Raw genomic sequence first — 56,207 nt, 5'->3', positions numbered from 1 at the left:
CTGGGGCAGGTTGCGGGCGGACAGCCACGCGGCCTCGTCGGCGCGGTCGACGACCAGGAGCAGGTTCTTGCGCTCCGAGATCTTACCGAACAGCGTCCGAGCGGCCTTGGTGGAGGCGGTCGCACCCTCGACCACGCCGGAGACGACGTGGATGCGGTTGTGGCGGGCCCGGTCGGTGAGGGCGTGGCGCAGGGCCGCGGCCTTCATCTTCTTCGGGGTCCGCTGCGAGTAGTCGCGCGGCACGGGACCGTGCACGACGCCACCACCGGCGAACTGCGGCGCGCGGGTCGAACCCTGACGGGCGCGACCGGTGCCCTTCTGGCGGTACGGCTTCTTGCCACCGCCGCGGACCTCGCCACGGGTCTTGACCTTGTGCGTGCCCTGGCGGGCAGCGGCCAGCTGCGCGACGACGACCTGGTGGATCAGCGGGACGCTGACCTTCTCAACGCCGAAGATCTCCGCGGGGAGCTCGACGGTACCGGCCTTCTCGCCCGCCGGCGAAAGGATGTCAACAGTGCTCATCGGTTACCTCAGGCCCCCTTGGCCGCGGTGCGGACCAGGACGAGGCCGCCGTTCGGACCGGGAACCGCGCCCTTGATGAGCAGCAGACCCTTCTCCGCGTCAACGGCGTGGACGGTCAGGTTCTGGGTGGTGACCCGCTCGTTGCCCATGCGACCCGCCATGCGGAGGCCCTTGAACACGCGGCCCGGGGTGGCGCAGCCACCGATGGAACCGGGCGAGCGGTGCTTGCGCTGGGTGCCGTGTCCGGCGCCGAGGCCCTTGAAGTTGTGACGCTTCATGACACCGGCGAAGCCCTTGCCCTTGCTCTTGCCGGTCACGTCGACCTTGACACCGGACTCGAACACCTCAGCGGTGATCTCCTGGCCCAGGGTGTACTCGGCGGCGTCCGCGGTGCGGATCTCGACAAGGTGGCGGCGGGGGGTGACGTCGGCCTTGGCGAAGTGGCCCTTGAGGGGCTTGTTCACCTTGCGCGGGTCGATCTCGCCGAAGGCGATCTGGACCGACTCGTAGCCGTCGACATCGTTCGTACGGACCTGGGTGACGACGTTGGGGCCGGCCTTGACGACGGTGACCGGAACAACACGGTTGTTCTCGTCCCACACCTGCGTCATGCCGAGCTTCTCGCCCAGGATGCCCTTGATCTGCTTAGCCATCTCTCAGATCACCGGGCCTCAGAGCTTGATCTCGATGTCGACACCGGCCGGGAGGTCGAGTCGCATCAGAGAGTCAACGGTCTTGGGAGTCGGGTCGAGGATGTCGATCAGGCGCTTGTGCGTGCGCATCTCGAAGTGCTCGCGCGAGTCCTTGTACTTGTGCGGCGACTTGATGACGCAGTACACGTTCTTCTCAGTGGGCAGCGGCACCGGGCCCGCGACCGACGCACCAGTGCGGGTCACCGTCTCGACGATCTTCTTCGCCGAGGAGTCGATGACCTCGTGGTCGTAGGCCTTGAGCCGGATGCGGATCTTCTGTCCCGCCATGGCTACTTCGTAGTCCTGTCTCTTCTTACGCTCTGGAACCCGGTGGTTCCCTTGGTTTCCCTCGGTCTTCGCCGACCCACGCGGTCGGGCGTGTCGCCCTCCCGCTGACACAGATGTCCCTTGTTCGAACATCCCTGCGGGAATGCGCACGGCCCTGCCGGAACCGCGGACCGGGGATCGAAGACCCACCGGGTGCCTGGCCGGTGCCGCGCTCACGCTTCCCGGAAGATTCCCGTACGTCCGCCCCAGCGCTGCCGTGAGGCAGTTAGGGCGACGAGTACTGTGGGACTCGCTTCCAGTCCTCCCGGCGGGAGGCGCGCAGCATCAACACTCGACCGAGCAACTCGGACAGTCTGCCATACGGAACGGCAGCCTGGCCAATCGAGCCCAAGAGATTACCCCGTGAGTGACGCAGGTCAAACGCTGGGCGGTCCCAGCAGAGCGGATGCCGGGGGCGAGGCGCTCAGAAGTGTTCGACCTCCTGGCCATCCGGGACCTTGTAGCAGCCGGAGACGACATGCAGGCTCAGCTTCGGCGGGTCGTTCTTGGCCATCTGGACGATGTTGACGCCGACCTTCCGCTGATCGTTGTCAGCGGTCAGGTTGATGTTCCTGTTCTTGCTGGTGTCCGGCCCGTACGTGGCGATCTTCCACCCGTGCTTGGGCAGCTCGGCCTTGAGCCGTTCCATCGCCACGTCGAGGTCCTTCGCCGACGCGGGGTAGAAACTCCACCAGTGGAAGATCCGGAAGTAGGCCTTCGTGTCCCGTCCCGAGCATTCCGCGACAAACGGACGACTATCGGACGTCTTCCCCTTGACACCGATCAAGTCGTAAATGCCGCTGGACACCTTTTCCATCGCGTCGGAGGCATCACGCGAGGTGCTCGTGCCGGCGGACGGAGTCGCGTCGGAGTCTTTCTCAGTCATGCCGCATCCAGTGATGGTGGTCATTGCAAGAGGTAGAGCGAGCGCACAGGCGCTCAGTCTGGTCTTCACGTCGGTGAGCCTTACGTCGTCGCAGCTACTTAACGCGCGCCCACGGGTCGGGCGGCGGCTTCAGTGCCACGTCATCGCCCTTCCCGACGACGACCAGGCCCTGGTTCTTCAGGCTCTGTGTGGGCCCGTGGGACGTCTCGTCCCAGTATCCGCTGTGCCCTTCGGTGTCCGTGGTCATCTGGTTGGCGCCGAAGTCCGGGTCGCTGGGGATGATGAAGCCGTCCCCGCCGTGGCCCCATCGGCCGATGTCCGGAACCACGTCCCCATCGGCCTCCTCGTTCCACACGTGCCCCTTGGGCACGTCCAGTTCGTCGGCGTTGGACACCTTGACGCCGGGGCTGCCGGCGAAGACGAGATCATCGGCGCTGACATGCCCCGACTGGGCCGCGGCACCGACGAGCGTCGTTCCGTACGAGTGGGCGATGACTGTGCGGTGCGGGTGCGTATCGCCGGTGTGGGTGGTGTCGAGCCCGTCCAGGAACTTGTTGAACGCCGGCGCCCCGTCATACGCGTAGTGCTCGAACGGCGCATCTTTCCAGACGCTGTCAGGGGCGTCGTAGCCGAGCCAGGTGATCGTGGAAACGGACTTTCCGTCGGCCTCGTCGTGAGCCGCGTGCCAGACCTTGACCATCCGGTCGATGCTTCCACTGATGTTTCCCAGCTCGGACGTCGTGCCCGGCACGTAGACCGCCTGGTGATCCGCGGTGTCCGGGTTGCCGTTGGCGATGATCGCGCGGCCGTCCCCTTCCGTGCTGAATCCCAGCAGGTACGCCTCGGGCAGTCCGTTCGTCCCCGTCGCATCGAAGCGCGTCTGGATCGCGTTCATGCCGTCGAGGGACTTGTGAGCGTTCTTCCGTGCCGCCTCCCAGTCCTTCCACTCCTGCGTCTCGACGTTGAGGCCCTTCGGCATGGCCCCGGTGTACGGGTCGATGTAGGGCCCGAATCGCTCGGGCTCCGGATGCTTCTTCAGCCAGGCGCCGTAGTCCAGTTGGGCCTTTGCCTGGGCCTCGCTGAGCACCACGCGGTTGGCCCCGTCCCGCACGTCGGCGGGAAGGCCGTCCATCGCCCCGATCGAGGCCGGATGGACGGACGCGTAGTCGGCCCGCTGTTCGTCGGTGAGCCCTTTCCACCACGCCGCGTTCTCCTCGGGCGTGCCGTGGGCGGGGGGATGCGGGAGCGACTTCAGGTAGTCGTCAGCGCCGCTGAGGACTCCGCTGGTGTCCTTCTTGACGTCCACCCAGTCGTCGGCGGAGACGGTCAGGTCGTCGTCGGCCTTCAGCGCCCGCACCTTGGGTGCCCACTTCGCGTCGGCGTCGGCGGCATCCCGCAGGGCCGTGGCGATGCGGTCGGCGATCTCCTGGGCGCGGCCGAAATTGGGGTTGGGGTCGAAGTGGGCGGCCTGCCGATTGATGGCAGCCGCCGTCGGGTCCGTCGCCCCGGAGGTGGAACCGCCCTCGGGGAGGTCTCGGCCGCCGGTCCGCGCACCACCCGCCGGATAAGTGACCGAGCCGTCGGAGCCGACCGTGAACTTCTGGGACTCCGCGTCCCCGAGTGCCGCTTCGAGTTTCTTCTTGGCCGCCGCCATCTCGTAGGCGAAGGCGTCCAGGGCCGTGGCGGCGAGGCCGCATTCCACCTGGATGTAGTGGAAGTTCTGGGACAGCGCTTCGAGTTGCTCGACGGCCGCGGTCGCGGCCTCGCCCTTCAGGGACTGCCTCATGCCCCGGATGATCTCGTCGTCCACCTTGCGCTGGGCCGAGGCAGCCCCGTCGCTCGTGCGGCGGTAGCCGTCGGCCGCGTCGGAGAACTCGGCCGGCTCGATCGCCCTGAGTGTTGCCAGATCCATGGCCGAAGGTCACTTCCCCCGGCCGCCGACGGGCGCCGTGTCCGCGTAGGCGACCTTCATGTTGCCGATCTCGGCCTTGATCGCCTCTTCGGTCTTCAGTTCGTTGTCGCCGGCTTTCACCAGTACGTCCGCGAGCTGCTCACAGCGCTTGCTCACCTTCCTGACGTACTTCTCCCAGGAGTCGTACAGGTCCTTCTGAGCCTGTGCGGTGAGGCAGCCGGACTTCCCGTCCAGACCGTCCTGCCCCTCCGCGAGCTGTCCGAGGGACTTGCCGATGCCTTCTCTCAGCGAGCCGACCCCGTGCCCGGCTCGCGCCCATGCGGGCCGGTCCGAAACCAGCGTGCCGGAACCACCTGGGTCACTCGGCACACTGTTCAGTTCCGTCTGGGACGACCGTTGGTGAGCCGCCGAGTCCTTGGCACGCTCCCATTCGCTCCACGCCATGCGTGGCCCCCTCCCCGTTTCCCTGCGGCCACTTCCCGGAGACGGCCGACCATGGCGTTCGCGTGCGCCCCGGCCGCTCCCGGTGATCGGAGTCACGGTAGCGCGACCGGCTGACGGCCGTGCCCGGTACGGCGTGCCCCGGCCGCCGGTCTCCCCGGGGCTCGCTCGATGAGGGGCGAGGCCCGAGGCTGCGGCGTTCTCCGGACGGGCACCCCGTGACGGTACGGCCACGGGGCGGTGTGCTCAGTCGGCGTGCCCCGGGGCGGCGGCGGAACGCTCGCCCGCCCGCTCCCCCGCGTCGCCCACCTGCCCCCCACACGCCAACCGCCCCATGAGGGCCGTCGTGTCCGCGTCCGTCCGGGCCAGGTGCAGGGTGAGCAGGGCCTCGGTCAGGGCCTCGACCGACTGCTCGTCGAGCGGGGCGAGGAAGTCGCGTTCGACGCGTTCGCGGACCTGCTCGGCCGCCTCAAGGGACTTCTGCCCGGCCCGGGTGAGGGTGACGACGTTGCGGCGGCGGTCCTGGTCGCTGCGGCGGCGCTCGACGTAGCCCTTGCCCTCCAGGGCGTCGATGATGCCGACCATCGTCGTGCGGTCGATACCGAGGAGCGCGGCGATCTCCAGCTGGGACGGCTGTTCCCGGGCGGCGGCGATCACTCCCATGACACCCAGCTCCCGCGGGATGAGGCGGAAGGGGGCGAGTGCCTGGCCCAGCTCGGTCGCGAGGGTGGCGTAGGCGTGCTTCAGCAGATATCCGAGCGGCCGGGCCGGGACATCAGGGGGAGGCACGTCGTTCATGCGGGCAGTGTACAGTGGACTGACCATCAGGATCACTGACGATCTTTCAAGGTGACGATGGCGTGGGGGCGTGCAGCCCCGCGGGGGCGTGGAACAGCTCCCCGGGGCGGGGGAAACGGGGCCGGAGGACCGGACCTTCTACGGGTACCGGCGTTCGCGCAGCGCCGCGACGGACGCGGTGCCCGGCACGGCGAGTGCGGCGACCGCGCCGCCGTGCCCTGCCCGGTCACCGGCCTCCACACGACCGCACACCACCACACGCCTGACCAAAGCCAAGGAAGCGACGCCCACGCAATGAGCGACTCCCCTCCGACCGACCTGATACGGACGGCTCCGGCCGCCACCGAGCACACCCCCGCAGACGCCCCGGACCCCCGCCGCTGGTGGGGCCTGGTCATCATCGCCCTGGCCCAGTTGATGGTGGTCCTCGACGCGACCATCGTGAACATCGCGCTGCCGTCCGCGCAGAAGGCCCTCGGCATGTCCGACGGCAACCGGCAGTGGGTCATCACCGCCTACACCCTCGCCTTCGGCGGCCTGCTCCTGCTCGGCGGACGCATCGCCGACCTGGTCGGCCGCAAGCGCACCTTCATCATCGGCCTGGTCGGCTTCGCCGTCGCCTCCGCGATCGGCGGCGCGGCCCAGAGCCCCGGCATGCTCTTCGGCGCCCGCGCCCTCCAGGGCGTCTTCGGCGCCGTACTCGCGCCCTCCGCGCTCTCCCTGATGACGACGACGTTCACCGACCCCAGGGAGCGCGGGAAGGCGTTCGGCATCTACGGCGCCATCGCCGGTGCGGGCGCCGCGATCGGCCTGCTGCTGGGCGGCATCCTCACCTCGTACGCGAACTGGCGCTGGTGCCTGTACGTGAACATCCCGATCGCCGCCGTCGCGGTGATCGGCGCCGTCATCCTGCTGCACGACCGCCCGGGCCACAGCGGGTCCAAGCTGGACATCCCCGGCGTGATCCTCGGCTGCGGCGGCCTGGTCGCCGTCGTCTACGGCTTCTCCGAGGCCGAGCCGCGCGGCTGGGGCGACAGCCTGGTGGTGAGCCTGCTGGTCGGCGGCGTGCTGCTGCTGGTGGCGTTCGTCCTCTGGCAGATGAAGGCCAAGCACCCGCTGCTGCCGCTGCGCATCGTCGCCGACCGCAACCGCGCGGGCAGCTTCCTGACCATGGGCCTCGCCACCATCGGCATGTTCGGCCTGTTCCTGTTCATGACCTACTACTTCCAGGGCATCCTCGGATACACCCCGGTCAGGAGCGGTCTGGCGTTCCTGCCGATGTCCGCGATGATCATCCTCGGCTCCACGCAGATCTCCGCCCGGCTGCTGCCCCGCACGCCTCCGCGCCTGCTGATGGTGCCCGGCATGCTGCTGGCCGCCTCCGGCCTGCTGGTGCTGACCCAGCTCGGCGTCGACTCCGCGTACGCCACCCACGTCCTGCCCGCCGAGCTGCTGCTCGGACTGGGCATGGGCCTGACCTTCATGCCCGTCTTCTCCACCGCGACACAGGGGGTCAGGCCGCAGGACGCCGGTGTGACGTCCGCGATGGTCAACACCTCGCAGCAGGTGGGCGGTTCGCTGGGCACGGCGCTGCTCAACACCATCGCCACCTCGGCGACCACCACGTACATCGGCAGCCACCTCACCGACCCCTCCCGCAAGGCGCAGGTGCTGCGCGAGGGCATCGTCCACGGTTACACGCAGGCCATCTGGTGGGGTGTGGCCGCGATGCTGCTCGCCGCGGTGGTCTCCGGCGTCCTGGTGGTCGCCCGCCCGGCCGGCCACGGGCGGCGCGGCGCCCCGGCGGGGGCGGCCGCGCACTGAGCCCCGGCTTACGCGCACACGCCCGCGCCCCGCTCCGGAAGGCACGTCTTCCGGAGCGGGGCGCGGGCGTACCCGGGGATGGCCCCGTGGCAGGTCGTTCAGATGACGCTCAGGGCGGCTTCCGTCAGATGACGCCCTGGGCGAGCATGGAGTCGGCAACCCGCTCGAACCCGGCGATGTTCGCGCCGGTCACGTAGTCGCCGGGGGCGCCGTAGCGCTCCGCGGTCTCGTGGCAGGTGGTGTGGATGTCGCTCATGATGCGCGCCAGTTCCTCCTCGACCCGGGCCGGCGACCACGCCGTACGGGCGTGGTTCTGCGCCATCTCCAGGGCGCTGACCGCGACCCCGCCCGCGTTGGCGGCCTTGCCGGGCCCGAAGGCGACCCCGGCGCGCTGGAGCAGGTGCACGGCCTCCGGCGTGGTCGGCATGTTGGCGCCCTCGGACACGGCCTTCACCCCGTTGCGGACGAGCGTGGCGGCGTCGTTCTCGTCCAGCTCGTTCTGGGTGGCCGACGGCAGCGCGACATCGGCCGGCACCTCCCACACCCGGCCGCCGGGCACGAACCGCGCGGAGGCCCCCCGGCGCTCGGCGTACTCGCTGATCCGCCCGCGCTCGACCTCCTTGACCTGCTTGAGCAGATCCAGGTCGATGCCCTTCTCGTCGACGATGTACCCGCTGGAGTCCGAGCAGGTCAGCGGGTTCGCTCCGAGGGCGAGCAGCTTCTCGACGGTGTAGATGGCGACGTTCCCGGAGCCGGAGACGACGGCCGCCTGCCCCTCCAGGTCCTCGCCTCGCTCGCGCAGCATGGCCTCCGCGAACAGCACGTTCCCGTACCCGGTGGCCTCGGGCCGGATCGCCGACCCGCCCCAGGTGGGGCCCTTGCCGGTGAGTACCCCGGCCTCCCACCGGTTGGTGATGCGCCGGTACTGGCCGAAGAGGTAGCCGATCTCCCGGCCGCCCACGCCGATGTCCCCGGCGGGCACGTCGGTGTGCTCACCGATGTGCCGGTACAGCTCCGTCATGAACGACTGGCAGAAGCGCATGACCTCCGCGTCGCTGCGGCCGTGCGGGTCGAAGTCGCTGCCGCCCTTGCCGCCGCCGATGCCGAGCCCGGTCAGCGCGTTCTTGAAGATCTGCTCGAAGCCGAGGAACTTGATGATGCCGAGGTTGACGGAGGGGTGGAAGCGCAGACCCCCCTTGTACGGGCCGAGCGCGCTGTTGAACTCCACCCGGAACCCGCGGTTGACGTGCACCCGCCCCTGGTCGTCCTGCCACGGCACCCGGAAGATCACCTGCCGCTCCGGCTCGCACAGCCGCTCGACCAGCCCGGGCTCGGCGTACTCCGGCCGCGACGCCAGCACCGGCGCCAGGGTGTCCAGCACCTCGTGCACGGCCTGGTGGAACTCCGGCTGGGCCGGGTTGCGCCGCTCGATCTCGTTGCGGAGGGTGTCGAGCTGGGTCTGACTGTCCGGTCGGGTCGTCACGGGTGTCCCCTTCTGGCACGGCTGTCACCGGTACGGGACCGGTGGTGAGCATCGATGAGCTTGCTGAGCGCTCGGCGCCGTTGCCGCGCGCAGGACGCTCCAGTGTTACCCCGAGGTGAATGTACTGACCAGTGATCGAACACCGGTCGTCCACTACTTGAGATACATGCTCCTGGGACGCGCGTCGCGCCCGGTACTTCCGTCCGAGCCACACACCTACGTGCCCCGCTCCCGGCAAGAGCCAGGTGCGGGGCGCGTTCCCGACGAGGTGTCAGCCTTCCGAGGCGTACGTCACGAAGTCCGCCCAAGCGCCGGGTGTGAGCGCCAGCCGAGGACCCTCGACGTGCTTGGAGTCGCGGACGTGCACGGTGCCGGGGGTGAGGGCAAGCTCGACGCAGGAGTTGCCGTCGTTACCGCTGCTGTAGCTGCTCTTGAACCACGCCAGCTCGGAGGCGTCCCCGGCAGTGGGCTTGCGGATCATGTTTCTCCCAGCAGTTGCTCGATGAAGACCAGCGACTCCCGTGGCGAGAGCGCCTGAGCCCGGATGGTGCCATACCGCAGCTCAAGGATGCGTAGGTGTTTGGGCTCCGAAGTCGGTCGGCTGTTGAACGCGCCATCGGAGCGGCCCACCGCCGAACCGTCAGTGAACTTCAGGAGTTCGATCCTCCCGTCCATGCCGGAGTGCGTCTCGCAGTCCAACGGCATCACCTGAAGCACGACGTTGTGCAGCCGCCCCACCTCCAACAGGCGTCCGAGCTGTTGGCGCCACACCATTCTGCCCCCGATCGGGCGCCGCAGGGCCGCCTCTTCCAGAACGAAACTGAGCGCAGGAGCGGGTGAGCGCTCGAAGACCGATGCGCGGGCCACGCGCGCGGCCACCATCCGCTCGACCTCGTCCGGAGAGTACGGGGGCTGCATAGCCTCGAACAAAGCCTTCGCATGGTCAGCGGTCTGCAAGAGGCCGTTGATGCCGTTGCTCTCGTAGATGGCGATCTCTACCGCCTGCGCCTCCAACTTGGCCAGCTCCCGAACCTTCTTCGGGTACCGAACCCGCTTCACGTCCTCCCACATCGCCACGATGAGTCCACCGGCGTTCAACACCTGGTCGGACATGATGAGGTAGTCCCGCCGGGGAATCCTCTTGCCGCCCTCGACCTTGTAGACCAGGTCCTCCCCGTACCCCACCGCCTTCCCGAACTCGGCGGCCCGCAGCCCCGCCGCCTCCCGCCGCAGCTTCAACTGCCGCCCCACGGTGGTGATGACGGCCACGCCCCACTCGTCGTCCGGGTCCACCTCCCACCCCGGCTCGTCCGCCTCGCCCGCCTCGGCCCTGGCCCGTACCGCCTCGCCGTCCACCGACATGCCGCACCCCTCCGTAGTCCCGCGTCGTACCGCGACGCCCTACCCGGAGCAACGACACCGACAGCCCGGACAGCACCGGACAACACGCCGACAGTCACGGTACGCGACCATTCGATCACCCCTTACGTTAAGCGGATCCGGCCACGCTGAGTGATGTGAACCAGGAAATCGCCGTACCCGAGACACCGACCCAAACGGCCGCCCAGGTCCCCGCCTTCACCGTGCTGCTGTCCTCCACCCGGCGCGGAGCCCGCCTGGCCCGGCTGCTCACGGAGGCGCAGCTACGCCGCTGGGAACTGCCCACCGACAGCGCGAGCCACATCGTGGCCGAGCTGGCGGCCAACGCCGCGACGCACGGCCGCGTCCCCGGACGTGACTTCCGGCTGACGCTCTACGTGATCGGCGGCACGCTCCGCATCGAGGTCACCGACACACGCGGTGACCACCTCCCCGCCCTGCAGCAACCTGCCGACGACGCCGAGTCGGGGCGCGGTCTGCTCCTCGTGGAGGCGCTCGCGGACCGCTGGGGCGTCGCCGAGGACCGGTTCCCGCGCAAGACCGTATGGGCCGAACTGCGCTGCTCACCGCCGGAGCCCGCACCCACGGGTTCCGGACCCGAAGGCCGTAACCACTGAAAGAAGTCCGGGGAGAAAGAACCCCACCAAGCCCCACCCCTCCCGCCCGTGGTCCGCACTCACTCGGGCGGGTGAACATCACCGGCTCAGCTGGATTTCGGGTCCCTCGACTGCCCTACTCTCAGCGCAAACAACCGCACACATGCGTCGGCCCCCGGCCGGGACTAGCGATCCCGATCGAGGGCCTGGCCACCGAGGAAGTGAGCCCTTCCCGATGGGTACCGAGAACCCTAGCGTGCCCCCGCACGCCCAGTCAGCCGTTGCCGCCAACGAACCCCCCTCCCGGGCGAATACACGCACACGCACCCGCCCCGGCAGGCACACCTACGGCGTCACGCACGACAACACACGCCACACCACCCGCTTCACGGTGATCGGCAACCACCTCGCCCAGCACCCCGAGCTGTCCCTGGTAGCCATCGCCCTGGCGGTCCACATCCAGTCGCTGCCGGCCCACGCCCCCGTGGACATCAAGACCCTCGCCGACCGCTTCCCCGAGGGCCGCACCCGCATCGCCGCCGGCCTGCGCGAACTGGAGGCCCACGGCTACCTCCGCCGCGTCCGCGAACACACCCCCACCGGCCGCATCATCACCCGCACCATCAGCTGCAACCAGCCGCACTCAGCGGCACACCGCGGCCACGCCTCCGTCCCCACCCCCGCCCCGCGCGCCGCCTCCGGCGACCTGCCGACGGCTCCCGCAGAGCCCCCGGCAGGGCACGGCGAACCCCGCGAACCCCGCAAGCAGCGGCAGCCGCTCCCATCCGTACCCCAGCCGGCGTACGCCTCCCCCGCACTCCTCCAGCAGGCCGCCGATCTCCTCGCCACGCTGCACCGCGAGGACCCCCGCCTCCTCCTCTCCGCCTGCGACACCGCCGACCTCGCCCCCGGCGTCGCCGCCTGGTTGCAGTACGAGGTGCCCCCGGCCGCCGTACGCCGTGCCCTGACCGCCGACCTGCCACCCGAAGGCGTACGCCGCCCGGCCGCCCTCCTAGCCCATCGCCTCACTGCTCAGCTTCCGCCCCCGCCCCCGGTGCGTGCCCCGGCCACCCCGCCGTCCGAGCGGCACCCACTCCGCAACTGCGACGGCTGCGACCGCGCCATCCGCACGGCGGAGCCCGAAGCCCGCTGCCGCGACTGCCGTGCGACAGCCGCCGTCCGCAGCGGCGCCGGGCCAAGTCGTTGAAACCCCCACCGCAACGGTCTTCGTGGCGGCAAGATGAGTCGCACGGCACGCCCTGACCTCCCTTGGACGCCCACCGCATCGATAGGGCGCACAGCGCGTGTTGCCTTCCTTCGCCGCTAACGGATTCCTCCCGCTGGGACGGTACTCGGTCTCCTTCGCCGAGGCAGAGTCCATGCCGGTCAGCGCGCCAGAGTTCCGTGACTCCGGCACCCGTGAGCAGCTGTGGGACGGGTTGCACGACTACTTGAACAACTTCTTCATCCTTGAGGACAGATACGCCGACGACCTCGGTGATCTCGTCCATGTCCACAGGCTGTGGCTGGGAGGGAGCTACGTCAGCGCAAAACTTGACCCACAGAACATCGACGCGACTCTGCTGATCGACACCAGAGCCGAGCACGCGGTACGCGGCAAGCCCGGCTCCAAGTGGCTCACCACCGCTTTCAAGAGCAGGGACAGCGTGAAGGAAAGATACGGCGTCTCACCGCTGAGGGTCGGCTACCGCCCTGTCATCGACGTCTTCCGACCTGACCGCATGACCCCCGAGGAACGGACATACTTTACGGAACGGGGCGTGTGGGACGACTGGTGGCAGCGCTGTCGGTTGCCTGGGCACGCTGACCGTTCCCCGTCGGAAGAGAGCGCCGTCCCCGCGCGTGGATACCTGGAGGTGCGACTGTGACCAGCGGCGACAGCTGGCGTGAGCGCAGGCGTGCGCTTCTGGGAGACGACCCCGCGGCCGCAGAGCACGCGGAACGCCTGCTGGAGGCAATGGGCACCGAGGTACGCGACGACGACGCGATCGAGGCCGATCACCGAGCGAGCCGCCTCGCTGTGGCACGTGAATACGAGCCGAACGCCCGCCTCGACGAAGAACTCCGGCTTCGGCTCACCGGCCCGGACACCGAGGGCGGCGCACTGCGCTTCCAGTGGGGCGACGCCCTTCTCGACCCCGTGGAGAAGGCCGTCTCCGTGGCAGCGGGAACTCCCATTCAGTTGGAACTGACGGGCGTCTCAGCGGGCAGCACCGTGATTCACGCCCGCCCCGTCACTGTGTCCGGTTCGCTGGACCAGGCGACCCTGGACACCCCCGCTACCTCCGCGACGAGCATCGGCATGCACGCCTTCACCAAGCTCCTGGACGCGTTGGAAGGCGAACAGGACGTCCGTGAATGGGTGCGACTCTTCGATGCCGTGGACGCGGTCGCGCGGGCGCTGGACAAGTACGGGCTTGATCTAGGAGTGGCCTGGTACGACGCTGCCGGCGGCATGCGCAGCGCCCGGCTGACCGAACGCGGTCGCCACTACGTCGCACGCCTTCGCGACACCAGGCCCCGCGACCAGGAGATCACCATCTCCGGACGCATCACGGAACTGCGCGAGAGTGGATGGGTGAAGGTCAAGACAGGCACAGCGAAGAACGCGCCTGCCTACGACGTCCACTTCGAAACACCCGAGGAGTTGCTCCGTATGCGCCCCGGGCTGGGGGACAACGTCCATTTCCGGGTCCGGTTCCGTCAGCGCTTGGATTCCGTCGGTATCGCGCGGACAACCGAGTACACCTACCTGGGACCGGCCGCGGAACAAGCGTTGCTTCCGTTGGATCCCTGAACACCGGCTGTCCGTGACCCACGCGGATTCCGACCCGGTCGCGGGCCCGTTGGCTCCCTTCGATGCTGGCCGCGACAGCCAGCATGCAGATGAACTGCTCGCCGAAGTTGTGCGGTCACGGGCGCCGACCGTATCGCGCCCTTCCTGCCACGCCGCAGTGTGAGCCCGCCGACGGGACCGGGAAGCGCGGCGCGCGCTCGCGTTGACGTGCCGCTTCCACCCCGAGTCCGCCGTGCGCCATGGAACCGGCAGGCAGTGTCGGCACCGCGGCCAGGCCCCCTCCACCGACGGCCTGCGGCGGGCGTACACAGACATGACACACCCTCCCACGCGGGCCGCCGCAGCGCCTCGCCCATGTGCGCCGCCGGTGCTTCCAGTGGTCCGGACCAACCCCTTGCCCCTCCGCCGCCCGCGCAGCAAGCTCCCCCCATGGAGCTGGAGTTGCGGCATCTCAAGACGGTCCGGGCGATAGCCGAAGCGGGAAGTCTCACCAGGGCGGCAACGGTCCTGGGGCTCGCTCAGCCCGCGCTGAGCGCCCAGCTCAGGCGCATCGAACGGGCCTTGGGCGGGGAGCTGTTCGAACGCGGGCGGCACGGCGTACGGGCCACCGCACTGGGCGAGCTGGTGCTGGAGCGCGCACGGATCGTGCTGCCCGCCGTGACCGAACTCCAGCAGGAGGCCGTCCGCTTCGCCCGTGCCCAAAGCGGCCGGGAGGCCGAGCGGCTGCGGCTGGGCGGCACCCACGGACCGTTGCTGGGCGCTCTGGTGGACCTGCTGGCCGCGACCGTGCCCGACGTCCACGTGTCGACGCAGGCCTCCTGGTCGGAGCGCGAACTCGCCACCCTGCTCGCCGACGGCCGCCTCGACTACGCCGTCACCGGCGCCTGCGGCACCGCCGCGCCACCCGGCACCGAACACCTGACGTGGGAGGAGTTCGCCGTCGACCCGGTCTTCGTCATGCTCGCCGACGACCACCCGCTCGCCCGGACCATGGAGGTCGAACTGGCCAAACTGGCGGACGAGGAGTGGGCCTGCGTGCCGGGCGACGGGTGTTTCGCCGACTGTTTCACGGCGGCCTGCGCCCGCGCGGGGTTCGCACCCGGGCGGATGTACGAGACGGACATCGCCTCCTGTGTGCACCTGGTCCAGGTGGGCCGGGCGGTGGGCCTGTGCCGGGCCACCTTCCCGACCACCCCCGGCATCACCACCCGGCCGCTGGCCGGCACTCCGCTGTCGTGGCGGCACCTGCTGGGCTGGCACCCGGCGACCCAGCGCGCCGACACCGCGGGCACCGTCCTGGCCCAGGCCCGCCGCGCGCACGCGGCCGTGGCCGCCCGCAGCGACAGCTACGCCGACTGGCTCGCCGGCGGCGGCAGACCGAGCGGAACGCCGGCGTGACCGCGGCACGCCGTACGCACGGGGCCACACAAGCACCGAGAAGGGCGCCCGTGCTCGGACGGCCCCGTTCCATAACACCGGGCAAGGGGGTCAACCGACGTCTTACGCCGTCCGGTCGACCCTCCCTACGGTTTCGGCACCCCCCACCGAGACCGAGGAGATCCCCCATGCTCCACAGACAGACGAGAGCCGCCTGCGCGGCGGTGGTGGCCACGGGCGCGCTGGTCCTGACCGGGCTCAGCGGACAGGCCGGCGCCGAGGCGGCCGCCCCCACCGCGCAGGCGAGGGCCTCGGCGCCGTCGGCCGCGCGGACCCTGCACACCGCCGACGCCTCCGCCGCCGTCCTGCACGCCATGCAGCGCGACCTGGGCATCGACCGGCAGCAGGCGGAGCACCGGCTGGCGAACGAGGCCGAGGCCGGTGCCACCGCGGGCCGGCTGCGGGTCTCGCTCGGCGCGGACTTCGCGGGCGCGTGGGTGCACGGCGCGGACTCCGCCAGGCTGAGCGTGGCCACGACCGACGCCGCCGACACCGCGGCGATCAGGGCGCGGGGCGCCGAAGCCGTCGTCGTACGCCACTCCCTCGCCGCGCTGGAGTCGGCCAAGGCCCGCCTGGACCGTGCCGCCACGCACCGGGACACCACCGACACACCCGTGTGGTACGTCGACGTACGCACGAACACGGTGGTCGTCCAGGCCTTACGGCCCGACGCGGCGCGCGAGCTGCTGTCGGCCGCCGGCGTGGACCGGTCGCTCGCCAAGGTGGTGAAGTCCGCCGAACGGCCCCGTCCGCTGTACGACCTGCGGGGCGGTGACGCGTACTACATCAACGGCAACACCCGGTGTTCGATCGGTTTCCCGGTCACCCGCGGCACCCAGCAGGGCTTCGCCTCGGCCGGCCACTGCGGACAGGCCGGCTCCACCACCACCGGCGCCAACCAGGTCGCGCAGGGCACGTTCCAGGCCTCGATCTTCCCTGGCAACGACATGTCGTGGGTGGCCACCGACTCCAGTTGGACCGCGACCCCCTACGTCAACCAGAACGGCCAGAACCTCCAGGTCACCGGCTCCACCGTGGCGACGGTCGGCTCCTCGGTGTGCCGCTCGGGCTCGACGACCGGGTGGCACTGCGGCACCGTCCAGCAGCTGAACACGAGCGTGACGTACCAGGAGGGCACCGTCTCCGGTGTCACCCGCACGTCGGTGTGCGCCGAACCGGGTGACTCCGGCGGCTCCTTCATCTCCGGCAGCCAGGCGCAGGGGGTCACCTCGGGTGGTTCGGGCGACTGCACGAGTGGCGGGACGACCTACTTCCAGCCGATCAACCCGATCCTGGCGAACTACGGCCTCACCCTGAAGACCACCGGCGACGACCCGGGCCCCGGCCCCGGCAACCCGGGCGGCACGTGGGCGGCCGGCACCGTCTACCAGCCCGGCGACACGGTCACCTACGGCGGCACCACCTACCGCTGCCTCCAGGGCCACCAGGCCCAGCCCGGCTGGGAGCCCCCGAACGTCCCGGCCCTCTGGGCACAGGCCTGAGCCCGACCCCGGCTCCCCTGCCCCACTGACAACCACGGCCACTGTCCGCCCGGGGGGGGGCGGAAGCGGGCCCGAGGCACCCACCCAGGGCGCCCCGGGCCCGCTTGCGTGGGCGCGGCACGGGCGCGGGACCGTAACCGCGCGCCGCCCCGGACAAGCAACCCCGGACAAGCAGAAGGGCCCGTACGACCGAAGTCGTACGGGCCCTTCTGGTAGCTCAGCTCACGTCAGTGCGCTGGTGCCACGGACCTGGGTCACTTGTTGATCTTGGTGACCTGGCCGGCGCCCACGGTGCGGCCACCCTCGCGGATGGCGAACTTCAGGCCCTCTTCCATGGCGACGGGCTGGATGAGCTCCACCGTCATCTCGGTGTTGTCACCCGGCATGACCATCTCGGTGCCCTCGGGGAGGGTCACCACGCCGGTCACGTCCGTCGTACGGAAGTAGAACTGCGGGCGGTAGTTGTTGAAGAACGGCGTGTGGCGGCCGCCCTCGTCCTTGGACAGGATGTACGCCTGCGCCTCGAACTCGGTGTGCGGGGTGACCGAACCCGGCTTGATGATGACCTGGCCGCGCTCGACGTCCTCGCGCTTGATGCCACGGAGGAGCAGACCGACGTTCTCACCGGCCTGGCCCTCGTCGAGCAGCTTGCGGAACATCTCGATGCCGGTGACCGTGGTGGTGGTCTTCTCGGTCTTGATGCCGATGATGTCGACGGTCTCGTTGACCTTCAGGACACCACGCTCGATACGGCCGGTGACGACCGTACCGCGACCGGTGATCGTGAAGACGTCCTCGATCGGCATGAGGAACGGCTTGTCGACGTCGCGCTCCGGCTCCGGGATCGCGCTGTCGACGGCGGCCATGAGCTCCAGGACCGACTCGCCCCACTTGGCGTCGCCCTCGAGCGCCTTGAGCGCCGAGACCTTGACGACCGGAACCTCGTCGCCCGGGAACTCGTACTCGGAGAGGAGCTCACGCACCTCGAGCTCGACGAGCTCCAGGATCTCCTCGTCGTCCACCATGTCGGCCTTGTTCAGGGCGACGACGATGTACGGAACGCCGACCTGGCGGGCCAGGAGCACGTGCTCCTTGGTCTGCGGCATCGGGCCGTCGGTGGCGGCGACCACGAGGATCGCGCCGTCCATCTGCGCGGCACCGGTGATCATGTTCTTGATGTAGTCCGCGTGACCCGGGCAGTCGACGTGGGCGTAGTGACGCGCCTCCGTCTGGTACTCGACGTGCGCGATGGAGATGGTGATACCGCGCTGACGCTCCTCAGGAGCCTTGTCGATCTGGTCGAAGGCCGAGGCCTCGTTCAGGTCCGGGTACTTGTCGTGCAGCACCTTGGTAATGGCGGCCGTGAGGGTCGTCTTACCGTGGTCGATGTGACCGATGGTGCCGATGTTGACGTGCGGCTTAGTCCGCTCGAACTTCGCCTTCGCCACTGGGTTCCTCCTGTGGAGTGGTTCTGTACGCCTTACTTCATCGGCGCCAGGTGATCTTTGCTGGATGGCCCGGATCCCGGGGGCACTCCTCCCGCTTCGCTGCGGAAGAGGCGGAATGCCCCACGAGGCTCCGGAGTCAAGCCTACGGGCTGGAACTCTGGAGAGTTACTCGCCCTTGGCCTTCGCGATGATCTCCTCGGCGACGTTCCGGGGAACCTCGGCGTAGGAGTCGAACTGCATCGAGTAGCTCGCGCGACCCGACGTCTTGCTGCGGAGGTCTCCGACGTAGCCGAACATCTCCGAGAGGGGCACGAGGCCCTTCACGACACGGGCACCCGCCCGCTCCTCCATGGCCTGGATCTGGCCACGGCGGGAGTTGATGTCGCCGATGACCTCACCCATGTAGTCCTCGGGCGTGGTGACCTCGACGGCCATCATCGGCTCGAGCAGCACGGGGCTGGCCTTGCGCGCGGCCTCCTTGAAGGCCTGCGAACCGGCGATCTTGAACGCCAGCTCGGAGGAGTCGACCTCGTGGTAGCCACCGTCGATGAGGATGACGCGCACGCCCGTCATCTCGTAGCCCGCGAGGATGCCGAACTGCATGGCCTCCTGCGCACCGGCGTCGACCGAGGGGATGTACTCCTTCGGGATGCGGCCACCGGTGACCTTGTTGACGAACTCGTACGAGGTGTCGCCGCCCTCGATGGGCTCGATCGCGATCTGCACCTTGGCGAACTGACCGGTGCCACCGGTCTGCTTCTTGTGGGTGTAGTCCACGCGCTCGACGGCCTTGCGGATCGTCTCACGGTACGCGACCTGCGGCTTGCCGACGTTGGCCTCGACCTTGAACTCGCGCTTCATGCGGTCGACGAGGACCTCGAGGTGAAGCTCGCCCATACCGCCGATGACGGTCTGGCCGGTCTCCTCGTTGGTGTGCACCTGGAAGGAGGGGTCCTCCTCCGCGAGACGCTGGATGGCGACACCCAGCTTCTCCTGGTCACCCTTGGACTTGGGCTCGATCGCGACCTCGATGACCGGCGCCGGGAAGTCCATGGACTCCAGGATGACCGGGTTCTTCTCGTCCGCGAGCGTCTCACCGGTGGTGGTCTGCTTCAGGCCCATGACGGCGACGATGTCGCCGGCGCCCACCGCGTCGATCTCCTCACGCTTGTTGGCGTGCATGCGGTAGATCTTGCCGATGCGCTCCTTGCGGCCCTTGACGGAGTTCAGCACGGCGGTGCCGGACTCCAGACGGCCGGAGTACACGCGGACGAAGGTGAGCTTGCCGAGGTGCGGGTCGCTCATGATCTTGAACGCGAGGGCGGCCAGCGGCTCGTCCTCCGACGGCTTGCGCTTGACGACGACCTCGGGGTCCTTGACGTCGTGGCCCTCGATGGCCTCGACGTCGAGCGGGGTCGGCAGGTAGCGCACGACCGCGTCGAGCAGGGGCTGGACGCCCTTGTTCTTGAACGCGGTGCCGCAGAAGACCGGGGTGACCGTGGTCTCGCTGGACTTGCCGGACGCGATGGTGATGCGACGGATCGCGGCGTACAGCTGCTCCTCGGTGGGCTCCTGGCCCTCCAGGTACAGCTCCATCAGCTCTTCGTCGTTCTCGGCGACGGCCTCGACCAGCTTGCCGCGCCACTCGGCGGCGGCCTCGGTGTGCGTGTCCGGGATGTCGACGACGTCGTACATCTCGCCCTTGGCCGCCTCGGCGGACCACACGAGCGCCTTCATGCGGACCAGGTCCACAACGCCCTTGAAGTCGGCCTCGGCACCGATCGGCAGCTGCATGACCAGCGGCTGCGCACCCAGGCGGTCGCTGATCATGTCGACGCAGCGGTGGAACTCGGCACCGGTGCGGTCCAGCTTGTTCACGAAGCAGATGCGCGGCACGCCGTAACGGTCGGCCTGACGCCACACCGTCTCGGACTGCGGCTCGACACCGGCGACACCGTCGAACACCGTCACGGCACCGTCGAGCACACGCAGGGAGCGCTCCACCTCGACGGTGAAGTCGACGTGCCCCGGGGTGTCGATGATGTTGATGGTGTAGTCGTTGTCCTCGAGCGGCCAGTGACAGGTGGTCGCAGCAGACGTGATCGTGATGCCACGCTCCTGCTCCTGCTCCATCCAGTCCATGGTGGCAGCGCCGTCGTGGACCTCACCGATCTTGTACGAAACGCCGGTGTAGAACAGGATCCGCTCGGTGGTGGTCGTCTTGCCCGCGTCGATGTGGGCCATGATCCCGATGTTGCGGACCTTGGCCAGGTCAAGTGAAGTGGTAGCCATAAGGCTTCAGTCTTCTCTCGGTCTCGATGTGGGTAGCGACTACCAGCGGTAGTGCGCGAAGGCCTTGTTGGACTCGGCCATCTTGTGCGTGTCCTCGCGCTTCTTCACAGCGGCACCGAGGCCGTTGGAGGCGTCGAGGAGCTCGTTGAGCAGACGCTCGGTCATGGTCTTCTCGCGACGGGCGCGGGAGTAACCGACCAGCCAGCGCAGCGCGAGCGTGTTGGCGCGACCGGGCTTGACCTCGATCGGGACCTGGTACGTCGCACCACCGACACGGCGGGACTTGACCTCGAGGGTCGGCTTGATGTTCTCCAGCGCGCGCTTCAGCGTGATGATCGGGTCGTTGCCCGTCTTCTCACGCAGACCCTCCATGGCGCCGTAGACGATGCGCTCGGCGGTGGAGCGCTTGCCGTTGAGCAGCACCTTGTTGATCAGCGACGTGACCAGAGGAGAACCGTAGACCGGGTCGATGATGACCGGGCGCTTCGGGGCGGGGCCCTTACGAGGCATTCTTACTTCTCCTTCTTGGCGCCGTAACGGCTGCGGGCCTGCTTGCGGTTCTTGACACCCTGGGTGTCGAGCGAACCGCGGATGATCTTGTAGCGAACACCCGGCAGGTCCTTCACACGGCCGCCGCGCACGAGCACGATGGAGTGCTCCTGCAGGTTGTGTCCCTCACCCGGAATGTAAGCGGTGACCTCGATGCCGCTGGTCAGACGCACACGCGCGACCTTACGCAGGGCCGAGTTCGGCTTCTTCGGGGTGGTCGTGAACACACGCGTGCAGACGCCACGGCGCTGGGGCGAACCCTCGAGTGCCGGCGTCTTGTTCTTCTCGACCTTGTCCTGCCGGCCCTTCCGGACCAGCTGCTGGATCGTAGGCACTACTTCTCCGGTTTCTGTGTGCCGATGGGTACAGCTAACCTGGAACGTCGCCGACCCACGCGGTCGGGTGTGTCGAATCCCGCGGATCTCCGCCGCAAGGCAGAGACAAGCGCAGATCGCGGTGGCCTATGACGGCTCCCTGGCGGTTGTAGGCACGCACGAGAGCCAGGGCACACCCCAGGCACAAGGTCTGAGCGTACCTATCGCATTCGCTGCGGTCAAAACAAATGGGCGGGACGGCCGCCCGCGCCCGTTCCGTACCACTTTCGGCCACTTCCCGCATGCGGTGCGTCACGGGCGCGGCGGCGCCTTTCCCCGCCGCGCCGGGGCGGGCCGCACCGGAGCGGCCGGCCTCGGCAGCCGTGGTCCGCCGCTGGTCCGGCGGGACCTGCACGGCCTTCAGTACGTCCGCGGGCCCCCGCCGGATGGCCGGAAGCCCCACCGGCGTGCGCGGGGCGTGTGCGGCCCGCCAGGCGTCACAGCGGCCCGCACCAGCCCCTTTCAGAGCGTCCCCCATACGCGCCGAAGGGCGGCCACCCCGCCGGGATGGCCACCCTTCACGCTGCTGCTCGCTTACTGGTTGTACGGACCGTAGTCGTAGTCCTCCAGCGGAACGGCCTGGCCGGAGCCCGTGCCGAACGGCGAGTAGTCGATGTCGTCGTAGCCGACGGCCGAGTACATCGCGGCCTTGGCCTCCTCGGTCGGCTCGACCCGGATGTTGCGGTAGCGGGACAGACCCGTACCGGCCGGGATGAGCTTACCGATGATGACGTTCTCCTTGAGGCCGATGAGGCTGTCGGACTTGGCGTTGATCGCCGCGTCCGTCAGGACTCGGGTCGTCTCCTGGAAGGAGGCGGCCGACAGCCAGGATTCCGTCGCCAGCGAGGCCTTGGTGATACCCATGAGCTGCGGACGACCGGAGGCCGGGTGACCGCCCTCCTGGACCACACGACGGTTCTCGTGCTCGAACTTCGAGCGCTCGACCAGCTCGCCGGGCAGCAGCTCGGCGTCGCCGGACTCGATGATCGTCACGCGGCGGAGCATCTGCCGGATGATGATCTCGATGTGCTTGTCGTGGATCGACACACCCTGCGAGTTGTAGACCTTCTGGACCTCGCCGACCAGGTGGACCTGGACGGCACGCTGACCCAGGATGCGCAGCACGTCGTGCGGGTTGGTGGCACCCACGGTGAGCTTCTGGCCCACCTCGACGTGGTCGCCCTCGCCGACCAGCAGACGGGCACGCTTCGAGATCGGGTACGCCGTCTCGTCGCTGCCGTCGTCCGGGGTGACGACGATCTTCTTGGTCTTCTCGGTCTCCTCGATCCGGATGCGGCCGGAGGCCTCGGAGATCGGGGCGACACCCTTCGGCGTACGGGCCTCGAAGAGCTCGACGACACGGGGCAGACCCTGGGTGATGTCGTCACCGGCCACACCACCGGTGTGGAAGGTACGCATCGTCAGCTGGGTACCGGGCTCACCGATGGACTGGGCGGCGATGATGCCGACCGCCTCACCGATGTCGACCAGCTTGCCGGTGGCGAGCGAACGGCCGTAGCACATCGCGCACGTGCCGACGGCGGACTCGCAGGTCAGGACCGAGCGGGTCTTGACCTCCTCGACGCCGTGCTTGACCAGCTCGTCGATGAGCACGTCACCGAGGTCGGTACCGGCCGGGGCCAGCACCTTGCCGTCGACGACGATGTCCTCGGCGAGGCAGCGCGCGTACACGGACGTCTCGACGTCCTCCGCCTTGCGCAGCACGCCGTCGGCGCCGCGCTCCGCGATGTGCAGCTTGAGGCCGCGCTCGGTGCCGCAGTCCTCCTCGCGGATGATGACGTCCTGCGAGACGTCCACCAGACGACGGGTGAGGTAACCCGAGTCGGCGGTACGCAGGGCGGTGTCCGCCAGACCCTTACGGGCACCGTGCGTGGAGATGAAGTACTCCAGCACGGACAGACCCTCACGGAACGACGCCTTGATCGGACGCGGGATCGTCTCGTTCTTCGCGTTCGACACCAGACCACGCATACCGGCGATCTGACGCATCTGCATCATGTTGCCTCGTGCACCCGAGTTCACCATCATGAAGATCGGGTTGGTCTTCGGGAAGTTGTCGTTCATCGCCTCGGCGACCTCGTTGGTCGCCTGGGTCCAGATCTGGATGAGCTCCTGCGTGCGCTCTTCCTTGGTGATCAGACCGCGCTCGTACTGCTTCTGGACCTTCTCGTCCTTGGCCTCGTACCCGGCGACGATCTCCTTCTTCGCGTCGGGGACGACGACGTCGGAGATGGCGACGGTGACGCCGGAACGGGTGGCCCAGAAGAAGCCGGACGCCTTCAGGTTGTCGAGCGTCGCCGCCACGATGACCTTCGGGTAGCGCTCGGCGAGGTCGTTGACGATCTCGGAGAGCTGCTTCTTGCCGACCTCGTAGTCGACGAACGGGTAGTCCTCGGGCAGCAGCTCGTTGAAGAGCGCGCGGCCCAGCGTCGTCTGGAGGCGGAAGGTGTCACCCTGCTGCCACTCCGGCTCGCCCTCCTCGCGCGCCGGCGGGGTCCAGCCGCGCGGCGGGATGGTGCCCACCGGGAAGCGGATGTCCACCTTCGACTGCAGCGACAGCTCGCCGGCGTCGAACGCCATGATCGCCTCGGCCGCGGAGCCGAAGGACCGGCCCTCGCCCTTGACGTTGCGCATCTCGCCGTCGGTGGTGAGGAAGAACAGACCGAGGACCATGTCCTGGGTCGGCATCGTCACCGGACGGCCGTCGGCGGGCTTGAGGATGTTGTTCGAGGACAGCATCAGGATGCGGGCCTCGGCCTGCGCCTCCGCGGACAGCGGCAGGTGCACGGCCATCTGGTCACCGTCGAAGTCCGCGTTGAACGCGGTGCACACGAGCGGGTGGATCTGGATGGCCTTGCCCTCGACCAGCTGCGGCTCGAAGGCCTGGATGCCGAGGCGGTGCAGCGTGGGCGCACGGTTCAGCAGGACCGGGTGCTCCGCGATGACCTCTTCGAGGACGTCGTACACGACGGTGCGGCCGCGCTCGACCATGCGCTTGGCGCTCTTGATGTTCTGCGCGTGGTTCAGGTCGACCAGGCGCTTCATCACGAACGGCTTGAACAGCTCCAGCGCCATGGCCTTCGGCAGACCGCACTGGTGCAGCTTGAGCTGCGGGCCGACGACGATGACGGAACGCGCCGAGTAGTCGACTCGCTTGCCGAGCAGGTTCTGACGGAAGCGGCCCTGCTTGCCCTTGAGCATGTCGGACAGCGACTTCAGCGGACGGTTGCCGGGGCCCGTGACCGGACGGCCGCGGCGGCCGTTGTCGAAGAGCGCGTCGACGGCCTCCTGGAGCATGCGCTTCTCGTTGTTCACGATGATCTCGGGCGCGCCGAGGTCGAGAAGCCGCTTCAGGCGGTTGTTGCGGTTGATGACACGGCGGTACAGGTCGTTCAGGTCGGAGGTCGCGAAGCGGCCACCGTCCAGCTGCACCATCGGACGCAGGTCCGGCGGGATGACCGGGACGCAGTCCAGGACCATGCCCTTGGGGCTGTTGGAGGTCTGCAGGAACGCGGAGACGACCTTCAGCCGCTTCAGGGCGCGGGTCTTCTTCTGGCCCTTGCCGGTGCGGATGATCTCGCGGAGCTTCTCGGCCTCCTCGTCGAGGTCGAAGGACTCCAGGCGCTTCTGCAGCGCCGCGGCACCCATCGAACCGTCGAAGTAGGTGCCGAAGCGGTCGCGCAGCTCGCGGTAGAGCAGCTCGTCGCCCTCCAGGTCCTGGACCTTGAGGTTCTTGAACCGGGTCCACACCTCGTCGAGACGGTCGATCTCGCGCTGCGCGCGGTCGCGCAGCTGCTTCATCTCACGCTCGGCACCCTCGCGCACCTTGCGGCGCACGTCGGCCTTGGCGCCCTCGGCCTCCAGCTCGGCCAGGTCGGTCTCGAGCTTCTTGGCGCGGGCCTCCAGGTCGGCGTCGCGGCGCTGCTCGACCTGCTGGCGCTCGACGGAGACGTGGGCCTCCAGCGAGGGCAGGTCGCGGGTGCGGCGCTCCTCGTCGACGTACGTGATCATGTACGCCGCGAAGTAGATGACCTTCTCCAGGTCCTTCGGGGCGAGGTCGAGCAGGTAGCCCAGGCGCGACGGGACGCCCTTGAAGTACCAGATGTGGGTGACGGGGGCGGCCAGCTCGATGTGGCCCATCCGCTCACGGCGCACCTTGGCACGCGTGACCTCGACGCCACAGCGCTCGCAGATGATGCCCTTGAAGCGGACGCGCTTGTACTTGCCGCAGTAGCACTCCCAGTCCCGGGTGGGGCCGAAGATCTTCTCGCAGAAGAGCCCGTCCTTTTCCGGCTTGAGGGTGCGGTAGTTGATGGTCTCGGGCTTCTTGACCTCGCCGTGGCTCCACTGACGGATGTCGTCAGCGGTGGCCAGACCGATCCGGAGCTCATCGAAGAAGTTGACGTCGAGCACTATGCGTCAATCCCTCTCAGGGTTGTAAGTCTGTGGTCTGAAACGGGGGCCTGGGGGTCGGCGGGGGCCTCACTCATCGGCGAGGCCCCTGCCGGACTCCCGTCAGACCTCTTCGACGCTGCTCGGCTCGCGCCGGGACAGGTCGATGCCGAGCTCCTCCGCTGCGCGGAAGACGTCCTCGTCGGTGTCACGCATCTCGATGGACATGCCGTCCGAGGACAGCACCTCCACGTTGAGGCACAGGGACTGCATCTCCTTGATGAGCACCTTGAAGGACTCGGGGATGCCGGGCTCAGGGATGTTCTCGCCCTTGACGATGGCCTCGTAGACCTTCACGCGGCCGGTGACGTCGTCGGACTTGATGGTCAGCAGCTCCTGGAGAGCGTACGCGGCGCCGTAAGCCTCCAGCGCCCACACCTCCATCTCACCGAAGCGCTGGCCACCGAACTGGGCCTTACCACCCAGCGGCTGCTGGGTGATCATCGAGTACGGACCGGTCGAGCGGGCGTGCAGCTTGTCGTCGACCAGGTGGTGCAGCTTCAGGATGTACATGTAGCCGACCGAGATCGGGTCCGGGAACGGCTCACCGCTGCGGCCGTCGAACAGCCGCGCCTTGCCGGTCGGAAGCACCATGCGCTCGCCGTCCCGGTTCGGGATGGTGTGCTGCAGCAGACCCGCCAGCTCGTCCTCGCGGGCACCGTCGAAGACGGGGGTCGCGACGTTGGTGCCGGGGTCGACCTGGTCGGCGCCGATCACCTGGAGGCGCTGCGCCCACTCCTCCGCGAGGCCGGAGACGTCCCAGCCGCGGCTGGCGAGCCAGCCGAGGTGGATCTCCAGGACCTGTCCCGGGTTCATTCGGGACGGGACACCCAGCGGGTTGAGGATGATGTCGACCGGGGTGCCGTCCTCAAGGAACGGCATGTCCTCGATCGGGTTGATCTTGGAGATGACGCCCTTGTTGCCGTGCCGGCCGGCGAGCTTGTCACCGTCGGTGATCTTGCGCTTCTGCGCGACGTACACGCGCACCAGCTGGTTCACACCGGGGGGAAGCTCGTCGCCCTCCTCGCGGTCGAAGACACGCACACCGATGACCTTGCCGGTCTCGCCGTGCGGCACCTTCAGCGAGGTGTCGCGGACCTCACGGGCCTTCTCGCCGAAGATCGCGCGCAGCAGGCGCTCCTCCGGGGTCAGCTCGGTCTCGCCCTTGGGCGTGACCTTGCCGACCAGGATGTCGCCGGCGATGACCTCGGCGCCGATGCGGATGATGCCGCGCTCGTCGAGGTCGGCGAGGACCTCCTCGGAGACGTTCGGGATGTCCCGGGTGATCTCCTCGGGGCCGAGCTTGGTGTCACGGGCGTCGACCTCGTGCTCCTCGATGTGGATCGAGGAGAGGACGTCGTCCTGCACGAGGCGCTGCGACAGGATGATCGCGTCCTCGTAGTTGTGACCCTCCCACGGCATGAACGCGACCAGCAGGTTCTTGCCGAGCGCCATCTCGCCGTTCTCGGTGGCCGGGCCGTCGGCGAGGACCTGGCCCTCGATGACGCGGTCACCCTCGTTGACGATGACCTTCTGGTTGACCGAGGTGCCCTGGTTGGAGCGGGCGAACTTGTGCAGGCGGTACGTGATGTACGTGCCGTCGTCGTTGGCGGTGGTGATGTAGTCGGCGGAGACCTCCTGGACCACACCGGCCTTCTCGGCCTTGACCACGTCGCCGGCGTCGACCGCGGAGCGGTACTCCATGCCGGTGCCGACGAGCGGGGCCTCGCTCTTGATGAGCGGAACGGCCTGGCGCATCATGTTCGCGCCCATGAGGGCGCGGTTGGCGTCGTCGTGCTCGAGGAACGGGATCATGGCGGTCGCGACCGACACCATCTGGCGCGGCGAGACGTCCATGTAGTCGACGTCCTCGGGGCTGACGTAGTCGACCTCGCCGCCGCGGCGGCGCACCAGGACGCGCGCCTCGGCGAACCGCAGGTCGTCGCCGAGCGTGGCGTTGGCCTGCGCGATGACGAAGCGGTCCTCCTCGTCGGCGGTCAGGTAGTCGACCTCGTCGGTGACCTGGCCGTCGACGACCTTGCGGTACGGGGTCTCGACGAAACCGAACGCGTTGACCCGGCCGTAGGAGGCGAGCGAGCCGATCAGACCGATGTTCGGGCCTTCGGGCGTCTCGATCGGGCACATGCGGCCGTAGTGCGACGGGTGCACGTCACGGACCTCGAAGCCGGCCCGCTCACGGGAGAGACCACCGGGGCCGAGCGCCGACAGGCGGCGCTTGTGGGTGAGCCCCGACAGCGGGTTGTTCTGGTCCATGAACTGCGACAGCTGGCTGGTGCCGAAGAACTCCTTGATGGAGGCGACGACCGGCCGGATGTTGATCAGGGTCTGCGGCGTGATCGCCTCGACGTCCTGGGTCGTCATGCGCTCGCGCACGACGCGCTCCATACGGGCGAGACCCGTACGGACCTGGTTCTGGATCAGCTCGCCGACGCTGCGCAGACGGCGGTTGCCGAAGTGGTCGATGTCGTCGGTCTCGACGACGATCGTGCCGCCGTTGTCCCCGGCGGTCTCGGTCTCACCGGCGTGCAGCTTCACCAGGTACTTGATCGTCGAGATGATGTCCTCGACGGTCAGGATGCCCGCGTCCAGCGGAGCGTCCGCACCCAGCTTCTTGTTGACCTTGTAGCGGCCGACCTTGGCGAGGTCGTAGCGCTTGGGGTTGAAGTAGAGGTTCTCGAGCAGCGTCTGCGCGGCCTCGCGCGTCGGGGGCTCGCCCGGACGCAGCTTGCGGTAGATGTCGAGCAGCGCGTCGTCCTGGCCCTGGGTGTGATCCTTCTCCAGGGTGGCGCGCATCGACTCGTACTCGCCGAACTCCTCGAGGATCTGCTCGTTGGTCCAGCCGAGCGCCTTCAGCAGTACGGTGACCGACTGCTTGCGCTTGCGGTCGATGCGGACACCGACCATGTCGCGCTTGTCGATCTCCATCTCCAGCCAGGCACCCCGGGACGGGATGATCTTGGCGGAGAAGATGTCCTTGTCGGACGTCTTGTCGATGTTCGAGTCGAAGTAGACGCCGGGCGAGCGGACCAGCTGCGAGACGACGACACGCTCGGTGCCGTTGATGACGAAGGTGCCCTTGTTCGTCATGAGCGGGAAGTCGCCCATGAAGACCGTCTGGGACTTGATCTCGCCGGTCTCGTTGTTGGTGAACTCGGCCGTGACGAAGAGCGGGGCGGCGTACGTGAAGTCGCGCTCCTTGCACTCGTCGATGCTGTTCTTCGGGGGCTCGAAGCGGTGGTCGCGGAACGTCAGCGACATCGACCCGGAGAAGTCCTCGATCGGGGAGATCTCCTCGAAGATCTCCTCCAGACCGGACTTGGTGGGGACGTCCTGACCGGACTCCAGAGCCGCCTCGACGCGAGCCTTCCACGCGTCGTTGCCGAGCAGCCAGTCGAAGCTCTCGGTTTGCAGCGCGAGAAGGTTCGGAACCTCGAGGGGCTCCTTGATCTTTGCAAAGGAGATGCGCAGCGGGGCGGTGCTGGCAGCATTGTTCGTATTCGCGGTCGAGGCATTGCGCGAGGCGGCCAAGAGGGGGTCCTTCCGAGGGCTCGGACTCACTACGCGCGTACCGGCCCCTCTTCCGCGCACCGGGACAGACGCTTCTGAAATGACCAAGAGGCCAGGTCAGGTGCGGTCCGGTCGTCGATGCTCGGGCGAGGGCATGCCCCTGGTGACGGGCAGGGGACAGCTAACAGGCAGCGCAAAGGGTCAGTGTAGCCACTTGGCCCACTGATGTCCAGTGCCGGTTCTCCGGAACCCTCGTTGTCGTCACCGCCTACGGCCTGCCACCCTCAACGCACGTTGATACTGCCCTCTTCGCCGTCGATCCATGCCTCGGATTCGGATCGTTGTGACGACGCGTCCTGAGAATTGCGCGCTGCGTGCGGTTCGTCAAGGCCCCCTATACCCGAACCGGATGCTGCCATCGTCACTCGCGGCCAGTCTCCGGGGGCCTCTCGAGGCCGAACGAAGATCACCATACCCCTCCCCGTCACGGGTGCAAGGCCGCCACAGCCACCCCCCGGGAACGCCGAAGAGCGACCACCCGGATGGATGATCGCTCTTCGGTGCGTTCGCGTTACAGCCCGATCAGGCTGCGCTCAGCGCGCAGGAGAGTCCGCAGGGAACTCGTCGGGTCACTTGACCTCGACGGAGGCGCCGGCGCCCTCGAGGGACTCCTTGGCCTTGTCCGCGGCCTCCTTGTTGACCTTCTCCAGGACCGGCTTCGGCGCACCGTCGACCAGGTCCTTGGCCTCCTTCAGGCCGAGGGAGGTCAGCTCGCGCACGACCTTGATGACCTGGATCTTCTTGTCGCCGGCACCGGTGAGGACGACGTCGAACTCGTCCTTCTCCTCGACGGCCTCGGCGGCGCCACCAGCGGCACCACCGGCGACGACGACCGGCGCGGCAGCGGCGGCGGTGACGTCGAACTTCTCCTCGAAGGCCTTCACGAACTCGGAGAGCTCGATGAGGGTCATCTCCTCGAACTGGGCGAGGAGGTCTTCCTGGGTGAGCTTCGCCATGATGGGCGATCCTTCCACTGATTCGGCAGGTGCCGGATGTACTGGGTGTGGCGGGCGTACGTCGGCCCGCTGCGACCCGTGCCGCCTAGACGGCCAGGGTCAGAAAGCGAGCCGAGTTACTCGGCACCGCCCTGCTCGTCCCGCTTGGCACGAAGAGCGTCCACGGTGCGGACGAGCTTCGAGGGAAGCGCCTGGAAGAGCGAAGCAGCCTGGGACTGCTTGCCCTTGAAGGCACCCGCCAGCTTGGAGAGCAGAACCTCGCGGGACTCGAGGTCCGCAAGCTTCTTGATCTCGTCGGCGGACAGCGCCTTGCCGTCAAGGACACCGCCCTTGATGACGAGATTCGGGTTGTCCTTGGCGAAGTCACGGAGACCCTTCGCCGACTCCACCGGGTCACCGGTGACGAAGGCGACAGCCGTCGGACCGTTGAACAGGTCGTCCAGCGTGGTGATCCCGGCCTCGTTGGCCGCAATCTTGGTCAGCGTGTTCTTCACCACGGCGTACTGGGCGTTCTCACCGAGCGAACGGCGCAGCGTCTTGAGCTGCGCCACGGTGAGACCGCGGTACTCGGTCAGCACGGCAGCGCTGGAGTTGCGGAACTGCTCCGTCAACTCCGCCACTGCGGCAGCCTTGTCGGGCCTCGCCATAGAGCCTCGGCCTCCTTCCGGGTGATTCTGACCGCGCGGACCCGAAGGAGGACTGGGGAAAACGAAACGCCCCGGCGCAGGCGCTCGGGGCGGACTCGACCGACCGCACGCATACCTCGGCATGCGCACTCCGGGAGTACTTCCACAGTCACCTGCGCGGGTCGTCCGCAGTTTCAGCGGATCCTTCGGCCACCGCACCCTCATGAGAGAGCACGGCAACGACCAGCGGTCTTTGGCTTCTGTAGGAGAGTACGGGAACGGGCCGCCGCGGAGCAAATCCGCCCCGGCGGCGGCACGCGCTCAGCCCTGGCCGCCGCCCTTCATCATCTCGGCCAGGTCGGCGACCTGGCCGGCCGGCGGGGCGGTGACCTTCACGGGCTTGTTCGTGTCCAGGAAGGTGATGGTCATGTCCAGCGGGCCCTTGGTGGCGTCGCCGCGCATGCGGAACTGCTTGGTGTGGTCCTGGCCGTCGATCCAGGCGTCCATGGTGACCTTGTCGACGCCCATCTGCTTGTACTGCTGCAGGCTCTTCTCACGGGTCTTGGCGGCCTCCGGGCTCTCGCCCTTCTGGGGCTTGCCGAGATCGGAGAGGGCGACGGTGCCCGCGTAGTGCGTGGTGGCGACGCCGTCCACGGTCTCGGAGCCGACCTTGTGCAGGTCCTTGGCCCCGGTGAGGAAGGTGGACTCGGTCGCCGGGTTCTGGTCGGCCTGGGCGGCGCCGCTGCCCAGCTGGTCCATCTGCTTGCCCGCACCCGTCGAGGACAGGTCGAACTTCAGCCAGCTCTTGCCGCCCATCTCCTTGGCCGCCTCGGCACCGCCGTCGAGGTACATGACCTTGTCGACGAGACGGATCTCCACGGAGCCGGCGGAGGCCTGGTCGGGCAGCGTCATCTTCATGTCCATGGCCACCGTGGGCTTCATCTGCATCTGCGCCTCCGCCTTGACGCGGCCCTGCTCGGGGACCTGGCCGGTCATGCGGTAGTGCAGGGAGGTGATCGCCTGCGAGTTCTTGGCCGCCTTGGCGACGGCCGCCGCCGGCGTGAGCCTCGGCGACTCGGCGGCGGACCCGCCCTTCCCCGCGTCCTTCGAGTCCCCTCCCGAACAGCCCACCGCGCCCGCGGCGAGGAGCAGTGCGGCCACGGAGGCCGTCAGGGCCCTGCGCCCGGTGAGGGCGCGCGCGGGCGTGCGGGGCGCGGCGGGCGTACGTACAGAGGTGTCCATGGTTCCCCCCAGGGAGCAGACGGTTCTCATACAGCTGGGACGTGAGCCTATCCGAGCCGTGATCTGGTGGTCTTGGGTGTTTCTTGACCCGGATCGGGCGTTGCCGGACTCAGGACGTGCCGGCGCCGGCGCCCTGGGACGCCATCAGCTCCTTGAAGTCCGCCGTGTCGCTCTTCGGCGGCGCGGCGACCGAGACCTTCACTCCGTAGTCGCGGTAGGTGGCGGTGCTGGTCATGGCGCCGTTCGCCGTGTCGGCCGTCTCGACCTTCTTGACCAGCAGGTTCTGGTCGTCGACCCAGAGGTCGACGGTGTCCGTGGTGATGCCGGACCTGCTCAGCTGCCGCTTCATGTCGGCGAGCTGGGCGGCGGTGAGGCTGTGGCTGCTGCGGGCGGCGATGTCCGCCACCTTCACGGTGCCGTGGTAGTGCGTGGTGTGCTCGCCCGCGATCCGCTCCTCGCCGGCCTTCTTCACGTCGCCGGAGGCCAGGAGCAGTTTCACGGACTGGTTCGGCGTGTTGTTCTGCATCTGGTCCTTGAGGTACGCGCCGGAGCCGCCGCCGAGTTTGGCGAGGTCCTCGTAGCCGTACCGCAGCCAGTGCTTGCCACCGCCCGCCTGCTCGGCGAACTTGTCGCCCATCCGGGCGTAGTAGGCGTCGGGCAGGTAGCGGGCCTGCATCGACGAGGTCCCCGTGGCGCGCATCGTGTCGGCCACGGTGCCGCCGGTGTAGGTGAGCGTGAGCGCACCGGACAGGCCGTGGGCCCAGGTGAGGGTGCCGCTCCCCTTCATCGACATCAGCGTGCCCATGCTGACCGTCATGTCGACACGGGCGGAGTCCGCCTTGTCGGTGGAGGCGGCGGCGGTGCGCAGGGCCGTCAGCGGGCTGACGTGCGTGACGCCGCCCTGTCCTGCCCGCGAGGCCGCCTTCCCGTCCTTGCCCGAACCCCCAAAGCCGCTGCCCGAGCCGCAGGCGGCCACGCCCGCCAGCGCGGCCGTCACCGCGATCGCGAGCGTCGTACGGCGCACGGTCGTGCTCTTCATTCGTCCCCACCCCTATGCGGTTGCTGTGCCCGGCACGCTAGCGCAGGCCACCGACAGCCGTCCGGACGGGCGGACGGTTCGGGCCGCGCGGACCGGACCGTTCACCGGGCCCGGACCAGTGCGGGGACCCGGGAAAAGGGACGAGCCCCGCACCTCGGAAGGTTGCGGGGCTCGTCGCCGACCTGTGCGAGCCGAAGGGCTCAGACCGCGGCCGGGTCCTCCTCGACGAGGAGGTTGCGGGTGCGGTTCGGGTCGAGCTGGATGCCGGGGCCGATCGTGGTGCTGATGGCGGCCTTCTTGATGTAGCGGCCCTTGGCGGCGGACGGCTTCAGACGGAGGATCTCCTCCAGCGCGGCGCCGTAGTTCTCCACCAGCTTCGTGTCGTCGAACGACGTCTTGCCGATGATGAAGTGCAGGTTCGAGTGCTTGTCGACGCGGAACTCGATCTTGCCGCCCTTGATCTCGGTCACAGCCTTGGCGGTGTCCGGGGTCACGGTGCCGGTCTTCGGGTTCGGCATCAGACCACGCGGGCCGAGGACGCGGCCGAGGCGGCCGACCTTGCCCATGAGGTCCGGGGTGGCGACGACGGCGTCGAAGTCCAGACGGCCCTTCGCCACCTCGTCGATCAGTTCGTCGGCGCCGACGATGTCGGCGCCCGCGGCACGCGCGGCCTCGGCACGGTCACCGGTCGCGAAGACCAGGACCCGGGCGGTCTTGCCGGTGCCGTGCGGGAGGTTCACGGTGCCACGGACCATCTGGTCGGCCTTGCGCGGGTCGACACCCAGGCGGAAGGCGACCTCGACGGTGCCGTCGAACTTGGACGTGGAGGTCTCCTTGGCGAGACGGACGGCCTCGAGCGGGGCGTACAGCTTCTCCCGGTCGACCTTGGCGTCCGCAGCGCGGAGAGCCTTGCTGCGCTTGCTCACAACTGCTCCTGTGGGTTCTGAAAGGAGTCGTGGTACGGGCCGAGCAGGCCCTGCCACGGTTCTACGAGGATGTGACGGAGGCTGGGGTTCAGCCCTCGACCGTGATGCCCATGGAGCGGGCGGTGCCGGCGATGATCTTCGACGCGGCGTCCAGGTCGTTGGCGTTGAGGTCGGGCAGCTTGGTCTGGGCGATCTCGCGGACCTGCGCCTCAGTGATCTTGGCGACCTTGGTCTTGTGCGGCTCGCCGGAGCCCTTCTCCACGCCCGCGGCCTTGAGGATCATCTTGGCGGCCGGCGGAGTCTTGGTGATGAAGGTGAAGGAACGGTCCTCGTAGACCGTGATCTCCACCGGGATGACCCAGCCGCGCTGCGACTCGGTCGCGGCGTTGTAGGCCTTGCAGAACTCCATGATGTTGACGCCGTGCTGGCCCAGCGCCGGGCCGACCGGCGGGGCCGGGTTCGCCGCACCGGCGTTGATCTGGAGCTTGATGAGCCCCGTGACCTTCTTCTTCTTGGGAGGCATAGCTCTCCGGGTCCTTTCGGTTCGGGTCCTGCCCGCGCTCGGGGACCACCCGGACGCAGGCATACCGCACAACGATAACGGGTATAGATGCGCGGCTGAAAACCGAGCAGGTCAGGCGGTCGCCGAGCGCTCGCCTGACCTGCGCGGAAGCAGTTCGCCCAGAAAGAACTAGTTCTTCTGGATCTGGTCGAAGCTCAGCTCGACCGGGGTCTCGCGACCGAAGATCTCGACCAGGCCCTTGACCTTCTTCGAGTCCGGGTTGATCTCGTTGATCGTCGCCTGGAGCGTCGCGAAGGGGCCGTCGGTGACGGTGACCGAGTCGCCGACCTCGAAGTCCAGCACCTGGACCTCGACCTTGCGCTGCGGGGCCGGCTTGCCCTCGGCCTCGGCGGCCTCGCGGGCGGCCTTCTCCTCGGCCTCCGGGGCGAGCATCTTCACGATCTCGTCCAGGGACAGCGGGTAGGGGTCGTAGGCGTTGCCGACGAAGCCGGTGACGCCCGGCGTGTTGCGGACGACGCCCCAGGACTCGTTCGTCAGGTCCATGCGGACGAGCACGTAACCGGGCAGCTTGTTCTGCCGGACGGTCTTGCGCTCGCCGTTCTTGATCTGGACGATCTCTTCCTCGGGGACCTCGGCCTGGTAGATGAAGTCCTCGACGTTCAGCGAGACGGCGCGCTGCTCCAGGTTGGCCTTCACGCGCTTCTCGTAGCCCGCGTAGGTGTGGATCACGTACCACTCGCCGGGGAGCGTGCGCAGTTCCTCGCGCAGCTTGGTGACCGGGTCGACGTCGGGCTCTTCCTCGACGGCCTCGGTCCCGGCGGCCTCGACGTCCTCACCCTCGGCGGCCTCGTCCTCGGACTCCTCGGAGTCTTCGGCGGCCTCGCCGTCCTCGTCCTCGACGTGGACGGCGGCCTCCTCGGCCGGCTCGCCCGCGGCGGCGTCGGCAGCCTCGGCCTCGTCCGCCTCGTCCGCACCCTCGACGATGTCGAGCTCGTCATCCACGGACTCGGTCGGCTCGATGGCGTCGTTCAGGTTCGGGTCAGACACGGTGGCTGCTTCTTCCTGGATACATAGGGGTGGAACATGCGAAAAGGGGCGCCGGTAACCACGGCGCCCTTCGCTCTTGGCTCAGCCGAAGACGTACTTGGCCGCGTGGTTGAGCCCATAGTCAATCACGGTCACCAGGCCGATCATGACGGCCACGAAGACAATCACCACGGTGGTGTACGTCGTCAGCTGGTTGCGTGAGGGCCAGACGACCTTGCGGAGCTCGGCTACGATCTGCCGGTAGAAGAGGGCAAGGCGCTTCAGCGGGCCCTTCTTGGCACGCTTGCCGCCCTTGCGCGGCTTCTTCTGGGACTCCGCCACCTCGTCCTGGGCATCAGGCGTGTCGATGGAGCCCACGGCGTCCGTCATGCGTCCTCACCTGATTCCGGGTCGTGGCCGTGCCGCGCCCGGTCGAGCCGCACGGCGGTGCATTGCTGTACGTACATGCGCACACATCCTGGCGAAGGTGTGTGTAGCAGGGCCGGAGGGACTTGAACCCCCAACCGCTGGTTTTGGAGACCAGTGCTCTACCAATTGAGCTACGACCCTTTGTGTGTCCCCCAACGTACCGCATCCGCCCGTAGGCCCGGTGTGCACCAGGTGCGGCGGCGGCTTGCTGAAGGCCAACGAGGTGAGAGTGTACGTGCTCCGGCGCCGGTCGTCGAACGGAAAGTGCTCCTGGGCGCCCGTCGGAGCGAATCCCGCCGGAAGATCACCTGGCCGGGGACCGGATCCGTACGGATGTCCAGCAGGTGCGCCGTCCCTGCCCACTCCGTGAAACCCGTGTGCCCGCCTTCTGCGGGGTCTGGAACGATGGGCGGTATGAGCGCTGCAACCCCTCCGACCGAGCGCCGGGTCTCCGCGCGTATCGGCGCGATCTCCGAGTCCGCCACCCTCGCCGTGGACGCCAAGGCCAAGGCCCTCAAGGCCGCCGGGCGTCCGGTGATCGGCTTCGGCGCCGGTGAGCCCGACTTCCCGACCCCGGACTACATCGTCGAGGCCGCCGTCGAGGCCTGCAAGAACCCGAAGTACCACCGGTACACGCCGGCCGGCGGTCTGCCCGAGCTGAAGGCCGCGATCGCCGCGAAGACGCTGCGCGACTCCGGCTGGGAGCCGGACGTCTCGCAGATCCTGGTCACCAACGGCGGCAAGCAGGCCATCTACGAGGCCTTCGCCGCGATCCTCGACCCGGGCGACGAGGTCATCGTGCCGGCGCCGTACTGGACGACGTACCCGGAGTCGATCCGGCTGGCCGGCGGTGTCCCCGTCGAGGTCGTCGCCGACGAGACCACCGGCTACCGCGTCACGGTCGAGCAGCTGGAGGCCGCCCGCACCGAGAAGACCAAGGTCGTCCTCTTCGTCTCGCCGTCCAACCCGACCGGCGCGGTGTACTCCGAGGCCGAGACCGAGGCGATCGGCCGCTGGGCCGTCGAGCACGGCCTGTGGGTGCTCACCGACGAGATCTACGAGCACCTGGTCTACGGCGACGCGGTCTCCGTCTCCCTGCCGGCGCTCCTGCCCGAGCTGCGCGACAAGTGCGTCGTCGTCAACGGTGTGGCCAAGACGTACGCCATGACCGGCTGGCGGGTGGGCTGGGTCATCGGCCCCAAGGACGTGGTCAAGGCCGCGACGAACCTCCAGTCGCACGCCACGTCCAACGTGTCGAACGTCGCGCAGGTGGCCGCCCTCGCCGCGGTCTCCGGCGGCCTGGAGGCCGTGGCGACGATGCGCGAGGCCTTCGACCGGCGCCGCAGGACCATCGTGCGGATGCTCAACGAGATCGACGGCGTGCTCTGCCCGGAGCCGGAGGGCGCGTTCTACGCCTACCCGTCGGTGAAGGCGCTGCTCGGCAAGGAGATCCGCGGCAGGCGCCCGCAGAACTCCGTCGAGCTGGCCGCGCTCATCCTGGAGGAGGCCGAGGTCGCGGTCGTGCCCGGCGAGGCCTTCGGCACCCCCGGCTACCTGCGGCTGTCCTACGCCCTCGGTGACGAGGACCTGGTGGAGGGCGTGAGCCGGATGCAGAAGCTGCTGGCGGAGGCGCGGGACTGACGTCCGCTTCCGCGACGGGACGGCCGGCTCCGGTTCTCCGGGGCCGGCCGTCCCGTTCGTCTGTGCGAGCAAGCCCACGAACGGGGAAACGGCTTCCGGTTCCCGGGACGGGTGCGGCAGGATCGTCCGATGGAGCGTGTACGTGATGTCTCTCAGCTGCCGAAGGCCCATCTGCACCTGCACTTCACCGGGTCGATGCGGCCCGCGACCCTGCTGGACCTGGCCGACAAGTACGGCGTACGGCTGCCCGACGCGCTGACGGACGCCCTGTTCAGCGGGGAGCCGCCGAGGCTGCGCGCGACGGACGAGCGGGGCTGGTTCCGCTTCCAGCGGCTGTACGACGCGGCGCGTTCCTGCCTGCGTGAGCCCGAGGACATCCAGCGGCTGGTGCGCGAGGCCGCCGAGGAGGACGTCAGGGACGGCTCGGGCTGGCTGGAGATCCAGGTCGACCCGACCTCGTACGCCCCGCGGCTGGGCGGGCTGATCCCGGCGCTGGAGATCATCCTGGACGCGGTGGACGCGGCCTCGCGCGAGACGGGCCTGGGGATGCGGGTCCTGGTGGCGGCCAACCGCATGAAGCACCCCCTGGACGCCCGCACACTGGCCCGGCTGGCCGTGCGCTACCGCGACCGGGGCGTGGTCGGCTTCGGCCTGTCCAACGACGAGCGCCGGGGCATGGCGCGGGACTTCGACCGGGCGTTCGCGATCGCGCGCGAGGGCGGCCTGTTCGCGGCCCCGCACGGCGGCGAGCTGGCGGGCCCGTCCTCCGTCCGCGACTGCCTGGACGACCTGCACGCCCACCGGGTCGGCCACGGAGTGCGGGCGGCCGACGACCCGCGACTGCTGCGGCGCCTCGCCGAGCGGGGCGTGACCTGCGAGGTCTGCCCGGCCTCCAACGTGGCGCTCGGGGTGTACGAGAAGGCGGGTGACGTCCCGCTGCGGACGCTGTACGACGCCGGTGTCCCGATGGCCCTCGGCGCCGACGACCCGCTGCTCTTCGGGTCCCGCCTGGCTGCCCAGTACGACATCGCCCGCCGCCACCACGCCTTCACCGACGCCGAACTGGCCGAACTGGCCCGCCAGTCCATTCGCGGCTCGGCCGCTCCGGAGGACGTCCGGGCCAAGCTGCTGTCGGGGGTGGACGACTGGCTGGCCGCCTGAGGCGGGCTGCGGGCGCGGTGGGCGCGGTGGGCGCAGTGGGGAAGGGCGGCGGGAGACGGGTCAGGACGACGAGTCAGGACGACGAGTCAGGACGACGAGTCGGGACCACGGGTCAGGACTGGGACAGGGCGCCGATCACCATGGGCAGCGATGACTTGTCGAAGAGTGCGCCGCTCATCGACTGGGGGACCGTCTTGCCGTTGACCTTGACGGTGGGCGTGCCGGTCGCCCCGGAGGTGTCGAAGGCACGCTCGGAGGCGGTCACGAAGCCGCGGTAGGTCATCCCCTTGACCGCCGCGTCGAACTTCTGGCCGCGCAGGCCCTTCACGCGGGAGGCCATGTCCAGCAGGAACGCGTCGGTGTAGCCGTCGACGCTCTCCTCGGGCTGGTGGGCGAAGAGGAGGTCGTGGAACTCGGCGAACCTCCCCGCGTCCAGGGCGGCCCGCAGGGCGTTCGCGGCCTTCTTGGAGCCCTGGCCGCCGCGGCCGTCGAGGAAGGAGGCGAGGGTGTACTCCGCCCGGACCTCGCCGGAGCGGACCAGGTCGCGCAGGGCCTCGCCGCCGCCCTCGGTCTCGAACTTCTTGCAGACCGGGCAGCGCATGTCCTCGTAGACGTGGACGACGGTCTTCGCCTGCGGGGACCCGATGCGGACGGTGGTGCCGTCGGGCGCGAGCGACTCGGTGACCGCCGCCGTCCCGGTGGCCGCGGCGGCGGGCTTCCCGTCGCCGCCGTCCCCGCCGGCGCCCTCGGCGTCGTCGGCCCCCTTGTCGCACCCCGTGGCGAGCGCGCCCACCAGTACGGCCGTGACCGCGATCGCGATGCCCCGGCTGCCTCGCAGGCCTCGTACGCCCCGCATGGTTCTTCCCCTCTCCCTGTCGGACGGGAACCGACCCTATGCGATCTCTGTGCGGGTCCCGGCCACCGCAACGGTGGAGCAAGCGGTGGAGCAGGGGGGTGGGAGGGGCCGGCTGAGCCGGTGCGGCTGCCGGGCCCGTGCTGCTAGAGGCTCACGCCCACCGTCACCGGCTCGTTCACCAGCGTGATGCCGAAGGCCTCGCGGACTCCGTCCACCACCTCGCGGGCCAGGGCCAGCAGGTCCTCCGTGGTCGCGCCGCCGCGGTTGGTGAGGGCGAGCGTGTGCTTGCCCGAGATGCGGGCCGGACCGGTGCCGTAGCCCTTGGTGAAGCCGGACTTGTCGATCAGCCAGGCCGCGGAGGTCTTGGTGCGGCCCTCCCCCGCCGGGTAGGCGGGCGGCTCGGCGCCCTCGCCCAGGCGCTCCCGCACCCGCGCGCGGAACGCGTCGAACTCGGCGTCCGTGAGGATCGGGTTGGTGAAGAAGGACCCGGCCGACCAGGTGTCGTGGTCCTCGGGGTCCAGCACCATGCCCTTCCCGGCGCGCAGCTTGAGCACGGTATCGCGGGCGGTGGCCAGCGGTACGCGGTCTCCGGCGGACACGCCCAGGACGCGGGCCGTCTCGGCGTACCTGAGGGGCGCCGACAGCCCGCCCGCGTCCTCCAGTGCGAAGCGGACCCGCAGGACCACGTACCGGCCGGGGTGGTCCTTGAAGCGGCTGTGCCGGTAGGAGAAGGCGCACTCGTCGTTGGTCAGGGTCACCGTCTCACCGGCCGTGCGGTCGTAGGCGACGACCTCGGTGATGGTGGCGGAGACCTCCTGGCCGTACGCCCCGACGTTCTGGATGGGTGTGGCGCCCGCGGAGCCCGGGATGCCGGAGAGGCACTCGATGCCCGCGAGTCCGGCCTCGACGGTGCGGGCGACGGCGTCGCTCCACACCTCGCCGGCGGCCAGCTCCAGCGTCGTGCCGACGAGGTCGAAGCCGCGCGTGGCGATGTGCAGGGCGGTGCCGTCGAAGCCCTTGTCGCCGATCACCAGGTTGGAGCCGCCGCCGATGACCAGCAGCGGTGTGCCGGCGGCGTCGGCCTCGCGGACGGCGTCGATCACCTCCGCGTCGGTGGTCGCGGTGATCAGCCGGGTCGCGGGACCGCCCAGCCGGAAGGTGGTCAGCGGGGCGAGGGGCGCGTCGTGGAGTTCCTGCACGCGCCCAAGACTACGGGGCCCCACCGACAGCGCCGCCCCGCGGCCGCGGGCGTCAGGCCAGTCGTACGACCGCCTGGGACCTGCCGAGGACCTTCTGGCCGCCGCACGTCGCGGTCAGGTCGACCCGCACGGTGCGGTCGTCGAGCTTGGCGCCGACCTTGCCGACGACCTCGATCAGGGCGCCCTTGTCGTCGTTCGGGACGACGACGGGCTTGGTGAAGCGGACGCCGTACGACACGACGGCACCGGGGTCGCCGACCCAGTCGGTGACGACGCGGACCGCTTCGGCCATGGTGAACATGCCGTGCGCGATGACGTCCGGCAGTCCGACCTCCTTGGCGAACTTCTCGTTCCAGTGGATCGGGTTGAAGTCCCCGGAGGCACCCGCGTACTGGACCAGGGTGGTGCGGGTCACGGGGAAGGTGCGGCCCGGCAGTTCGGTGCCGGTCTCGACGTCGTCGTAGGAGATCTTCGCCGTCATCGGTTCCTCACGCCTCCTCGGCCGCACGGGCCACCAGCTTCATCCAGGCGGTCACCACGTGCTCGCCCGCCGCGTCGTGCACCTCGCCGCGGATGTCCAGGATGTCGCTTCCGGCCATGGTCTTGACCGCCTCGATGGTCGAGGTGACGGTCAGGCGGTCGCCGGCGCGCACGGGCCGCGTGTAGGCGAACTTCTGGTCGCCGTGCACCACGCGGGTGTAGTCGAGGCCGAGCCGCGGGTCCTGGACGACCTCGCCGGCGGCCTGGTAGGTGATCACGAACACGAAGGTCGGGGGCGCGATCACGTCGGGGTGGCCGAGCGCCCGGGCGGCCTCCGGGTCCGTGTACGCCGGGTTGGCGTCGCCCACCGCCCGGGCGAACTCACGGATCTTCTCCCGGCCCACCTCGTAGGGGGCGGTGGGCGGATAGGAACGGCCCACGAAGGACGGGTCGAGCGCCATGGGCTCGGTACCTCCTGGTGTCAGCTGCGGTCGTGCGGATGGAACCGGTGAGACAAGGGGAGCCGGCGGAACAGCGGGAGCCGGTGGAACAGGGAGAGCTGGTGGAACAGGGAGAGCTGGTGAAACGAGGCAAGCCGGTGAAACAACGGGAGGCCGCCCCCATGGTGCGGGGGCGGCCTCACGTATGAGCCTGTTTTATCGCGTTTCGCGGTGCGCGGTGTGCGCGTTGCAACGCGGGCAGTGCTTCTTCATCTCAAGACGATCCGGGTTGTTACGCCGGTTCTTCTTGGTGATGTAGTTCCGCTCCTTGCACTCCACGCAGGCCAGCGTGATCTTCGGGCGGACGTCGGTGGCAGCCACGTGAGTGCTCCTAAGACGAACGGATGGACTGATTCAACGCAAGAAAGAGTAGCCGATCGAAGGACCGACCCCGCAATCGGCTACTGTCAGTAGCGGTGACCGGACTTGAACCGGTGACACAGCGATTATGAGCCGCTTGCTCTACCGACTGAGCTACACCGCTTTGATGAGATCAGCCCCCGCCTCGCGACGGGAACCTCTCACACCAGAGCCCCAAAACGGAATCGAACCGTTGACCTTCTCCTTACCATGGAGACGCTCTGCCGACTGAGCTATTGGGGCGAGCGATGAAGACATTACACGGTCCGCCGCCGTTCGCCCAAATCCGTTCCGCGGGCCCCGCCGCCGCGCCGCGCGGCCCCTCGGCGGTGCGGCCACACCGGTACGACTATTGCGCTCCTCCCGCTTCCCGGCGGGCCGTCACCCTAGGCTCGACGCACTCTGCGTGATCTTGCGCGCACCCGTGCCCGCACCGCGCGTCCCCTGTCCCCCGTTCACCTGTCGTACCTGGAGTGCGATGCCCCCCGGTCAGCCACAGCCGCCCCGTTCGTCCTCCTCACCGGGACCCTCCGGACAGCCGGACCCGGACACCCTGCTGCTGTGCGGGGCGCGGCTCACCGACGGCCGGACCGTGGACGTGCGGCTGTCCGGCGGACGCATCGAGGCGGTGGGCACGGCCGGCAGCCTCGGCCCGGCCGCCGGCCCGTCCCACCCCGCCGGGCCCGCCCGTGCAGGTGGGGCGCGGGAAGGTGAAGGCGGCGCGGACGGCCGGCGCGGCGGCGGAACGCGGGACGGCCGGGTACGGGACGAGAGGACAGGGGAGGGCGGGGCGCGGGTCGACCTCAGCGGGTACCTGCTCCTGCCGGCTCCGGCCGAGCCCCACGCCCACGCGGACACGGCCCTGACCGCCGACACCGACGGACCGGTCTCCTACGACCCCGAGGACGTCCAGCGCCGGGCCACCGAGGCGGCGCTGCTCCAGCTCGGGCACGGGGCGACCGCCCTGCGCGCGCACGTGCGCGTGGGCGACGTGCAGGGCCTGGGCGCCCTGACGGCGGTGCTGCGGGCCCGGCGGGCGCTGCGCGGGCTCGCCGAGCTGACGACGGTGGCGGTGCCGCGCGTGCTGACGGGCATGGCCGGCGCGGACGGCCTGGCGGTGCTGCGGGACGCGGTGAAGATGGGCGCGTGCGTCGTCGGCGGCTGTCCGGACGTGGACCCCGATCCCACCGGGTACGTGGAGGCCGTCCTGGAGGTGGCCTCCGAGCACGGCTGCCCCGTCGACCTGCACACCGACGGCACCGACCCGGCCCGCCTCGCCCGGATCGCGGTGATGACGGGCGGGCTGCGCCCCGGGGTGACGCTGAGTCCCTGCGGCGGCCTGGCCCGGCTGCCCGCCGAGGCGGCGGCCCGCACCGCGGACCAGCTGGCCGCGGCGGGCGTGACGGTGGTGTGCCTGCCGCAGGGCGGCTGCGCGGGCGCCGAGGGCCCCGGGACGGCTCCGGTACGGCTGCTGCGGGCGGCCGGGGTGCGGGTGGCCGCGGGCAGCGGTGCCCTGCGGGACGTGTCGAACCCGGTCGGCCGCGGGGACCCGCTGGAGGCGGCCTATCTGCTGGCCTCCCGGTACGGACTGCGCCCCGAGGAGGCCTACGAGATGGTGAGCGCCTCGGCCCGCGCGGTGCTCGGCCTGCCCGAGGTACGGGTGGAGGCCGGTTTCCCGGCGGAACTCCTCGCGGTGCGCGGCGACCGGCTCGCGGGGGCGCTGTCGCTGGCGTACAGCCGCATCGTGGTGCACCGGGGGCGCGTGGTGGCGCGTACCAGCGCGGTACGGGAGTTCTGCGACTCGGCGGCGTCGGTGGAGCTGGGGCTGCCGCGGCAGGGGCGGGGGGAGCTGTCGTGAGGGGCGCGGGTCCTGGGGCCGGGAGGGGCCGGGCCGCGGGCGCGCGTGGGGGCGCCTTCGCGGCCGGGCTGAGGGGTGACGTGCGCGCCGAGACGTAGCCATGCGCGCGCTGGGGCGGGGTTCATGCGCGCGCTGGGGCAGGGTTCACGCGCGCGCTGGGGCGGGGTTCATTTGTGCGCCGGTGGAGGTGTCACGTACGTGCCGGGGCGGAGCCGCGAGCGTGCCGGGACGGAGCCGCGAGCGTGCCGGGACGGAGCCGCGAGCGTGCCGGGACGGAGTCGCGAGCGTGCCGGGACGGAGGCCGCCGACGTGCCGGGACGGAGGCTGCGAGTGTGCCGGGACCGGGGGCATCCGCGCGCCGTGCGGGGCCCGGCGGGGGCCGAAGTCGTGCGGCGGATGCGGCCGTCCGGGCGTACGGTCGGAGACATGCGCATTGTCATCGCTGGTGGTCATGGTCAGATCGCGCTGCGGCTGGAGCGGATTCTCGCCGCGCGCGGGGACGAGGTGGCGGGTATCGTCCGCCGCGCCGAGCAGGCCGGCGACCTGCGGGCGGCCGGCGCCGAACCCGTCGTGCTGGACCTGGAGTCGGCCTCGGCCGAGGAGGTGGCGGAGCGGTTGAGGGGCGCGGACGCCGCGGTGTTCGCGGCGGGCGCGGGTCCGGGCAGCGGCGCGGCCCGCAAGGACACGGTGGACAAGGGTGCGGCGGTGCTGTTCGCCGACGCGGCGGTGCGGGCGGGCGTACGGCGTCATGTGGTCGTGTCCTCGATGGGTGCGGACGCGCGCCACGAGGGTGACGAGGTCTTCGACGTCTACCTGCGTGCCAAGGGCGAGGCCGACGACCACGTCCGCGCCCAGGACGGACTCGACTGGACGATCCTGCGCCCCGGTTCGCTGACGGACGAGCCCGGCACGGGCCAGGTGCGGCTGGAGGCGCACACCGGTCGGGGGTCGGTGTCACGCGACGACGTCGCCACCGTCCTGGCCGAACTGGTCGACACGCCGGCCACGGCCGGGCTGACCCTGGAACTGGTCGGCGGGTCGACACCGGTGTCGGTCGCGGTGAAGTCGGTCGCGGGCAACTGAGCGCCGCTCAGAACAGACTGAGCTGGCCGGGGAACTCGGGGACGGTGTACCCGTCCAAGGACGGTTGTGCCGCCCCGAGTTGCACGGGGCGGCGCGAGCCGGGGCAGGACGTCAGCTCCCCGGTGTCGCGTGCTCCGGGCGGGTCGTGCCGCGCGATGCGCCCGGCGACGACAGCGATCTCACGACGGCACACGGGGCAGGCTCTGCGGCGCGAGGACATGGGCCCAGTGTGCACCGGGGCACCGACAGCGACCGGTCAGCCGAGAGGCGGACGCCCCCTGCGGCGGGCAGGGTGAGTCACGTCACCCGGAAACAGTACGGGAGCGCGCCCCGCGCCACGGGCCCACAACGAAGAGACCCCCTCCCACCTGCCGTAAAGGCTGGTCGGAGGGGGTTTTCCCCAGTGTGGCGGCGCCAGGATTCGAACCTGGGAAGGCTGAGCCGGCAGATTTACAGTCTGCTCCCTTTGGCCGCTCGGGCACACCGCCGGGGTTTGCTGCGGTTCGAACAGCCTTTCGGCGGTGCTCTCCGGCAACGACGTAAACAATACCCGATGCACAGGGGTGCTTCGCCACCCGATTGATCGGCGTCGCGGGGGCGGGAGGTGACTAGGCTGGGGCGGATGCGGACCCGGACCCCACGGCCGGGCCCGGCGGTGTCCCCCACACCCGCCGGCACGCAGCGAAACGCACTCCGACACACCCCGATACAAGGAGCCACAGGACATGGCCGACTCCAGTTTCGACATCGTCTCGAAGGTCGAGCGGCAGGAGGTCGACAACGCCCTCAACCAGGCCGCCAAGGAGATCTCGCAGCGCTACGACTTCAAGGGCGTGGGCGCTTCGATCTCGTGGTCCGGAGAGAAGATCCTCATGGAGGCCGACTCCGAGGAGCGGGTGAAGGCGGTCCTCGACGTCTTCCAGTCCAAGCTGATCAAGCGCGGCATCTCGCTGAAGGCCCTGGACGCGGGCGAGCCGCAGCTGTCCGGCAAGGAGTACAAGCTCTTCGCGTCCATCGAGGAGGGCATCTCCCAGGAGAACGCGAAGAAGGTGGCCAAGCTCATCCGTGACGAGGGCCCCAAGGGCGTCAAGGCCCAGGTCCAGGGCGACGAGCTGCGGGTCAGCTCCAAGAGCCGGGACGACCTGCAGGCCGTGATCGCGCTGCTCAAGGGCCAGGACTTCGACTTCGCACTGCAGTTCGTCAACTACCGGTAGGCCCGGCGGACGAGCCGGCGGAGCAGACGCAAGGGTGGGCACCGGGAGCGGCGCCCACCCTTCGCTCGTGCCGTACGCCTGTTCGCCGTGTCACAGGGAAGACGCCGCGCCCGCTCGTTGCGGTTTGCGCCGGCCGCCCGGGTCCGCAGGCGTGACGCTCGTCGTCTCAGCGCGTCGCGAAGGGCTCGTCCGTGCGGACGATCTCGCGGCCCAGCGGGAGCAGCGAGACCGGGATGAGCTTGAAGTTGGCGACGCCGAACGGGATGCCGATGATCGTGACGCAGAGCATGACCCCCGTCACGATGTGGGCGAGCGCCAGCCACCAGCCGGCCAGGACGAGCCACAGCACGTTGCCGATGCAGGACGGGGCGCCCGCGTCGCGGCGCTCGACCGTGGTGTACCCGAAGGGCCACAGGGCGTAGACGCCGATGCGGAACGCCGCTATGCCGAACGGGATGCCGATCACGGTGATGCACAGGAGCGCGCCGGCGAAGAGATAGCCGAGGAACAGCCAGAAGCCGCTCAGGACCAGCCAGATGACGTTCAGGATTGTCTTCACTGTTGGCGACCTGCCATCTGCTCGAGTCGGGCGATGCGCTCCGCCATGGGCGGGTGTGTCGAGAACATCTTCGACAGTCCCTGGCCCGGACGGAAGGGGTTCGCGATCATCATGTGGCTCGCGGTCTCGATCCGGGGCTCCGGGGGCAGCGGGAGCTGCTGGGTGCCCGCCTCCAGCTTGCGCAGGGCGCCGGCGAGGGCGAGCGGGTCGCCGGTGAGGCGGGCGCCCGACGCGTCGGCCTCGTACTCGCGGGAGCGGCTGATGGCGAGCTGGATGAGGCTGGCCGCGAGCGGGCCGAGGATCATGATCAGGAGCATGCCGAAGATGCCGGGGCCCTCGTCGTCGTCGGAGCGGCCGACCGGGATCAGCCAGGCGAAGTTGACCAGGAACATGATCACGGAGGCGAGGGCTCCGGCGACGGAGGAGATCAGGATGTCGCGGTTGTAGACGTGGCTCAGCTCGTGGCCGATGACGCCGCGCAGTTCACGCTCGTCCAGGATGCGCAGGATGCCTTCCGTGCAGCACACGGCGGCGTTGCGCGGGTTGCGGCCGGTCGCGAAGGCGTTGGGCGCCTCCGTCGGGGAGATGTACAGGCGGGGCATCGGCTGCCGGGCCTGGGTGGAGAGGTCGCGAACCATGCGGTACAGGGCCGGGGCCTCGAACTCGCTGACCGGGCGCGCGCGCATGGCGCGCAGGGCCATCTTGTCGCTGTTCCAGTACGCGTACGCGTTGGTGCCGATGGCGATGAGGACCGCGACGACGAGGCCGGTGCGGCCGAAGAAACTGCCGATGACGATGATGAGTGCGGACAGTCCCCCGAGGAGTACTGCGGTCCTGAGCCCGTTGTGCCGGCGGTGCACGGTACGCCCTCCAAGTGGTGCGGCAGGGGAACCCTTCGCTTGCTCCTGTTCGGTCCACCGGTGTCGTGGTGTCACATCCAGTGGACCCTTCCGTACTGGTCAACGCCAGGCGAAGGCCCTGGGTTCCCTGGCGCGTGCGGACAGGGGCGGGCCGTCCGGGTGACTCAGAAGAGACCGCCGCTCGCGAAGCGCAGCACCAGCTGGGGCGCTCCGGACAGGGCGATGCCGATGAGGCCGGTCAGGGTGATCGCGGCGGTGAGGGGCGCCGGGACGCGGTGGCGCGCGGTCGCGCCTTCGGGGGCGCGGAACAGCAGGGCCGCCCACTGGAGGTAGTAGTACAGGGCGATGACGACGTTGACGGCCATGACGACGGCGAGCCAGCCGAGTCCGGCGTCGACGGCCGCGGCGAAGACCGTGACCTTCGCGAAGAGGCCGATGATCCCCGGCGGCAGCCCGGCGAGGCACAGCAGGAAGAAGGCCAGGAGCAGGGCGGTCACCGGGTTGGTGGCGTACAGGCCGCGGTAGTCGGTGAGGCGGTTGCGGGTCCGGGTGCGGCCCACGAGCGCGGCCACGGCGAACGCGCCGAGGTTCACGGCGGCGTACATGAGGGCGTAGGCGACGGTGGACCCGATCGCCTTCTGCGCGTCCTTGGCGTGACCGGCCGCGGCGATCGGCACCAGGAGGTAGCCCGCCTGCCCGACGGAGGACCAGGCGAGCAGCCGTACCGCGCTGTACGCGCGCGTGGCCTGCTGGCGCAGGGCGCCGACGTTGCCGACGGTCATGGTGAGCGCGGCCAGCACGGCGAGGGCCGGGCCCCAGACGTCGGCGTAGGAGGGGAACGCGACGACGGCGGTGAGGATCAGGCCGGTGAAGCCGACGGCCTTGCCGACGACGGACAGGTAGGCGGCGATCGGCAGCGGGGCGCCCACGTAGGTGTCGGGGACCCAGAAGTGGAAGGGGGCGGCGGCCAGCTTGAAGGCGAAGCCGATCAGGGTGAGGACGACGCCGGTCTGGGCGAGGATGTGGAACTGCGCGTCGACGTGCGGGAGGCGGTCGGCCACCTGGGTGAGGTAGAGGGTGCCGGTGGTGGCGTAGACGAAACTGACGCCGAGGAGGCTGACGGCGGTGGCGGTGACCGACGACAGGAAGAACTTCAGGGCCGCGTCGGAGGACTTCCGGTCGCCGTGCCTGAGGCCGACGAGCGCGAAGGCGGGCAGGGAGGCGACCTCCAGGGCGACGATCAGGGTGGCCAGGTCGCGGGAGGCGGGCAGGAGGGCGGCTCCGGCGGCGGAGGACAGCAGCAGGAACCAGTACTCCCCTTCGGGGAGGCCTCCGCGCGCGTCCTTGAGCGCGGTGACGGACAGCAGTGCCGCGAGCAGCGCTCCGCCCAGGACGAGGAACTGGATGACGAGCGCGAAGTGGTCGGCGGTGTAGCTGCAGACGCCGGCGCCTCCCGGCCGGCAGAAGGTGCTGCGGTCGCCGTCCAGGAGGGGCAGCAGGAGCAGCGCGGAGGCAGCGAGGCCCGTGACCGACACCCAGCCGAGGACGGGTTTGCGCGCGGCGGGCACGAAGAGGTCGGCGACGAGCACGACGAGGGCGGTCACCGCGGTGAGGGTGGGGGGCGCGATGGCGAGCCAGTCGACGGACTGGACGGCGGAGGCGGCCAGCGGCTGGGCCAGGGCGCTCATCGGGTGCCTCCTGCGAGGAGCTGCTGCACGGCCGGGTCGGTGAGGCCCAGGAGGGCTTTCGGCCAGAGCCCGGCGAGGACGGTGAGGGCGACGAGCGGCGTCCAGGCCGCGAACTCGAACCCGTGTACGTCGGCGAGCTTCGGGGTCTCCTGTGGCAGGGCCCCCATGCACACGCGGCGGACCACGACGAGCATGTACGCGGCCGTCAGCAGGGTGCCGAACGCGCCGATCGCCATGAAGGTGAGGAAGGCGGGGCGGCTCAGTCCGGCGGCGGGGTCGAAGGAGCCGAGCAGGGCGAGCATCTCGCCCCAGAACCCGGCCAGGCCCGGCAGGCCGAGCGAGGCGACCGCGCCGAAGGCGATCAGTCCGCCCAGGCGCGGCGCCCTGCCGTAGAGGGCGGCTCCGGTGCTCTCGGCGAGGTTGTCGAGGTCGGTGGTGCCGGTGCGGTCCTTGATGCCGCCGACCAGGAAGAACAGCAGGCCGGTGATGAGGCCGTGGGCGATGTTGGCGAAGAGTGCGCCGTTCACGCCGGTCGGGGTCATCGTGGCGATACCGAGCAGGACGAAGCCCATGTGGCCGACGGAGGAGTAGGCGATGAGACGTTTCAGGTCGCCCTTCGCGCCCTGCTTGGCCAGGGCCAGGCAGGCCAGGGAGCCGTAGACGATCCCGGCGACGGCGAAAGCGGCCAGGTAGGGCGCGAAGGTGTGGAAGCCGTGCGGTGCGACCGGCAGCAGGATCCGGACGAACCCGTACGTACCCATCTTCAGCAGGACGCCCGCCAGCAGGACCGAGCCCACGGTCGGGGCGGCGGTGTGGGCGTCCGGGAGCCAGCTGTGCAGCGGCCACATCGGGGTCTTGACCGCGAGCCCGATCCCGATCGCCAATACGGCGATGACCTGCACGGATGCGGTCAGTGACCGGCCGTTGTCAGTGGCGAGTGCCACCATGTCGAACGTGCCCGCCTTGATCCCGATCAGGAGCAGGCCGAGCAGCATGACGACCGAGCCGAGGAGGGTGTAGAGGATGAACCGCCAGGCGGCGGCCCGGCGGCCCTCGCCGCCCCAGCGGGCGATGAGGAAGTACATCGGGACGAGCACCGTCTCGAAGGCGAGGAAGAAGAGCACGAGGTCGAGGACGGCGAAGGTCGCGAGCGTGCCGGACTCGAGCAGGAGCAGCAGCGCGACGAAGGCCTTGGGGGCCGGGCCCACGGGCGGCTTGAAGTAGCTGTGGAGCGCGCAGAGGAAGGTCAGCAGCGCGGTCAGGACCAGCAGGGGGAGGGAGATGCCGTCGATGCCGAGGTGGATGCGCACGTGGAGTGCGGGGATCCAGCTGATGTCGGTCGTGGCCTGCATCTTCGACGGGTGGGCGTGGTCGAAGCCGAGCGCGAGGACGATCGCGGCGGCCAGGACGACGCCGGTGACGGTCACGCCGTGCCGGAGCACGGCCTGCTCGGGTGACTTCCCCTTCAGTCCGGTGACCAGGAGGGGCGCCGCGAAGCGGCTCCTTGAGGGGTGGCGGCCGGGTGACGGGCGGGAGGGCAGGAGGGCGGCGAGCGCTCCCAGGAGCGGGCCGACGACGACGAACGCCAGAAGAAACTGCATCACGGACTCGCTGATACCGATCACGCCTGCTCACGCTCCCGTGGCGACGAGGACGACGGCGACCGCCAGGACGACGGTGCCGGCGAGCAGCGCGCTCACATAGGTCTGCACATTGCCGGTCTGGGCGCGCCGTACGACGGCCCCGAGCAGCCGGGGTGCGGCCCCGGCACCGCGTACGTAGGTCTCGACGACCTCGCGGTCGAGGAACCGGACGAGGCTCGCCCCGGCCGTCACCGGGCGGACGAACAGGGTCCGGTACACGGCGTCCAGGTGGAAGCCGGTGGCCGCGTGGCGGTGCAGCGGGCCGAGGAGCAGCCGGGCGGGGTCGGCCGGGTCGGCGGCGTAGGCGATGTCGCCGTACGCGGGCCGGTGGGTGGCGATGGCCTCCGCCTCGACGAGCCCGGCGTCGGCCTCGGGGTGCGCCGCGACGGCACCGAGCGGGGTGCGGGCGACGAGGACGGTGGTGTGCCGCCACGCGCCGTATACGACGACGACTCCGGCCAGGGCCAGGCCGGTGCCGAGGACGGAGGTGGTCAGGGTCGGGGCCAGGGAGGCGCCGCCGAACCAGTCGGGCAGCACGCGGAAGGCGAGGCCGCCGAAGGCGAGGGAGGGCACGGCGAGCACCCAGAGCACGGCGTTCATGGCCACGGGCTGCCTGCCGTGGCCGGGGGCCCCGGCGCCGCGGCCGCGGAAGGCCAGCAGCCACAGCCGCATGGCGTACGCGCCGGTCAGCAGGGCGGTGAGGAGGCCGGCGACGAGGACGATCCAGCCGGCCGCGCCGGGCGCGTGGTCGGTGTGGCCGGTGGCGACGTGCTCGGCGGCGGCGAGGACGGACTCCTTGGAGAAGAAGCCGCTGAAGGGCGGGATCGCGGCGAGCGCGAGGAGCGCCACGGTCATCGTCCAGAAGGCGTCCGGGACGCGGTCGCGCAGGTCGCCCATGCGGGACATGGCGGCCAGCGAGTTGGTGCCGGCGGCGTGGATGACCGCACCGGCGGCGAGGAACAGCAGCGCCTTGAAGGCGCCGTGGGACAGGAGGTGGAAGACGGCGGCACCGGGGGCGCCGACGGCGAGGGCGCCGGTCATGTAGCCGAGCTGGCCGATCGTCGAGTAGGCGAGGACGCGTTTGATGTCGTCCTGGGCGAGCGCGGCGAGCGCCGAACCGGCCATGGTGACGGCGGCCATGACGGCGAGGACGGTCATCGCGGCCGTGGAGGCCTGGAAGACGGGGAGGAGACGGGCGACGAAGTAGACACCGGCGGCGACCATCGTCGCTGCGTGGATCAGCGCGGAGACGGGTGTCGGGCCGGCCATCGCGTCGGGGAGCCAGGTGTGCAGCGGGAACTGCGCCGACTTGCCCGCCACGCCCGCCAGGAGCAGCAGGGCGATCAGGGTCGGGTGGTGCAGGCCGCCGCTGGTGACGGCGTCGAGGATGCGGGTGATCCGGAAGGAGCCGGTGTCACCGGCGAGCGCGAACAGTCCGATGAGGAAGGGGACGTCACCCAGCTTCGTCACCAGGAAGGCCTTGAGGGAGGCGGCGCGTGCCTCGGGCGTCTCCCAGTAGTGGCCGACCAGGAAGTAGGAGCAGATGCCCATGACCTCCCAGCCGACCAGCAGCACGATCAGGTCGCCGGAGTAGACGACGAGCAGCATCGCGGAGGTGAACAGCGAGACGAGCGCGGCGTAGGACGGGTAGCGCGGGTCGTCGCGCAGGTAGCCCGTGGAGTAGATCTGCACGCAGGTGGCGACGGTGGCGACCAGGACGGCGACGAGCGCGGCGTAGCCGTCGATGTGCAGGGCGAGTTCGACGGGGACCGAGCCGGTGGGCGTCAGTTCCGTGGCGGCGTCGACGGCCCGGCCGCCGCCCTGGCGGGCCGCGACCAGCACCGCGAGGACGAGGGAGGCGAGGGTCGGCAGGACCGCGAGCGGGCGGACGAAGCCGGGGGCGGTGCGCCCGAGCAGCAGTCCGGCCGCGGCGGCCAGGAACGGGAGGAGGGGGACGAGGACGGCGAGGGTGGTCGTGGTCACGCGGTGGCCTCGGTCTTCCCGGCGGCCGGCGCGGTCGCGGCGTCGCCGTCGGTGCCGTCGCCTGTGCCGTCGCCGTCGGTGCCGTCGTTTGTGCTGTCGTCGGGGCCCTCGGCGGAGTCGCGGAGCCGGTCGATGTCCGAGCTGCCGCGGTTGCGGTACACGGCGAGGACGATCGCCAGGCCGATGCCGATCTCGGCGGCGGCGATGGCGATGGTGAACAGGGTGAGCGCCTGCCCGGAGTGGAGGGTCTCGGCGGCGGCCTTGCTGAGCCAGACGTCGAAGGCGACCAGGTTGAGGTTGACGGCGTTGAGCATCAGCTCGACCGACATCAGGACCAGGATCGCGTTGCGGCGGGCGAGGACGCCGTAGAGGCCGGTGCAGAAGAGGAGGGCGGAGAGTACGGCCGGGTAGACGAGGTGCATCAGCGGGTGCCCTCCTTCGCGGCCCGTTCGTCCCGCGCCCGAGGGGGCAGGGAGGCGGTCGCGTGCGCCTTCGCCCTGCGGGAGAGGACGATCGCGCCGACCAGGGCGGCCAGGAGCAGCACGGAGAGGGCCTCGAAGGGCAGGACCCAGTTCTGGAAGAGGCTCTGGCCGGTGGCCTTCGTCGTGCCGGCGGCGGCGCCGTCCAGGTCGATCCAGGTGGTGCGGAAGGCGTCGACGACCACCCAGACCAGGGCGGCCGCGGCGGCGACGGCCACGGCGAGGGCCGCCGGGCGGTTGCCGGAGTCGGCGTCCGGGGAGCGGCCGATGGGGGCCTTGGTGAGCATCAGCCCGAACAGCAGGAGGACCACGACGGAACCGACGTAGATGAGGACCTGCACCCAGGCGATGAACTCGGCGGTGAGCAGGAGGTACTCGACGGCGAGGCCGCCGAGGGTCACCACCAGCCACAGGGCGGCGTGCACGAGTTGCCGGGTGGTGACGGTGACGAGTGCGGCGCCGAAGGTGGCGAGGCCGACGAGGAGGAAGGCGATCTCGACCCCGGTCGGGGAGAGGAAGCCCTGGGGAGCGGTGGCGGGGGTCACGACTCTCCTTCCCGCGGCTCGGCGGACGGCTGGACGGGGGGCTCGGCGGGCGGCTGCTCGGCGGGCCGGGCATCAGACGGCCGGACATCGGAGGGCCGGACATCGGAGGGCCGGACATCGGAGGGCTGGACATCGGAGGGCTGGGTGGGCGGCTCGGCCGACTCGGCCCGCGCGGCCTCCTGCGGGGCTGCCTCCTGCCGGGCTGCCTCCTGCTGGGCGGCCTCGGCCTCCTGCTGGGCGGCCAGCTTGTCGGCGCTCTTGCGGGCGGCGGCGACCTCCTTCGGCTCCTCCGCGCCGGGGTCGAGGGCGGGCGGGGCCGGGACGGTCCACATCCACTCGCGGAGCTTGTCGCGTTCGTGGGTGAGGTCGCGGATGTCGGTCTCGGCGTACTCGAACTCCGGGGACCAGAACAACGCGTCGAAAGGACAGACCTCGATGCAGATGCCGCAGTACATGCACAGGGAGAAGTCGATGGCGAAGCGGTCGAGGACGTTGCGGCTGCGTTCGCGGCCGCCCGGGGTCGCAGCCGGCACCGTCTCCTTGTGGGAGTCGATGTAGATGCACCAGTCCGGGCACTCGCGGGCGCAGAGCATGCAGACGGTGCAGTTCTCCTCGAACAGGCCGATCACACCGCGGGTGCGGGGCGGGAGGTCGGGCTGGGCGTCCGGGTACTGCTCGGTGACGGTCTTCCTCGTCATCGTGCGCAGGGTGACGGCCAGGCCCTTGGCGAGGCCGGAGCCAGGGACGGGAGCCATCAGGAGATCACCACCTTGACGATGCCGGTGAGGGCGATCTGGGCGAGGGAGAGGGGGACGAGGAGCGTCCAGGAGAGTTTCTGGAGCTGGTCCTCGCGCAGCCGGGGGTAGGTGACGCGCAGCCAGATGACGACGAAGGCGAGGACGGCCGCCTTCAGCAGGGTCCACACCCAGCCGAGGCCGTCGGCGCCCCAGGGGCCGTGCCAGCCGCCCAGGAAGAGGACGGTGGTCAGGCCACACAGGACGACGATCCCGGCGTACTCGGCGAGCAGGAACAGGGCGAACCGCAGCCCCGTGTACTCGGTGTACGCGCCGAAGATGATCTCCGAGTCGGCGACGGGCATGTCGAACGGCGGGCGTTGCAGTTCGGCGAGTCCGGCCACGAAGAAGACGACCGCGCCGACGATCTGCCAGGGCAGCCACCACCAGTGGAAGGCGTCGAGGATGCCCGGCAGGGAGACCGTGCCGGCCGCCATCGCGACGGAGGCGGCGGCGAGCAGCATCGGAAGTTCGTAGGCGAGGAGCTGGGCGGCGGTGCGCAGGCCGCCGAGGAGGGAGAACTTGTTGGCGGAGGCCCACCCGGCCATGAGCGAGCCGAGCACGCCGACACCCATCACGGCCAGGGCGAAGAAGACGCCCGCGTCCAGGACCTGGCCGACCGCACCCTCGCCGGGGCCGATCGGGATGGCGAGCAGCACCAGGAGGTACGGGAGGAGGGCGACGGCGGGGGCGAGCTGGAAGATGCGGCGGTCCGCGCCCGCCGGGACGACGTCCTCCTTCTGCGCGAACTTCACGCCGTCCGCGACGAGCTGGGCCCAGCCGTGGAAGCCGCCCGCGTACATAGGGCCGAGCCGGCCCTGCATGTGGGCCATCACCTTGTGCTCGGTCTGGCCGACGATCAGCGGGAGGACGAGGAAGACCACGAAGACGATCAGGAGTCGCAGGGCGACGTCGAGCACGCCGTTCACCGCGGGTCTCCTTCCGGGTCGTCGTGGGCGGGCGGGTCGGTGGGATCTCTGCGCTCGATGGACTCTGTCGGCTCTGTCGGCTCTGGGGGTTTGGTTTCCGCAGCTTCCGCAGCTTCCGCGGGCTCCGCAGCTTCCGTGGGCTCCGCAGCTTCCGTGGGCTCCGCGGGTTCTGTGGGCTCCGCCGGGGCGGTGGGCTCCGCCGGGGCGGTGGGCTCCGCCGGGGCGGTGGGCTCCGCCGGGGCGGTGGGCTCCGCCGGGGCGGTGGG

51 protein-coding genes and 4 tRNA genes (1 of these 55 cut by a window edge) are annotated in these 56,207 nt (G+C 69.8%); 12 read left to right on the top strand and 43 right to left on the bottom strand.

Going from position 1 to position 56,207, the window contains the following annotated elements; genetic code table 11:
• The 7 genes from rplD to AB0G56_RS22440 all read right to left on the bottom strand — a co-directional run.
• Window positions 1-522 carry the 5' portion of a 50S ribosomal protein L4 gene (rplD, locus tag AB0G56_RS22470; RefSeq protein WP_360972007.1) on the bottom strand. The gene continues 138 nt to the left of window position 1, outside the view, so only the first 522 of its 660 coding nucleotides appear in the window; the start codon lies at window positions 520-522; its stop codon lies off the left edge, out of view.
• Window positions 523-530: 8 nt separating this feature from the next.
• Complete coding sequence (gene rplC, locus AB0G56_RS22465; protein WP_360972005.1) at window positions 531-1,175, bottom strand: 50S ribosomal protein L3; 645 nt, start codon at window positions 1,173-1,175, stop codon at window positions 531-533.
• 18 nt (window positions 1,176-1,193) lie between these two features.
• Complete coding sequence (rpsJ, locus tag AB0G56_RS22460) at window positions 1,194-1,502, bottom strand: 30S ribosomal protein S10 (RefSeq protein ID WP_003948644.1); 309 nt, start codon at window positions 1,500-1,502, stop codon at window positions 1,194-1,196.
• A gap of 463 nt (window positions 1,503-1,965) precedes the next feature.
• Window positions 1,966-2,451 (bottom strand): hypothetical protein, encoded by a 486-nt coding sequence (locus AB0G56_RS22455; RefSeq protein WP_360972003.1) that lies wholly within the window; start codon window positions 2,449-2,451, stop codon window positions 1,966-1,968.
• A 70-nt stretch (window positions 2,452-2,521) separates the two neighbouring features.
• The gene (locus AB0G56_RS22450) at window positions 2,522-4,339 is read right to left on the bottom strand and encodes an alpha/beta hydrolase (RefSeq protein WP_360972001.1); all 1,818 of its coding nucleotides are present in this window, start codon (window positions 4,337-4,339) and stop codon (window positions 2,522-2,524) included.
• Window positions 4,340-4,348: 9 nt separating this feature from the next.
• Window positions 4,349-4,783, bottom strand: a complete 435-nt coding sequence (locus AB0G56_RS22445) for a hypothetical protein (protein ID WP_360971999.1) — start codon at window positions 4,781-4,783, stop codon at window positions 4,349-4,351.
• A 243-nt stretch (window positions 4,784-5,026) separates the two neighbouring features.
• Entirely contained in the window at window positions 5,027-5,578 is a 552-nt protein-coding gene (locus tag AB0G56_RS22440; RefSeq protein WP_360971997.1) for a MarR family winged helix-turn-helix transcriptional regulator, read from the bottom strand.
• A 294-nt stretch (window positions 5,579-5,872) separates the two neighbouring features.
• Between AB0G56_RS22440 and AB0G56_RS22435 the strand changes: the two genes are divergently transcribed.
• Window positions 5,873-7,402, top strand: a complete 1,530-nt coding sequence (locus AB0G56_RS22435; RefSeq protein ID WP_360971995.1) for an MFS transporter — start codon at window positions 5,873-5,875, stop codon at window positions 7,400-7,402.
• A 124-nt stretch (window positions 7,403-7,526) separates the two neighbouring features.
• On the opposite strand, the gene gdhA is transcribed toward AB0G56_RS22435, so the two are convergent.
• From gdhA to AB0G56_RS22420, 3 genes are all read right to left on the bottom strand, one after another.
• Window positions 7,527-8,885, bottom strand: coding sequence for an NADP-specific glutamate dehydrogenase (gene gdhA / locus AB0G56_RS22430; protein WP_360971993.1), 1,359 nt, complete (start codon window positions 8,883-8,885; stop codon window positions 7,527-7,529).
• A 271-nt stretch (window positions 8,886-9,156) separates the two neighbouring features.
• The gene (locus AB0G56_RS22425) at window positions 9,157-9,366 is read right to left on the bottom strand and encodes a DUF397 domain-containing protein (RefSeq protein ID WP_360971991.1); all 210 of its coding nucleotides are present in this window, start codon (window positions 9,364-9,366) and stop codon (window positions 9,157-9,159) included.
• Entirely contained in the window at window positions 9,363-10,247 is an 885-nt protein-coding gene (locus AB0G56_RS22420; protein ID WP_360971989.1) for a helix-turn-helix transcriptional regulator, read from the bottom strand. The genes AB0G56_RS22425 and AB0G56_RS22420 overlap by 4 nt, the downstream gene beginning before the upstream one ends.
• 146 nt (window positions 10,248-10,393) lie before the next feature.
• Here AB0G56_RS22420 and AB0G56_RS22415 point away from each other — a divergent pair, with 146 nt between their 5' ends.
• The 6 genes from AB0G56_RS22415 to AB0G56_RS22390 all read left to right on the top strand — a co-directional run bounded on the left by AB0G56_RS22415 (window position 10,394) and on the right by AB0G56_RS22390 (window position 16,618).
• Window positions 10,394-10,882: an ATP-binding protein gene (locus tag AB0G56_RS22415; protein ID WP_360972247.1), complete on the top strand. Its 489-nt coding sequence runs from the start codon at window positions 10,394-10,396 to the stop codon at window positions 10,880-10,882.
• Between the two features lie 214 nt (window positions 10,883-11,096).
• A complete protein-coding gene (locus AB0G56_RS22410) occupies window positions 11,097-12,068 on the top strand; it encodes a helix-turn-helix domain-containing protein (protein ID WP_360971987.1) in 972 nt (323 codons plus the stop codon).
• Between the two features lie 97 nt (window positions 12,069-12,165).
• A complete protein-coding gene (locus AB0G56_RS22405; RefSeq protein ID WP_360971985.1) occupies window positions 12,166-12,750 on the top strand; it encodes a hypothetical protein in 585 nt (194 codons plus the stop codon).
• Complete coding sequence (locus tag AB0G56_RS22400) at window positions 12,747-13,679, top strand: hypothetical protein (protein WP_360971983.1); 933 nt, start codon at window positions 12,747-12,749, stop codon at window positions 13,677-13,679. The genes AB0G56_RS22405 and AB0G56_RS22400 overlap by 4 nt, the downstream gene beginning before the upstream one ends.
• A gap of 429 nt (window positions 13,680-14,108) precedes the next feature.
• Window positions 14,109-15,077, top strand: a complete 969-nt coding sequence (locus tag AB0G56_RS22395; RefSeq protein ID WP_360971981.1) for a LysR family transcriptional regulator — start codon at window positions 14,109-14,111, stop codon at window positions 15,075-15,077.
• Window positions 15,078-15,244: 167 nt separating this feature from the next.
• On the top strand, window positions 15,245-16,618 hold the full coding sequence (locus tag AB0G56_RS22390; RefSeq protein WP_360971979.1) for an alpha-lytic protease prodomain-containing protein: 1,374 nt from the start codon (window positions 15,245-15,247) through the stop codon (window positions 16,616-16,618).
• 254 nt (window positions 16,619-16,872) lie between these two features.
• Here the strand turns inward: AB0G56_RS22390 and tuf are convergent, their stop codons facing one another.
• The 15 genes from tuf to AB0G56_RS22315 form a co-directional block, all read right to left on the bottom strand.
• Window positions 16,873-18,066 carry an elongation factor Tu gene (gene tuf, locus AB0G56_RS22385; protein ID WP_360971977.1) on the bottom strand — a complete coding sequence of 398 codons (1,194 nt, stop codon included), beginning with the start codon at window positions 18,064-18,066 and terminating at the stop codon, window positions 16,873-16,875.
• A gap of 165 nt (window positions 18,067-18,231) precedes the next feature.
• Window positions 18,232-20,358: an elongation factor G gene (fusA, locus tag AB0G56_RS22380; protein WP_360971975.1), complete on the bottom strand. Its 2,127-nt coding sequence runs from the start codon at window positions 20,356-20,358 to the stop codon at window positions 18,232-18,234.
• 39 nt (window positions 20,359-20,397) lie between these two features.
• Entirely contained in the window at window positions 20,398-20,868 is a 471-nt protein-coding gene (gene rpsG, locus AB0G56_RS22375; RefSeq protein ID WP_003992340.1) for a 30S ribosomal protein S7, read from the bottom strand.
• A gap of 2 nt (window positions 20,869-20,870) precedes the next feature.
• Window positions 20,871-21,242, bottom strand: coding sequence for a 30S ribosomal protein S12 (gene rpsL, locus AB0G56_RS22370; RefSeq protein ID WP_003948652.1), 372 nt, complete (start codon window positions 21,240-21,242; stop codon window positions 20,871-20,873).
• Between the two features lie 573 nt (window positions 21,243-21,815).
• Entirely contained in the window at window positions 21,816-25,715 is a 3,900-nt protein-coding gene (locus AB0G56_RS22365) for a DNA-directed RNA polymerase subunit beta' (protein ID WP_360971973.1), read from the bottom strand.
• Window positions 25,716-25,817: 102 nt separating this feature from the next.
• Window positions 25,818-29,303: a DNA-directed RNA polymerase subunit beta gene (gene rpoB, locus AB0G56_RS22360; protein ID WP_360971971.1), complete on the bottom strand. Its 3,486-nt coding sequence runs from the start codon at window positions 29,301-29,303 to the stop codon at window positions 25,818-25,820.
• A gap of 608 nt (window positions 29,304-29,911) precedes the next feature.
• On the bottom strand, window positions 29,912-30,298 hold the full coding sequence (gene rplL, locus AB0G56_RS22355; RefSeq protein WP_360971969.1) for a 50S ribosomal protein L7/L12: 387 nt from the start codon (window positions 30,296-30,298) through the stop codon (window positions 29,912-29,914).
• A gap of 116 nt (window positions 30,299-30,414) precedes the next feature.
• On the bottom strand, window positions 30,415-30,945 hold the full coding sequence (gene rplJ, locus AB0G56_RS22350; RefSeq protein ID WP_360971967.1) for a 50S ribosomal protein L10: 531 nt from the start codon (window positions 30,943-30,945) through the stop codon (window positions 30,415-30,417).
• Window positions 30,946-31,245: 300 nt separating this feature from the next.
• Window positions 31,246-32,166, bottom strand: a complete 921-nt coding sequence (locus AB0G56_RS22345; protein WP_360971965.1) for a DUF1396 domain-containing protein — start codon at window positions 32,164-32,166, stop codon at window positions 31,246-31,248.
• Window positions 32,167-32,275: 109 nt separating this feature from the next.
• Window positions 32,276-33,205, bottom strand: a complete 930-nt coding sequence (locus AB0G56_RS22340; protein ID WP_360971963.1) for a hypothetical protein — start codon at window positions 33,203-33,205, stop codon at window positions 32,276-32,278.
• A gap of 200 nt (window positions 33,206-33,405) precedes the next feature.
• Entirely contained in the window at window positions 33,406-34,131 is a 726-nt protein-coding gene (rplA, locus tag AB0G56_RS22335; RefSeq protein WP_360971961.1) for a 50S ribosomal protein L1, read from the bottom strand.
• 88 nt (window positions 34,132-34,219) lie between these two features.
• On the bottom strand, window positions 34,220-34,654 hold the full coding sequence (gene rplK / locus AB0G56_RS22330; protein WP_055515278.1) for a 50S ribosomal protein L11: 435 nt from the start codon (window positions 34,652-34,654) through the stop codon (window positions 34,220-34,222).
• 168 nt (window positions 34,655-34,822) lie between these two features.
• Entirely contained in the window at window positions 34,823-35,701 is an 879-nt protein-coding gene (nusG, locus tag AB0G56_RS22325; RefSeq protein ID WP_360971959.1) for a transcription termination/antitermination protein NusG, read from the bottom strand.
• 81 nt (window positions 35,702-35,782) lie between these two features.
• Window positions 35,783-36,070 carry a preprotein translocase subunit SecE gene (secE, locus tag AB0G56_RS22320; RefSeq protein ID WP_360971957.1) on the bottom strand — a complete coding sequence of 96 codons (288 nt, stop codon included), beginning with the start codon at window positions 36,068-36,070 and terminating at the stop codon, window positions 35,783-35,785.
• A gap of 107 nt (window positions 36,071-36,177) precedes the next feature.
• Window positions 36,178-36,250 (bottom strand) — tRNA-Trp (locus tag AB0G56_RS22315).
• Window positions 36,251-36,523: 273 nt separating this feature from the next.
• On the opposite strand from AB0G56_RS22315, the gene AB0G56_RS22310 reads away from it, so the two are divergent.
• Both AB0G56_RS22310 and AB0G56_RS22305 read left to right on the top strand, forming a co-directional pair.
• Window positions 36,524-37,750, top strand: a complete 1,227-nt coding sequence (locus tag AB0G56_RS22310; protein WP_360971955.1) for a pyridoxal phosphate-dependent aminotransferase — start codon at window positions 36,524-36,526, stop codon at window positions 37,748-37,750.
• A 129-nt stretch (window positions 37,751-37,879) separates the two neighbouring features.
• Window positions 37,880-38,911, top strand: coding sequence for an adenosine deaminase (locus AB0G56_RS22305; RefSeq protein ID WP_360971953.1), 1,032 nt, complete (start codon window positions 37,880-37,882; stop codon window positions 38,909-38,911).
• A gap of 112 nt (window positions 38,912-39,023) precedes the next feature.
• Here AB0G56_RS22305 and AB0G56_RS22300 read toward each other — a convergent pair whose 3' ends face one another.
• The 7 genes from AB0G56_RS22300 to AB0G56_RS22270 all read right to left on the bottom strand — a co-directional run bounded on the left by AB0G56_RS22300 (window position 39,024) and on the right by AB0G56_RS22270 (window position 42,549).
• Entirely contained in the window at window positions 39,024-39,767 is a 744-nt protein-coding gene (locus AB0G56_RS22300; protein ID WP_360971951.1) for a thioredoxin domain-containing protein, read from the bottom strand.
• A 143-nt stretch (window positions 39,768-39,910) separates the two neighbouring features.
• A complete protein-coding gene (locus AB0G56_RS22295) occupies window positions 39,911-40,966 on the bottom strand; it encodes a UDP-N-acetylmuramate dehydrogenase (RefSeq protein WP_360971949.1) in 1,056 nt (351 codons plus the stop codon).
• 52 nt (window positions 40,967-41,018) lie between these two features.
• Window positions 41,019-41,447: a MaoC family dehydratase gene (locus AB0G56_RS22290; RefSeq protein ID WP_360971947.1), complete on the bottom strand. Its 429-nt coding sequence runs from the start codon at window positions 41,445-41,447 to the stop codon at window positions 41,019-41,021.
• Window positions 41,448-41,454: 7 nt separating this feature from the next.
• Entirely contained in the window at window positions 41,455-41,907 is a 453-nt protein-coding gene (locus AB0G56_RS22285; protein ID WP_360971945.1) for a MaoC family dehydratase N-terminal domain-containing protein, read from the bottom strand.
• 195 nt (window positions 41,908-42,102) lie between these two features.
• Window positions 42,103-42,267, bottom strand: a complete 165-nt coding sequence (gene rpmG, locus AB0G56_RS22280) for a 50S ribosomal protein L33 (protein WP_003948671.1) — start codon at window positions 42,265-42,267, stop codon at window positions 42,103-42,105.
• A gap of 90 nt (window positions 42,268-42,357) precedes the next feature.
• Window positions 42,358-42,430, bottom strand: a tRNA-Met gene (locus tag AB0G56_RS22275).
• Between the two features lie 46 nt (window positions 42,431-42,476).
• Window positions 42,477-42,549, bottom strand: a tRNA-Thr gene (locus AB0G56_RS22270).
• 235 nt (window positions 42,550-42,784) lie between these two features.
• Between AB0G56_RS22270 and AB0G56_RS22265 the strand changes: the two genes are divergently transcribed.
• Together AB0G56_RS22265 and AB0G56_RS22260 are read left to right on the top strand one after the other, a co-directional pair.
• Window positions 42,785-44,164, top strand: a complete 1,380-nt coding sequence (locus AB0G56_RS22265; protein WP_360971943.1) for an amidohydrolase family protein — start codon at window positions 42,785-42,787, stop codon at window positions 44,162-44,164.
• 426 nt (window positions 44,165-44,590) lie between these two features.
• Window positions 44,591-45,247, top strand: a complete 657-nt coding sequence (locus tag AB0G56_RS22260; RefSeq protein ID WP_360971941.1) for an SDR family oxidoreductase — start codon at window positions 44,591-44,593, stop codon at window positions 45,245-45,247.
• A gap of 7 nt (window positions 45,248-45,254) precedes the next feature.
• Here the strand turns inward: AB0G56_RS22260 and AB0G56_RS22255 are convergent, their stop codons facing one another.
• Together AB0G56_RS22255 and AB0G56_RS22250 are read right to left on the bottom strand one after the other, a co-directional pair.
• Complete coding sequence (locus tag AB0G56_RS22255; protein ID WP_360971939.1) at window positions 45,255-45,467, bottom strand: hypothetical protein; 213 nt, start codon at window positions 45,465-45,467, stop codon at window positions 45,255-45,257.
• Between the two features lie 186 nt (window positions 45,468-45,653).
• Window positions 45,654-45,735: transfer RNA gene (locus tag AB0G56_RS22250), tRNA-Tyr, on the bottom strand.
• A 237-nt stretch (window positions 45,736-45,972) separates the two neighbouring features.
• On the opposite strand from AB0G56_RS22250, the gene AB0G56_RS22245 reads away from it, so the two are divergent.
• Window positions 45,973-46,461 (top strand): YajQ family cyclic di-GMP-binding protein, encoded by a 489-nt coding sequence (locus AB0G56_RS22245; protein ID WP_360971937.1) that lies wholly within the window; start codon window positions 45,973-45,975, stop codon window positions 46,459-46,461.
• A 166-nt stretch (window positions 46,462-46,627) separates the two neighbouring features.
• Here AB0G56_RS22245 and AB0G56_RS22240 read toward each other — a convergent pair whose 3' ends face one another.
• From AB0G56_RS22240 to AB0G56_RS22200, 9 genes are all read right to left on the bottom strand, one after another.
• Window positions 46,628-47,020, bottom strand: a complete 393-nt coding sequence (locus AB0G56_RS22240) for a YccF domain-containing protein (RefSeq protein ID WP_360971935.1) — start codon at window positions 47,018-47,020, stop codon at window positions 46,628-46,630.
• Window positions 47,017-47,880, bottom strand: coding sequence for a zinc metalloprotease HtpX (htpX, locus tag AB0G56_RS22235; RefSeq protein WP_360971933.1), 864 nt, complete (start codon window positions 47,878-47,880; stop codon window positions 47,017-47,019). Before htpX ends, AB0G56_RS22240 begins: the two co-directional genes overlap by 4 nt.
• A 164-nt stretch (window positions 47,881-48,044) precedes the next feature.
• Complete coding sequence (locus AB0G56_RS22230; RefSeq protein ID WP_360971931.1) at window positions 48,045-49,568, bottom strand: NADH-quinone oxidoreductase subunit N; 1,524 nt, start codon at window positions 49,566-49,568, stop codon at window positions 48,045-48,047.
• Window positions 49,565-51,193: an NADH-quinone oxidoreductase subunit M gene (locus tag AB0G56_RS22225; protein ID WP_360971929.1), complete on the bottom strand. Its 1,629-nt coding sequence runs from the start codon at window positions 51,191-51,193 to the stop codon at window positions 49,565-49,567. Before AB0G56_RS22225 ends, AB0G56_RS22230 begins: the two co-directional genes overlap by 4 nt.
• A 6-nt stretch (window positions 51,194-51,199) precedes the next feature.
• The gene (locus AB0G56_RS22220; RefSeq protein WP_360971927.1) at window positions 51,200-53,194 is read right to left on the bottom strand and encodes an NADH-quinone oxidoreductase subunit L; all 1,995 of its coding nucleotides are present in this window, start codon (window positions 53,192-53,194) and stop codon (window positions 51,200-51,202) included.
• A complete protein-coding gene (gene nuoK, locus AB0G56_RS22215) occupies window positions 53,191-53,616 on the bottom strand; it encodes an NADH-quinone oxidoreductase subunit NuoK (RefSeq protein ID WP_360971925.1) in 426 nt (141 codons plus the stop codon). The genes AB0G56_RS22220 and nuoK overlap by 4 nt, the downstream gene beginning before the upstream one ends.
• The gene (locus AB0G56_RS22210; protein WP_360971923.1) at window positions 53,616-54,218 is read right to left on the bottom strand and encodes an NADH-quinone oxidoreductase subunit J; all 603 of its coding nucleotides are present in this window, start codon (window positions 54,216-54,218) and stop codon (window positions 53,616-53,618) included. Before AB0G56_RS22210 ends, nuoK begins: the two co-directional genes overlap by 1 nt.
• The gene (locus AB0G56_RS22205; protein WP_360971921.1) at window positions 54,215-54,973 is read right to left on the bottom strand and encodes an NADH-quinone oxidoreductase subunit I; all 759 of its coding nucleotides are present in this window, start codon (window positions 54,971-54,973) and stop codon (window positions 54,215-54,217) included. Before AB0G56_RS22205 ends, AB0G56_RS22210 begins: the two co-directional genes overlap by 4 nt.
• The gene (locus AB0G56_RS22200; RefSeq protein WP_360971919.1) at window positions 54,973-55,941 is read right to left on the bottom strand and encodes a complex I subunit 1 family protein; all 969 of its coding nucleotides are present in this window, start codon (window positions 55,939-55,941) and stop codon (window positions 54,973-54,975) included. The genes AB0G56_RS22205 and AB0G56_RS22200 overlap by 1 nt, the downstream gene beginning before the upstream one ends.
• Window positions 55,942-56,207 lie beyond the last annotated feature (266 nt).

The organism is Streptomyces sp. NPDC021356, assembly GCF_040641015.1.
Classification (GTDB): domain Bacteria; phylum Actinomycetota; class Actinomycetes; order Streptomycetales; family Streptomycetaceae; genus Streptomyces.
This window is presented reverse-complemented; position numbering and strand designations above follow the sequence as displayed.

What these genes read in the sequence shown, in the direction of transcription:
- AB0G56_RS22440 (WP_360971997.1), bottom strand. Translation starts at nt 5,578, where the DNA reads ATGAACGACGTGCCTCCCCCTGATGTCCCGGCCCGGCCGCTCGGATAT.
- AB0G56_RS22310 (WP_360971955.1), top strand. Translation starts at nt 36,524, where the DNA reads ATGAGCGCTGCAACCCCTCCGACCGAGCGCCGGGTCTCCGCGCGTATC.
- AB0G56_RS22230 (WP_360971931.1), bottom strand. Translation starts at nt 49,568, where the DNA reads ATGAGCGCCCTGGCCCAGCCGCTGGCCGCCTCCGCCGTCCAGTCCGTC.
- rpsG (WP_003992340.1), bottom strand. Translation starts at nt 20,868, where the DNA reads ATGCCTCGTAAGGGCCCCGCCCCGAAGCGCCCGGTCATCATCGACCCG.
- AB0G56_RS22410 (WP_360971987.1), top strand. Translation starts at nt 11,097, where the DNA reads ATGGGTACCGAGAACCCTAGCGTGCCCCCGCACGCCCAGTCAGCCGTT.
- AB0G56_RS22255 (WP_360971939.1), bottom strand. Translation starts at nt 45,467, where the DNA reads ATGTCCTCGCGCCGCAGAGCCTGCCCCGTGTGCCGTCGTGAGATCGCT.
- AB0G56_RS22390 (WP_360971979.1), top strand. Translation starts at nt 15,245, where the DNA reads ATGCTCCACAGACAGACGAGAGCCGCCTGCGCGGCGGTGGTGGCCACG.
- AB0G56_RS22205 (WP_360971921.1), bottom strand. Translation starts at nt 54,973, where the DNA reads ATGGCTCCCGTCCCTGGCTCCGGCCTCGCCAAGGGCCTGGCCGTCACC.
- AB0G56_RS22245 (WP_360971937.1), top strand. Translation starts at nt 45,973, where the DNA reads ATGGCCGACTCCAGTTTCGACATCGTCTCGAAGGTCGAGCGGCAGGAG.
- rplL (WP_360971969.1), bottom strand. Translation starts at nt 30,298, where the DNA reads ATGGCGAAGCTCACCCAGGAAGACCTCCTCGCCCAGTTCGAGGAGATG.
- AB0G56_RS22265 (WP_360971943.1), top strand. Translation starts at nt 42,785, where the DNA reads ATGCCCCCCGGTCAGCCACAGCCGCCCCGTTCGTCCTCCTCACCGGGA.
- AB0G56_RS22285 (WP_360971945.1), bottom strand. Translation starts at nt 41,907, where the DNA reads ATGGCGCTCGACCCGTCCTTCGTGGGCCGTTCCTATCCGCCCACCGCC.
- AB0G56_RS22305 (WP_360971953.1), top strand. Translation starts at nt 37,880, where the DNA reads ATGGAGCGTGTACGTGATGTCTCTCAGCTGCCGAAGGCCCATCTGCAC.
- AB0G56_RS22300 (WP_360971951.1), bottom strand. Translation starts at nt 39,767, where the DNA reads ATGCGGGGCGTACGAGGCCTGCGAGGCAGCCGGGGCATCGCGATCGCG.
- rplC (WP_360972005.1), bottom strand. Translation starts at nt 1,175, where the DNA reads ATGGCTAAGCAGATCAAGGGCATCCTGGGCGAGAAGCTCGGCATGACG.
- AB0G56_RS22290 (WP_360971947.1), bottom strand. Translation starts at nt 41,447, where the DNA reads ATGACGGCGAAGATCTCCTACGACGACGTCGAGACCGGCACCGAACTG.
- secE (WP_360971957.1), bottom strand. Translation starts at nt 36,070, where the DNA reads ATGACGGACGCCGTGGGCTCCATCGACACGCCTGATGCCCAGGACGAG.
- AB0G56_RS22455 (WP_360972003.1), bottom strand. Translation starts at nt 2,451, where the DNA reads ATGACCACCATCACTGGATGCGGCATGACTGAGAAAGACTCCGACGCG.
- rpsJ (WP_003948644.1), bottom strand. Translation starts at nt 1,502, where the DNA reads ATGGCGGGACAGAAGATCCGCATCCGGCTCAAGGCCTACGACCACGAG.
- AB0G56_RS22395 (WP_360971981.1), top strand. Translation starts at nt 14,109, where the DNA reads ATGGAGCTGGAGTTGCGGCATCTCAAGACGGTCCGGGCGATAGCCGAA.
- AB0G56_RS22260 (WP_360971941.1), top strand. Translation starts at nt 44,591, where the DNA reads ATGCGCATTGTCATCGCTGGTGGTCATGGTCAGATCGCGCTGCGGCTG.
- AB0G56_RS22425 (WP_360971991.1), bottom strand. Translation starts at nt 9,366, where the DNA reads ATGATCCGCAAGCCCACTGCCGGGGACGCCTCCGAGCTGGCGTGGTTC.
- AB0G56_RS22420 (WP_360971989.1), bottom strand. Translation starts at nt 10,247, where the DNA reads ATGTCGGTGGACGGCGAGGCGGTACGGGCCAGGGCCGAGGCGGGCGAG.
- AB0G56_RS22345 (WP_360971965.1), bottom strand. Translation starts at nt 32,166, where the DNA reads ATGGACACCTCTGTACGTACGCCCGCCGCGCCCCGCACGCCCGCGCGC.
- rplK (WP_055515278.1), bottom strand. Translation starts at nt 34,654, where the DNA reads ATGCCTCCCAAGAAGAAGAAGGTCACGGGGCTCATCAAGCTCCAGATC.
- fusA (WP_360971975.1), bottom strand. Translation starts at nt 20,358, where the DNA reads ATGGCTACCACTTCACTTGACCTGGCCAAGGTCCGCAACATCGGGATC.
- AB0G56_RS22435 (WP_360971995.1), top strand. Translation starts at nt 5,873, where the DNA reads ATGAGCGACTCCCCTCCGACCGACCTGATACGGACGGCTCCGGCCGCC.
- nuoK (WP_360971925.1), bottom strand. Translation starts at nt 53,616, where the DNA reads ATGCACCTCGTCTACCCGGCCGTACTCTCCGCCCTCCTCTTCTGCACC.
- rplJ (WP_360971967.1), bottom strand. Translation starts at nt 30,945, where the DNA reads ATGGCGAGGCCCGACAAGGCTGCCGCAGTGGCGGAGTTGACGGAGCAG.
- AB0G56_RS22445 (WP_360971999.1), bottom strand. Translation starts at nt 4,783, where the DNA reads ATGGCGTGGAGCGAATGGGAGCGTGCCAAGGACTCGGCGGCTCACCAA.
- AB0G56_RS22450 (WP_360972001.1), bottom strand. Translation starts at nt 4,339, where the DNA reads ATGGATCTGGCAACACTCAGGGCGATCGAGCCGGCCGAGTTCTCCGAC.
- AB0G56_RS22340 (WP_360971963.1), bottom strand. Translation starts at nt 33,205, where the DNA reads ATGAAGAGCACGACCGTGCGCCGTACGACGCTCGCGATCGCGGTGACG.